57 protein-coding genes are annotated in these 57,671 nt (G+C 34.8%); 12 read left to right on the plus strand and 45 right to left on the minus strand.

The genetic code is table 11. From position 1 onward, the window contains the following. Positions 1 to 42: 42 nt before the first annotated feature. The 3 genes from AC1DSB_RS00005 (at position 43) to AC1DSB_RS00015 (ending at position 2,781) form a co-directional block, all read left to right on the plus strand. Positions 43 to 672 carry a CBS domain-containing protein gene (locus AC1DSB_RS00005; protein WP_016427437.1) on the plus strand — a complete coding sequence of 210 codons (630 nt, stop codon included), beginning with the start codon at positions 43 to 45 and terminating at the stop codon, positions 670 to 672. A 74-nt stretch (positions 673 to 746) separates the two neighbouring features. Then, the gene (locus AC1DSB_RS00010) at positions 747 to 1,511 is read left to right on the plus strand and encodes a metallophosphoesterase (protein WP_477532760.1); all 765 of its coding nucleotides are present in this window, start codon (positions 747 to 749) and stop codon (positions 1,509 to 1,511) included. Between the two features lie 301 nt (positions 1,512 to 1,812). Beyond that, positions 1,813 to 2,781: a YpdA family putative bacillithiol disulfide reductase gene (locus AC1DSB_RS00015; protein WP_036659715.1), complete on the plus strand. Its 969-nt coding sequence runs from the start codon at positions 1,813 to 1,815 to the stop codon at positions 2,779 to 2,781. 50 nt (positions 2,782 to 2,831) lie between these two features. Here AC1DSB_RS00015 and AC1DSB_RS00020 read toward each other — a convergent pair whose 3' ends face one another. Next, positions 2,832 to 3,197 carry a hypothetical protein gene (locus AC1DSB_RS00020; RefSeq protein ID WP_477532761.1) on the minus strand — a complete coding sequence of 122 codons (366 nt, stop codon included), beginning with the start codon at positions 3,195 to 3,197 and terminating at the stop codon, positions 2,832 to 2,834. A gap of 282 nt (positions 3,198 to 3,479) precedes the next feature. On the opposite strand from AC1DSB_RS00020, the gene AC1DSB_RS00025 reads away from it, so the two are divergent. Both AC1DSB_RS00025 and AC1DSB_RS00030 read left to right on the plus strand, forming a co-directional pair. Beyond that, complete coding sequence (locus AC1DSB_RS00025; RefSeq protein ID WP_477532762.1) at positions 3,480 to 4,442, plus strand: asparaginase; 963 nt, start codon at positions 3,480 to 3,482, stop codon at positions 4,440 to 4,442. A gap of 10 nt (positions 4,443 to 4,452) precedes the next feature. Continuing rightward, positions 4,453 to 4,770, plus strand: coding sequence for a recombinase zinc ribbon domain-containing protein (locus AC1DSB_RS00030; RefSeq protein WP_477532763.1), 318 nt, complete (start codon positions 4,453 to 4,455; stop codon positions 4,768 to 4,770). Positions 4,771 to 4,982: 212 nt separating this feature from the next. Here the strand turns inward: AC1DSB_RS00030 and AC1DSB_RS00035 are convergent, their stop codons facing one another. From AC1DSB_RS00035 to AC1DSB_RS00050, 4 genes are all read right to left on the minus strand, one after another. Continuing rightward, positions 4,983 to 5,159, minus strand: a complete 177-nt coding sequence (locus AC1DSB_RS00035) for a hypothetical protein (protein ID WP_477532764.1) — start codon at positions 5,157 to 5,159, stop codon at positions 4,983 to 4,985. A gap of 31 nt (positions 5,160 to 5,190) precedes the next feature. After that, positions 5,191 to 5,475, minus strand: coding sequence for a hypothetical protein (locus AC1DSB_RS00040; RefSeq protein ID WP_477532765.1), 285 nt, complete (start codon positions 5,473 to 5,475; stop codon positions 5,191 to 5,193). Next, entirely contained in the window at positions 5,462 to 6,298 is an 837-nt protein-coding gene (locus tag AC1DSB_RS00045; RefSeq protein WP_477585322.1) for a ParM/StbA family protein, read from the minus strand. Before AC1DSB_RS00045 ends, AC1DSB_RS00040 begins: the two co-directional genes overlap by 14 nt. 506 nt (positions 6,299 to 6,804) lie before the next feature. Then, positions 6,805 to 6,993 carry a hypothetical protein gene (locus AC1DSB_RS00050; RefSeq protein ID WP_477585324.1) on the minus strand — a complete coding sequence of 63 codons (189 nt, stop codon included), beginning with the start codon at positions 6,991 to 6,993 and terminating at the stop codon, positions 6,805 to 6,807. A gap of 96 nt (positions 6,994 to 7,089) precedes the next feature. Between AC1DSB_RS00050 and AC1DSB_RS00055 the strand changes: the two genes are divergently transcribed. The 4 genes from AC1DSB_RS00055 to AC1DSB_RS00070 all read left to right on the plus strand — a co-directional run bounded on the left by AC1DSB_RS00055 (position 7,090) and on the right by AC1DSB_RS00070 (position 11,087). After that, positions 7,090 to 7,239, plus strand: coding sequence for a hypothetical protein (locus tag AC1DSB_RS00055; protein ID WP_477532926.1), 150 nt, complete (start codon positions 7,090 to 7,092; stop codon positions 7,237 to 7,239). Then, positions 7,193 to 7,720 carry a hypothetical protein gene (locus AC1DSB_RS00060; protein ID WP_477532925.1) on the plus strand — a complete coding sequence of 176 codons (528 nt, stop codon included), beginning with the start codon at positions 7,193 to 7,195 and terminating at the stop codon, positions 7,718 to 7,720. Before AC1DSB_RS00055 ends, AC1DSB_RS00060 begins: the two co-directional genes overlap by 47 nt. Before the next feature lie 188 nt (positions 7,721 to 7,908). Further along, on the plus strand, positions 7,909 to 8,781 hold the full coding sequence (locus AC1DSB_RS00065; protein ID WP_477585326.1) for a hypothetical protein: 873 nt from the start codon (positions 7,909 to 7,911) through the stop codon (positions 8,779 to 8,781). Beyond that, complete coding sequence (locus tag AC1DSB_RS00070) at positions 8,778 to 11,087, plus strand: FtsK/SpoIIIE domain-containing protein (protein ID WP_477585328.1); 2,310 nt, start codon at positions 8,778 to 8,780, stop codon at positions 11,085 to 11,087. The genes AC1DSB_RS00065 and AC1DSB_RS00070 overlap by 4 nt, the downstream gene beginning before the upstream one ends. A 253-nt stretch (positions 11,088 to 11,340) precedes the next feature. Here the strand turns inward: AC1DSB_RS00070 and AC1DSB_RS00075 are convergent, their stop codons facing one another. The 40 genes from AC1DSB_RS00075 to AC1DSB_RS00270 all read right to left on the minus strand — a co-directional run bounded on the left by AC1DSB_RS00075 (position 11,341) and on the right by AC1DSB_RS00270 (position 51,100). Then, on the minus strand, positions 11,341 to 12,945 hold the full coding sequence (locus AC1DSB_RS00075; RefSeq protein ID WP_477585330.1) for a hypothetical protein: 1,605 nt from the start codon (positions 12,943 to 12,945) through the stop codon (positions 11,341 to 11,343). 113 nt (positions 12,946 to 13,058) lie between these two features. Beyond that, positions 13,059 to 13,187 carry a hypothetical protein gene (locus AC1DSB_RS00080; RefSeq protein ID WP_477585332.1) on the minus strand — a complete coding sequence of 43 codons (129 nt, stop codon included), beginning with the start codon at positions 13,185 to 13,187 and terminating at the stop codon, positions 13,059 to 13,061. 21 nt (positions 13,188 to 13,208) lie between these two features. Further along, positions 13,209 to 13,481 (minus strand): hypothetical protein, encoded by a 273-nt coding sequence (locus AC1DSB_RS00085; RefSeq protein ID WP_477533219.1) that lies wholly within the window; start codon positions 13,479 to 13,481, stop codon positions 13,209 to 13,211. A gap of 29 nt (positions 13,482 to 13,510) precedes the next feature. Continuing rightward, positions 13,511 to 14,323: a BppU family phage baseplate upper protein gene (locus tag AC1DSB_RS00090; RefSeq protein ID WP_477585334.1), complete on the minus strand. Its 813-nt coding sequence runs from the start codon at positions 14,321 to 14,323 to the stop codon at positions 13,511 to 13,513. A 93-nt stretch (positions 14,324 to 14,416) separates the two neighbouring features. Next, a complete protein-coding gene (locus AC1DSB_RS00095) occupies positions 14,417 to 14,833 on the minus strand; it encodes a hypothetical protein (RefSeq protein WP_477533352.1) in 417 nt (138 codons plus the stop codon). A gap of 78 nt (positions 14,834 to 14,911) precedes the next feature. After that, positions 14,912 to 15,748, minus strand: coding sequence for a peptidoglycan recognition protein family protein (locus AC1DSB_RS00100; protein WP_477585336.1), 837 nt, complete (start codon positions 15,746 to 15,748; stop codon positions 14,912 to 14,914). A gap of 47 nt (positions 15,749 to 15,795) precedes the next feature. Then, positions 15,796 to 16,074, minus strand: coding sequence for a phage holin (locus AC1DSB_RS00105; RefSeq protein ID WP_477533336.1), 279 nt, complete (start codon positions 16,072 to 16,074; stop codon positions 15,796 to 15,798). 25 nt (positions 16,075 to 16,099) lie between these two features. Then, positions 16,100 to 16,876, minus strand: a complete 777-nt coding sequence (locus AC1DSB_RS00110; RefSeq protein WP_477533335.1) for a distal tail protein Dit — start codon at positions 16,874 to 16,876, stop codon at positions 16,100 to 16,102. A gap of 40 nt (positions 16,877 to 16,916) precedes the next feature. Further along, positions 16,917 to 17,072 (minus strand): hypothetical protein, encoded by a 156-nt coding sequence (locus AC1DSB_RS00115; protein WP_477585337.1) that lies wholly within the window; start codon positions 17,070 to 17,072, stop codon positions 16,917 to 16,919. Further along, complete coding sequence (locus tag AC1DSB_RS00120) at positions 17,072 to 17,440, minus strand: hypothetical protein (protein WP_477532806.1); 369 nt, start codon at positions 17,438 to 17,440, stop codon at positions 17,072 to 17,074. Before AC1DSB_RS00120 ends, AC1DSB_RS00115 begins: the two co-directional genes overlap by 1 nt. Positions 17,441 to 17,453: 13 nt before the next feature. Further along, positions 17,454 to 21,506, minus strand: coding sequence for a DUF7359 domain-containing protein (locus AC1DSB_RS00125; RefSeq protein ID WP_477532805.1), 4,053 nt, complete (start codon positions 21,504 to 21,506; stop codon positions 17,454 to 17,456). 43 nt (positions 21,507 to 21,549) lie between these two features. Next, a complete protein-coding gene (locus AC1DSB_RS00130) occupies positions 21,550 to 27,411 on the minus strand; it encodes a phage tail tape measure protein (RefSeq protein ID WP_477585339.1) in 5,862 nt (1,953 codons plus the stop codon). Positions 27,412 to 27,596: 185 nt separating this feature from the next. After that, positions 27,597 to 28,688, minus strand: a complete 1,092-nt coding sequence (locus AC1DSB_RS00135; protein ID WP_477532820.1) for a hypothetical protein — start codon at positions 28,686 to 28,688, stop codon at positions 27,597 to 27,599. A gap of 76 nt (positions 28,689 to 28,764) precedes the next feature. Then, on the minus strand, positions 28,765 to 30,258 hold the full coding sequence (locus AC1DSB_RS00140) for a homing endonuclease associated repeat-containing protein (protein WP_477585341.1): 1,494 nt from the start codon (positions 30,256 to 30,258) through the stop codon (positions 28,765 to 28,767). A gap of 113 nt (positions 30,259 to 30,371) precedes the next feature. Further along, a complete protein-coding gene (locus AC1DSB_RS00145; RefSeq protein WP_477585343.1) occupies positions 30,372 to 30,929 on the minus strand; it encodes a hypothetical protein in 558 nt (185 codons plus the stop codon). Between the two features lie 229 nt (positions 30,930 to 31,158). After that, positions 31,159 to 32,124, minus strand: a complete 966-nt coding sequence (locus AC1DSB_RS00150) for a tyrosine-type recombinase/integrase (protein WP_477533208.1) — start codon at positions 32,122 to 32,124, stop codon at positions 31,159 to 31,161. 59 nt (positions 32,125 to 32,183) lie between these two features. Continuing rightward, positions 32,184 to 32,654: a hypothetical protein gene (locus tag AC1DSB_RS00155; RefSeq protein ID WP_477533207.1), complete on the minus strand. Its 471-nt coding sequence runs from the start codon at positions 32,652 to 32,654 to the stop codon at positions 32,184 to 32,186. Beyond that, positions 32,654 to 33,190 carry a hypothetical protein gene (locus AC1DSB_RS00160; RefSeq protein WP_477585345.1) on the minus strand — a complete coding sequence of 179 codons (537 nt, stop codon included), beginning with the start codon at positions 33,188 to 33,190 and terminating at the stop codon, positions 32,654 to 32,656. Before AC1DSB_RS00160 ends, AC1DSB_RS00155 begins: the two co-directional genes overlap by 1 nt. Positions 33,191 to 33,338: 148 nt before the next feature. Beyond that, positions 33,339 to 33,572 (minus strand): hypothetical protein, encoded by a 234-nt coding sequence (locus tag AC1DSB_RS00165; RefSeq protein WP_477533158.1) that lies wholly within the window; start codon positions 33,570 to 33,572, stop codon positions 33,339 to 33,341. Between the two features lie 67 nt (positions 33,573 to 33,639). Further along, positions 33,640 to 34,425 (minus strand): hypothetical protein, encoded by a 786-nt coding sequence (locus AC1DSB_RS00170; protein WP_477533157.1) that lies wholly within the window; start codon positions 34,423 to 34,425, stop codon positions 33,640 to 33,642. 31 nt (positions 34,426 to 34,456) lie between these two features. Beyond that, positions 34,457 to 35,188 (minus strand): hypothetical protein, encoded by a 732-nt coding sequence (locus tag AC1DSB_RS00175; RefSeq protein WP_477585347.1) that lies wholly within the window; start codon positions 35,186 to 35,188, stop codon positions 34,457 to 34,459. A gap of 10 nt (positions 35,189 to 35,198) precedes the next feature. Next, positions 35,199 to 35,690: a hypothetical protein gene (locus AC1DSB_RS00180; protein WP_477533482.1), complete on the minus strand. Its 492-nt coding sequence runs from the start codon at positions 35,688 to 35,690 to the stop codon at positions 35,199 to 35,201. Position 35,691: 1 nt separating this feature from the next. Next, entirely contained in the window at positions 35,692 to 36,324 is a 633-nt protein-coding gene (locus AC1DSB_RS00185) for a hypothetical protein (RefSeq protein ID WP_477585349.1), read from the minus strand. Positions 36,325 to 36,328: 4 nt separating this feature from the next. Beyond that, entirely contained in the window at positions 36,329 to 36,661 is a 333-nt protein-coding gene (locus AC1DSB_RS00190; protein WP_477533321.1) for a hypothetical protein, read from the minus strand. After that, the gene (locus tag AC1DSB_RS00195; protein ID WP_477533320.1) at positions 36,658 to 37,092 is read right to left on the minus strand and encodes a hypothetical protein; all 435 of its coding nucleotides are present in this window, start codon (positions 37,090 to 37,092) and stop codon (positions 36,658 to 36,660) included. The genes AC1DSB_RS00190 and AC1DSB_RS00195 overlap by 4 nt, the downstream gene beginning before the upstream one ends. A gap of 16 nt (positions 37,093 to 37,108) precedes the next feature. Continuing rightward, positions 37,109 to 37,735: a hypothetical protein gene (locus tag AC1DSB_RS00200; protein ID WP_477585351.1), complete on the minus strand. Its 627-nt coding sequence runs from the start codon at positions 37,733 to 37,735 to the stop codon at positions 37,109 to 37,111. A 79-nt stretch (positions 37,736 to 37,814) separates the two neighbouring features. After that, positions 37,815 to 38,831, minus strand: a complete 1,017-nt coding sequence (locus AC1DSB_RS00205; protein ID WP_477533330.1) for a hypothetical protein — start codon at positions 38,829 to 38,831, stop codon at positions 37,815 to 37,817. A 40-nt stretch (positions 38,832 to 38,871) separates the two neighbouring features. Next, positions 38,872 to 39,378, minus strand: coding sequence for a hypothetical protein (locus AC1DSB_RS00210; RefSeq protein ID WP_477585353.1), 507 nt, complete (start codon positions 39,376 to 39,378; stop codon positions 38,872 to 38,874). A gap of 35 nt (positions 39,379 to 39,413) precedes the next feature. Next, a complete protein-coding gene (locus tag AC1DSB_RS00215) occupies positions 39,414 to 40,904 on the minus strand; it encodes a hypothetical protein (protein ID WP_477585355.1) in 1,491 nt (496 codons plus the stop codon). A gap of 46 nt (positions 40,905 to 40,950) precedes the next feature. After that, complete coding sequence (locus AC1DSB_RS00220; protein WP_477585357.1) at positions 40,951 to 42,444, minus strand: hypothetical protein; 1,494 nt, start codon at positions 42,442 to 42,444, stop codon at positions 40,951 to 40,953. Positions 42,445 to 42,474: 30 nt separating this feature from the next. Then, a complete protein-coding gene (locus AC1DSB_RS00225; RefSeq protein ID WP_477585359.1) occupies positions 42,475 to 44,286 on the minus strand; it encodes a terminase in 1,812 nt (603 codons plus the stop codon). Continuing rightward, positions 44,286 to 45,347 (minus strand): hypothetical protein, encoded by a 1,062-nt coding sequence (locus AC1DSB_RS00230; protein ID WP_477532725.1) that lies wholly within the window; start codon positions 45,345 to 45,347, stop codon positions 44,286 to 44,288. Before AC1DSB_RS00230 ends, AC1DSB_RS00225 begins: the two co-directional genes overlap by 1 nt. A 169-nt stretch (positions 45,348 to 45,516) precedes the next feature. Further along, the gene (locus tag AC1DSB_RS00235) at positions 45,517 to 46,140 is read right to left on the minus strand and encodes a ClpP family protease (protein WP_477532724.1); all 624 of its coding nucleotides are present in this window, start codon (positions 46,138 to 46,140) and stop codon (positions 45,517 to 45,519) included. A gap of 156 nt (positions 46,141 to 46,296) precedes the next feature. After that, entirely contained in the window at positions 46,297 to 46,683 is a 387-nt protein-coding gene (locus tag AC1DSB_RS00240) for a hypothetical protein (RefSeq protein WP_477585361.1), read from the minus strand. A gap of 45 nt (positions 46,684 to 46,728) precedes the next feature. Beyond that, on the minus strand, positions 46,729 to 47,970 hold the full coding sequence (locus tag AC1DSB_RS00245; RefSeq protein WP_477585362.1) for a hypothetical protein: 1,242 nt from the start codon (positions 47,968 to 47,970) through the stop codon (positions 46,729 to 46,731). Positions 47,971 to 47,974: 4 nt separating this feature from the next. Further along, a complete protein-coding gene (locus tag AC1DSB_RS00250) occupies positions 47,975 to 48,160 on the minus strand; it encodes a YonK family protein (RefSeq protein WP_477532721.1) in 186 nt (61 codons plus the stop codon). 148 nt (positions 48,161 to 48,308) lie between these two features. Further along, positions 48,309 to 49,553: a PhoH family protein gene (locus AC1DSB_RS00255; RefSeq protein WP_477585363.1), complete on the minus strand. Its 1,245-nt coding sequence runs from the start codon at positions 49,551 to 49,553 to the stop codon at positions 48,309 to 48,311. 73 nt (positions 49,554 to 49,626) lie between these two features. Further along, positions 49,627 to 49,932, minus strand: a complete 306-nt coding sequence (locus tag AC1DSB_RS00260; protein WP_477532719.1) for an HU family DNA-binding protein — start codon at positions 49,930 to 49,932, stop codon at positions 49,627 to 49,629. 155 nt (positions 49,933 to 50,087) lie between these two features. Continuing rightward, positions 50,088 to 50,495: a hypothetical protein gene (locus AC1DSB_RS00265; protein ID WP_477585365.1), complete on the minus strand. Its 408-nt coding sequence runs from the start codon at positions 50,493 to 50,495 to the stop codon at positions 50,088 to 50,090. A 65-nt stretch (positions 50,496 to 50,560) separates the two neighbouring features. Beyond that, entirely contained in the window at positions 50,561 to 51,100 is a 540-nt protein-coding gene (locus AC1DSB_RS00270) for a hypothetical protein (RefSeq protein WP_477533038.1), read from the minus strand. Between the two features lie 307 nt (positions 51,101 to 51,407). On the opposite strand from AC1DSB_RS00270, the gene AC1DSB_RS00275 reads away from it, so the two are divergent. The 3 genes from AC1DSB_RS00275 to AC1DSB_RS00285 all read left to right on the plus strand — a co-directional run bounded on the left by AC1DSB_RS00275 (position 51,408) and on the right by AC1DSB_RS00285 (position 56,374). Next, entirely contained in the window at positions 51,408 to 53,717 is a 2,310-nt protein-coding gene (locus AC1DSB_RS00275; RefSeq protein WP_477585367.1) for an AAA family ATPase, read from the plus strand. A 35-nt stretch (positions 53,718 to 53,752) separates the two neighbouring features. Then, the gene (locus tag AC1DSB_RS00280; RefSeq protein ID WP_477533108.1) at positions 53,753 to 54,511 is read left to right on the plus strand and encodes a hypothetical protein; all 759 of its coding nucleotides are present in this window, start codon (positions 53,753 to 53,755) and stop codon (positions 54,509 to 54,511) included. Positions 54,512 to 55,318: 807 nt separating this feature from the next. Then, entirely contained in the window at positions 55,319 to 56,374 is a 1,056-nt protein-coding gene (locus AC1DSB_RS00285) for an HNH endonuclease (protein ID WP_477533107.1), read from the plus strand. The last annotated feature ends 1,297 nt before the right edge of the window (positions 56,375 to 57,671 follow it).

Below are 57,671 nucleotides of genomic sequence, written 5' to 3' on the forward strand. Positions count from 1 at the left end.
TTGTAGAATAGGTTAATAATCAAGAAAGATTGAGGTGACAGCATGTTTGCGAAAAGTGTAATGATTCCAAAGGAAAAATGTATTTCAATTCAAACATCAGAGTCGGTGCAAGCGGCACTGGACATATTGGAAAAAAATCAAATCGATGCATTGCCAGTATTGGAAAATGGCCATTATAAAGGTATTTTAAATCGATATATTGTTTACCGTGCATTTTATTACAGTGGTTTAAACAAAGAAGATTTTCTTGCAAGCACGTCTTTAATGGACGTTGTGACAAGATCGGAAATCTATTTATCCATTGATGACGTTTTTGAAGATTCTCTACTTCAACTAAATGACTTTCCAATTATAGCGGTAGTGGAAGAAAATCGCTTTTTAGGTCTTGTCACTCGATTTGATATCATGGATCAATTCAGAAGTGCTTTTGGAATGGATAGTCCTGGCGTTCGCATAACATTTACGTCTGTAGAGACAGAGGGACAGATAGCCCGCGTAGGAGACATTATTCAAAAGTTCCATGAATCTGTGATTTCATTAGTTACATTTGATGAATCAGACAAATTATTGAGACGTATCGTGTTGAAAATCGAGAAACGTGATAATGTACAAAAATTCTTGAAAGAACTTGACCGTTCTGGATTCCGCGTATTGCATATGGAAGAAGATTGATCGAAATACAACTTTCATAAAAGTAAGGGGAAGGGGAAACCCTCCTCTTTTTATTTTGATTCAGAGGTGAATACATGCGTTATTTGGCAACAATTATAGGCTTTACTTTATGTATACCATTGATTATGGTGAAAAAAGCTTTTGAGACGAATATACGTCACCAGCAAATTGACATATCCAGTTATAAGGATGAGCATCCATTCCGCCTGTTTTTCATTTCCGATATTCATCGAAGGAAAATAACGAATCATTTAGTTGAGGAAGTCGGAACAGATATACATGCAGTGATTATAGGTGGAGATCTGGCGGAAAGTGGTGTACCTTTAGGGCAAATTGAAGACAATATTAAACAACTGGCTAAAATTGGTCCTATTTATTACGTTTGGGGTAATAATGACCGTGAAGTGGGAGAACACCATATCCGAAAATATATTCAAAATGTGGGTGGAATAATTTTAGAAAATGAAGCAATCTGTGTAAAAACGAATGCTCATCATATCTGGATTGTTGGCTTAGAGGATGTATCTTCAGGAAGAGCGAACATTAGTAAAAGTTTTGCCAATGTACCTGAAGACGACCCGATTGTCTTTGTTTCACACACTCCATTTGTCTTTCATAAAGTAAAAGACCGTTACACTTCTGACGTGTTATTGGCTGGTCATACTCATGGGGGACAGATTCGATTAGGGAAATGGGGATATTACCAAAAAGGTGAGTTGATAAAAGGTCGAGATGAATTTACTTTAATCAGTAATGGCTTCGGTACAACTTTTATTCCTCTCAGATTGGGTGCACCTGCAGAATGTCACATCTTGACCATTAAAAATAAAGATTTTTAAAATGTTCTCGCAGCACACACACGACGTTTACAATAATTGTTAAAAAAAGAATCTTCCAGACCGTTTAATCAGCATGCTGAAAATTGAATTTCACAAATTCAACAGGATATTTTGCAGGCATTTCTATATTTTGATGAGCGCTCAGTGCAGAACTTGTTGAATGAATCAAAATATTCTCGGACCAAGCATGAGTGAATGGGATTATTGGGTTGAAGAAAAAACGAATGCCAATTAGTTGTATTGTACAGTTAGTTCTCCAATCATTAGATAGGAGATTTTTATATAGAGGAAGTGTAAAATGATGGAGAAAGTAGATGCAATCATTGTAGGTGGGGGTCCTTGTGGTCTCGCAGCTGCAATATCTTTACAAAATATCGGGCTTTCACCCGTCATAATTGAAAAAGGGAATGTCGTGGAAGCGATTTATAAGTACCCTACTCATCAAACTTTTTTTAGTACAAGTGAAAAACTGTCAATCGGGGATGTACCGTTCATTATTGAAGGACGTAAACCAAAACGAAATCAGGCACTTGTTTATTACCGCGAAGTGGTAAAAATGAAAAAATTACACGTCCGCAAATTCGAAACGGTTCAACGTGTTGAGAAAATCAAAAATATGTTTGAAGTATATACAACAAAATCTACCTATAAAACTGAACATGTAGTGATTGCAACCGGATATTATGACCATCCGAATTTTCTTGGTATACCAGGAGAAGAGTTACCGAAAGTAAGCCATTACTTCAAGGAAGGTCATCCTTATTTTGATACCGATGTAGTGGTTATTGGGGGTAAAAATTCGAGTATTGATGCAGCTTTAGAGTTAAATAAAGCAGGGGCCAGAGTAACTGTCGTATATAGGGGTAGTACTTATTCAAGTAGCGTGAAACCGTGGATACTGCCTGAATTTGATGGCTTGGTTCGCAGTGGTGAAATCACCATGCTATTTGATTCACACGTTGAAGAAATTGGACAAGAAGAAGTACGGATACGCAAACCAGATCAAGTCATCACCCTTAAAAATGATTTCGTTTTTGCTATGATTGGGTATCATCCGGATCATGACTTCCTGCGCCAAATGGGTGTGCATATTGACGAAGCTTCCGGCAGACCATTGTTAAATGAATTGACGATGGAGTCCAATATTGAAAACTTGTATATTGCTGGTGTTTTAGCGGCAGGAAATAATGCAAATGAAATTTTCATTGAAAATGGTCGCTTTCACGGCGAGTTAATTGCGGACGCGATCAAATCAAAAAAAAGCTGCTGAGTGAACAGCAGCTTTTTCTTATGTAGAATCAAAAGTGTTAAAAAGGAAAATTAATATTCAAAAATGGTGTGAAGGGATTGTGAGCATCGAGCATCAGATAGCGCTATCAACAGTTTAATTCGTGCTTTCTGACCACTGAGTCCATGTGCAAATAACACGCCCATTTCTTCTAGCATTTTCCCTCCACCTACATAACCATACACAGGCTGCGCAATGCCGTTGTAACATCTGGAAACCAAAACAACGGGAACCTTCTGCAGAATAAGTTGTTTAATAGCGGGTATAATGGCAGGCGGAACGTTTCCTTGTCCCAATCCTTCCAAAACAACTCCGCTATAGCCCGAATTTGCCACATGCATCAGCAAGTCTGCATCCATGCCAGCATAGATTTTAAGTAATGCTACTTTTGGTGACACGTCATCCACTTCAAATGATTCACGCGAGTTGGGGGTATGGTGAAAATGAATAGTCGTTTTTGAAATGAGTCCGATTGGTCCATATTGAGGACTTTGGAAAGTTGATACATTACTTGTATGTGATTGGTCATATATACATTTCAAAAGAGTTAGATTGGTCTATTCCCGTAAAGCCTTATATATCAAGGGTTTTGAAGCATTATAGATAATTATAATCCAACTAAAAGTTATCCACAATGACAATTTTGGTGTATTATATAGCTAAGGATGGTGAATTATTTTATGAAAAAGGTGTCATTAATCACAACAGGTGGAACGATAGCAAGTAAACAAGATTCCGAAGGTAAGTTAAATTCAGGAGCAATTACTGGAGACGAATTAGCAGCAATGTGTCAGCTACCAGAAGACATTGAAATAAAAGTAGTAGATGTACTTCAACTTCCAAGTATGCACATTGGTTTTAATGAAATGGAGATAATTCGAAAAGCAATCAATAAGGAACTTGAAGATAAGTCAGTAAGTGGGGTAGTCGTTACACATGGCACAGACAGCTTAGAAGAGACTGCTTACTTTTTAGATTTAACCATTAATAGTGACCGACCAATTGTTGTAACTGGCTCTCAGCGATCTCCTCATGAAGTTGGAACAGATGTATTTTCCAACTTACGTAATTCTGTTTATGTTGCTATATCAGAAAACTTAATTGGAGTTGGAACGGTAGTTGTTTTCAACGAAAGAATTTATTCAGCTAAATATGTAAAGAAAGTCCACAGTTCTAATTTACAAGGCTTTGATTCATTTGGACATGGTTACTTAGGCATCATTGATAATAATGTCGTCAGCGTGTACCAGAAGCCCATTAACAGGGAAGTATATCAAATGGTCAAGCCTATCCCTAGAGTGGACATTATAAAGTCTTACACGGACGCTGATGGCTTTTTAATTTCTGCTCTTGCAACGGGGAAAGTAAAAGGTATCGTAATTGAAGGTTCAGGGAGAGGTCAGGTTGCTCCTAAAATGATGGATGCAATTGCTGATGCTGTTCAATTGGATAAGGTTAATATTGTTGTCACAACAAGTGCTGAAGAGGGTCATGTGCATCCTACATACAATTATCTAGGAAGTGCTCACAATTTATCTCAACTTGGAGTCATATTAGGTCATGATCTTGATAGCAAAAAAGCTCGGATTAAACTTGCCGTTATGATGGCTTCTGACATTGAAGATATTGGCAGCAATTTTTGAGGTGAAATAAATGGTCATTAGAAATAAATCACTATTCAATAAGAAAATTAAATGTTTTCATTGTGGAAGCAATTTTAAGCTCAAGAAAGAAAGATCAGTTAATCGCTATATATGCTCGAATTACGATAATTTCGGCAAGTGTATCCGCATTCCAATTCAAGAAGATTTTCTAATTGATATCATACAAAAAAGATTAGGCAATACAATTGACAGGGAAGTAGTAGAGGAATATGTTGAGTCAATAATTATCGAGGATTTCAACTTATTGGAAATTTTCATCAAGGATCAGGAGTCAATTTTGCTCTCTCGTACCCACCTTCGATTTTAATCAATTTAGGGTGACAGGGTAAGTTTTAGCGATAATAGCAGGGAGGTAGCTGAGCCTTACTCCTATATCCGAATACGCAAAAAAGTAAGGGTGACAGATAATCACCCTTTTTGTGTTGTATTTAGTTTAATTTCCACACTCTTTACACTTCAATCCAGTGTCATGTTCTGTCTCTTTGTTACACATTCCACACCAAGCATGTAAGGTAACTGTCATCGAATTATCACCCCATTAAAAGCAATTAGACCTGAAATCAAGGTGGACAATCCTGTTATTCCCATTGTGTTTACAATCAATTTCTCCTTCAATGTTAATGGCTCATCTGAACGCATCCATTCTAATCTTTCACCTTTATTATTGGTAGGGATAACTACATAATTTCTAGTCATTATTTTCTCTCCTTTAAGTTTGTTTTCATTCTCATATCAGAAAGTTTCCGACATCTTTCTTTTCAATTTTCTCCTCAATGGTAGCTGCTCTGTTGACGCTTTGCTCAATTGGAACACCGCTAAATTTTTCTGCTAAAACTTCTCTAGTGAATCCACCGAACGACTCTGAAGACATTAACACTTTCTTCAGCAATTCAACGTGCCTAGGATTATCTTTTCTAAAAACAACACTTTGAGTAATGTAATCTCCTTTGCCTTTTTTCATCATTTTTTCGATTAGTTTGTTCGCTTCTTCTTCTGTTCTAATAAATGCCATATGAAATAGTCCCCAGTCTATACATCGCCTTTACATTAGCCATTTGCGGATTATCTATGACTTCTGCATTCGGAAAGTATTGTAGTATGTGTTTTACTAGTTCTTTGTCTAGTGCTCCTCCACCCAATAAATAAACCTTATCGTATTTATCCCAAACTTTTATTAGTCGTCCACAAATGTAGTCTGCAAGACCTTTAGCATCATATTGTTCATCTAATGCTTGCAGCCCCTTACCAAAAAACGTCCCACTTTCAGTATCTATAAATCTGTTTACACCATCTTCATTGATTGTACTGGCATAACCAATCGTCCTCGATCCTAAATCAAGCCACCTAGTCTTTCCTTTAGGCTGATGTAACCAAAAGGCAACAGCACTTTCTGGAGCTACTTTAACATCATCAATTGTAAAAGTTCTTGTTATCCCATTCACTGCGATTGTGTGAGATTTCTTTAAGCTTAATATTCTGGCATTCTTTTCATCTTCATTGTGCATCTTAATAGGTACTGAACAAACTAGATAATTGGAAGAATAGCCGTATTGATGTATTGCTACTAAAGTTGATAACTCATAAAACAAATTAGCCTTAGACTTTGTATGCATTTCCATAGGCATTGCACAATCGTATTTGGCTAAGGTTGCCATGACATATTTCTTGCCTAAATAGTCAACAACAAAATCGTGCTTGCCATTGGTTTCGGTTAATGTTCGATCTCCGTATAATCCCTTAACAGAATAAAACATATCCTCATTATTCTTTGTGACTATAGCAGTTGAGTAACCTCCGTCATCTACAGCAACGACACCTATTGATTCATTGTTCAATTCAAAACTCCTTTGAATTTTTTTGGATTATTTTTAAGATATGCACAAAGGCGGTTATTGATTACCCTATTTTGTTAATTAAATTTGTCTTCCTATTAAGTAATTTTTTTAACCGATTACTTTTGAATTATTTTTCAATCTAAAAGACTTTTTTGTAATCTTAAAGATGAATACTACATAAGATGAGTCAAACATGAAAAAATGTTTTGAACAATTCAAAATTATTTGGAACAGGTTGATGTCGAAGTGAATAAGATAAATCAACAAGGATGGTGGTCGAGTTTAAACAACAATTGCTCATTACTTTCATTCTAAATACTGAACAACAAGTAAGAAGGAGTGGCTCATGATTCAATCAAATTATCAAATTATCAAATTATCATCTTATCAACGACCAAAAACCCCTAATTATCACAACAAACAGGGGATTCTCTTCGATAATAAGAAGAAAATCCCCTTGCAAAAACACACCTTACATCTATATAAAACCCATTAGGATTGCTTAGTCATCTTCTTCCAGTTTTCTGAGGCTCATTAAAGACATGATACTCTTCCAACTTTGCTAAAATTTTCTCAACAGATTCTTTGCTCATTCGAAGCTCCTTAAAAACGTAAGGATCAACACACTCTAAATTAATTTTCCAGTTTGGGTCTGGTTGATGTAGCCATTCAGCAAAGCTCATTGAATAATTCATTTGTGAGTTCCCCCTGTTTTTAGTGAATGATTTTTCGTTAAGCTTATGATGTCCAAAGAAAAGGATTTAATACATCAAAAAAGAGGAGAATTATAAATGTCAGGTATTGTTATTTTAGCTACACAGTTAGGTATTGCACTTGGTAGTTTCGTAGGAATGTCAAAATTAATGACTTGGTATCACAAAGGAGGAGAAAAACATGGCAACGTTAACAGCACAATCAAAAAACCTAATCACCTTCAATGATGGATACCGAGTAAAAATATGTAACTCTGATTCTCCAACAATTCCAGCTTTTATGGAGGTACTTGCAAAGGAGGTGAAAAATCAACCCAAGCATATACAGAAACGTTTTTACAAAATTTTGAGAAACAGCTATCTTGTAGCTCTTCCCTTACTAATTACACCACAAGCTCATGCACAGAAAATAGGCTTTCCAAAGCTAGACGAAGCAGAGGGATTGGAGATATTACCTCCCGAAATATTGAACATTCTCATAGAACTAATCATAGCAGCAGGGATTTTAGGGGTTGCATTCGCAATTCTTTGTCTAATGATCGCTGGAGGATACCGAATGATAGGTCAGAAAATGAAAGCACAAAGTTGGTCAACAGACATAATAACTGGATTAGGGCAAATTCTGTTAGCTCCCGTAATCATACTGATACTAGTGACAGTAACAAGTCTAGTATTCCGAAACGTTCCGGGGTTAGACCTCTTCTTCTAGCATCAAGTATTCCATTCGCTACCCTATTCTCAAAACCTACTCGCGCTTCTGCATCCATCCTCGATAAACTAAATCCTATTCCAATTGAAACACGAGAGCAATTTGCAAGAATTGTAGAGTCCATTGATAAGACAATACAGTGGTGTAAGGACATTAAAATACATGCTACACAATGGTCAATTGACTTAATGGTGTGGAGCTATGATGCTATTACAAGTGTAGTATTACACACACCACTCTTCTTATTCGACAGTGATTGGTTCAAAGAAAACATTGCCATGTTCACAGGATTATCATTGGGAATGAGTATGATTTTAGCTATACATGAAGGATACAAACGTATGTTAGGACACTTCTTTAAAACGAAACCACAAATAGATGCAACTCACACTGACATGGGGCGTATTTCAAGAAGACTTCCTTTAGTTTTATTGGGGTCATCCTTAGCACCTGCTGGATTTTTCTATGGATTTCAAGGAATCAATTGGCTAACAAACGCAATAATTAATATTGGTAAAAACCAAATGGCAGCAGGAATAAGTGGAATTGAATTTAATACAATATCTTGGACTGAAATGTTCGTATTCCTTGGGTTTGATATTGCATTAATCGGAATGATGATTCCCATCTTCCTACAAAATTTCCGTAGATGGTTCGACTTAATGGCTTTGGGTGTAATGACACCTGTTGCATTATCATGTTGGATGTTTAAAGCACATGAGCACTACTTTAGGTCTTGGTGGAATCATATTAAGAAATGTTCAATGACTCAACTTGTATATGGAGTGTTTTTACTAATCATCGGCAGTTTAATGTTTGGCACAAAAGTCCCCGAAACATCATGGGAAGTGGTTATAAAAATAGGCGTGATTATAGGCGGTTTATGGAGAATGGCGAATCCTCCTAGCATTGTGAAAAACTACATTGAGAATGGTGCAGACATTACAGATATGTGGCATGGAGCAGGTAAATCATTTGATAAGAAATCAGTGGTAGGTAAAACCGTGAATTTAGTGAAAAACTTAAAAGGTAGAAAATTGATGGGAGGGTCAGCAACATGAGTATGATAAATTTCAAGCGAATTATGCAGCCTAGTGTTACTCAAAACGATAAAAATAGATCATACACCCTCCCCTCTTTTTCTCGAAATGAAGCCAAGAATTTACTTTCTGAAGAACTAGCAGGTGGAGGAGTATTTGGGATTGAAGCACATCGCTCACCAATCGATGAATCTTTCACCTTCTTTTCTCCACCTCAATACAAAACAAATTGGACTGTCAGTGAGCGTGATTCAATATTCTCCACGCTTCCTGACAAATCCAATGACACTACTTATGTTCAATTGTTTACTTCAAAATCTTCACTTTATCCAATTGAGATGAATGAAACTAAGTCGTTTTGGGAGATGGTTTGCTCTGTTTGTCCGAAACATATTACAGTCATGTATCAACTTGTTCTTGCAATTCGACAAGATAATTGGAAAGAAAGATTGCAAGAACAATATGATGACTATCTGAATGGTATTGAACAACCTTCTAATAAGAAAGTGTTCCGTAAACTACAACGGAATATTAATGAAAAATTAGATGGCATACTGCAATGGGAATATAAAAACCCACCAATTTCAGAATTAGACAGAAAGCTAAAAGAAAATGGATTCCGCCATAATATTCGTCTAATTTTTTACGGTGGAACTAAGAAGGAGAGAAATATAGTTGTTGAGCAGATTAGTCAGAAGTTGGAGGATTCTGCTTACACAAATGGTTGGAGTGTGAACAATTATTTCATATTAGGAGATGTGATACAGAACATAAAAAATCGAAAGTTAGACAATCAAGGTAAGCAACAAGTGTTATCTGTATCTGAAATACTTCCATTTTTGATGTCCGATCATGTAGTCCACATTGAGCAGCCTTCAGCACAACTAGTGAAATCAACAAGAAGAAGTAAAATGATAAGTAATCCATTTGAGTTGCTTCCAATGGGAGATGAATTAAAAGAAGTAAATGGTAAGCATATAGCCGAAAAATTCATCTACGCACTAAAAGAGCTAAAAGGAATTAAGAGTGAAATGGTCGCTAAACGAGTACAGAGTGGATCAACTTTAGTCAAGGTAACTTTCAATCTGCCAAAAGGATTAAAATTATCGGAGTTAAATAAAAAGTCAGTCACTGAAGATTTGCAGACGTTTATGGGAGTCAAAAATCTACGAATTAGCCAAGGAGCTGAAGTTGGAGAAATTGATGTGTGGTTGCCATTAGAAGAAAGACAAAATGCATTCTTACGGAATTATGTAGATACTCCTCTGTTCCGTGATTTCGCCAAAGATAACCCACTACCATATTTAGTTGGAATAGACGAGATAGGAAATCCGATTTTCCAATGTCTAAATAAGAACAGGCATTTGCTTGTGGCAGGGACTACAGGATCAGGCAAATCAGTCTGGGTTAATCAAATGATTCTAACATTGCTGCTAATGAGAAAACCTGAAGAATTATTATTCTATATGGTGGATGTGAAACAAGTTGAACTGAAAATCTATGAAAAATTTCCCCATATACAATCAGTCATTACAGATGCAGATGAATCAATCGCATTATTAAAGCAATTAATCAAGGAGATGAACAGACGATATACGCTATTCAAAGAAGCTGAAGTGAAAAATATTGGATTGTTTAATAAGAAGCATCAWGATAAATCATTGCCTTATATCGTGTGTGTTATTGATGAGTATGCGGAACTCGCATTGCGTAATGATGAAGTACATGATTTAGTCCAAAGTTTAACACAGCTTTCTAGAGCAGCAGGAATTCATTTAGTAATTTGTACACAACGTCCTTCAGTTGACGTAATCACAGGGACAATTAAATCCAATTTGCCTAGTAAAATCGGTTTCCGTTGTAGCAATGATACCAGCTATAGAACATTTTTAAATACCAAACCACCTTTTGAGCTACTAGGAGACGGTGACGGAACGATGAGTTTTGAGGGACAGAGAGAAGAACATATGCGATTCCAAGGATGTTTGATTGTCGATGATCCAAAGAATGAAGGATTTGAATCTGATTTGATTAATAAGATTTCAGAAAGTATGGATGATGATAAGATGGATGTAGAATTACCAGAAGTGTTAGAAGAGGAGGAAGAAACTGAGTTAGATAAATTGAGAAAGCTAATCACTGAAACTGGCGAAACACGAGTTAGCCACCTTCAGAAGCTGATGAAAATAAATATTAATCGACTTAATGAGCTTATGAAAGAACTTTGTGACGAGAATTTTTTAGAAAAAGGCGAAAGTAGACAACAAGGTTACAAATTGAGTCAATCAGCTCCAAAGGAAAGAGAAATCATAAAATGGACGCTTTGATTTAATTTGTGAAAAAGTTTGTGAAATTTGACATGCTCTAAACCCTAGCTTTTCCTACCTCCATTTTTTAATTTCACAATCTTTTTCCCAATAAAAGAACAATTTTATTTGGTAATACTATGTATGTGATCTGGATTGGCGGAATTAATTAAAAATGGGCATAAAAAAAGAGGGCAACTCCAATTAAGGAATTGCCCAAATTTTGTTGATTAAATTGTTGATGTCTTACCGCACAGTATAGTCCGATTGTTCACTAAACAAACTCGATTAAGTCTTTAATATTAGTCTTTCTTGTAGTAAATGCAGTCACGATTGGATTTATAAACTTAATCCTCGTATTTATTGGTAATGCTTCAATTAGTGCCTGTGAACCTTCACCAATGTTTAGCATTGCATCAAAAGGTTTTGTAGCATCGTTCCATGAAGCCTGTTTGATTTGATGTGTACCAGTCGTTCTTGGAAGATTTCCAGATACTGAACTTGCAGAAACAGGATCATCATATAAAGCCCAATAAGTAGCGTCTGCCTGACCAAAATAAATAGCAGTTGGGGCATAACCGTTCTTAGGAATCAATTCCAATCTCATTTTTATATCTTTAAATTTAGAATAGTTTGGATCTGATTTATCAAATTCACCCGTATATCGCACTTTCCCAGTATAAAGAATTTCATTAGTGTTCTGTAAGTCATTCTGAACGGTTTGGAATTGTACGATTGAACTCTTTGTTAGGAAAGTGGTTTTGGCTGTTGCTAATATTTTTTCCGCAATCAGTCTGTGACCTTCCACTGTTGGATGGGAAACATCACTGATAAATCCACTATCAATTAGTGTTTGAACGTTATCCACTTTATCAATAATTTTAATATAAGGTGAATTGCATTGTGTAGCAAAATTCTTTAGTTGTGTTTCTGTTATTAATCTCGATTTATCCCAAACTAAGTCCACTACGTAAAGGATCGGCTTATACTTGTTATAAGCTTCTACACACTTAGCTAACCTTTCATTCACGATAGTGTCAGCACTGTAATTATGACCCAAACAGAAAAACACAACTTTTGCATCAAACAATTTATCAATTAAACTGTCACTTAAATCCTCAATTCTAGCTCCACTTCTTGAGTAGTTATTGACCACAAAGTTATTTGTATCGTCCATGAAATACAACCCTGTGATAGTGTTAGTGCCAGTTTTATTAACAAATTCCAAATCAGCAAAAATTGCAATACTCGAAACATCGACATATACAATTTCTTGTGCTTCGGTTGCTTTGTTAAGATTAAGTGTTGTAATGACAGTACCGTTAATTTTTAAATCAACCGTACCTCCACTTGCATTTTTAATAACTCCAATTCCAAGCTTTTTAAAAAACTTGTTGGTTTTTTGAAAGAAACCTTTATGTCCTTGATTAGCGGTGCTTGATGTAATTTTGAAAAATCCTAAAGTGTCGGTAGTATTTACTTTCGTCCATAGAGCGTTCGCACTTGGAAAGTAAATTAAATCAGTAAAAGTTCCTACAGAACCACTAATAGGTGACATTAAATTCATGAATCCATGATTTTTTGTATTAAAATCTATTTGTAAAGCTTTTCTGAGAATAGCTGTCCATGAATCATCAAACATATTTGGAGCGTTTGCACCATGAGATATGCTGTCACCTATAATATTACAAGCTATAAATCCTTTTTGGTTAGGAGTGCTTTTTAGAAGTTTGGTTTTATAGTTTATAGAACTAGTAGCTTCTGCCGCAGTCTCCGCCAACTGTTCGGTAGCAGATGTCTTAAAATCATCAAATTCCTTCTGAGATGGTGCCATATTTTGCCATTGTCCATTACCGTCTTTGTATTTTAATTTTGCCATTAACCTATTCCTCCAATTTGAGAATTAAAAAAAAGACAACCAAATGGATGTCTGAATTTGTTTTATATTAATTTAATAGTTTATTTTTATTGACTATCTAAAATATTTCTCGTTTATTGAGCAGTTGTATCAACCCAAAGTGTTTTAGTTGGATCAGTAGGGGGAGTGGTCTGAACTGCTATAGTTTTATCGTCTAGTTTAATATCGCTTTTACCTTTATTCTTATTTTTGAAAAATGACATCATTGTTCACCTTGCCTTTCATTAAAATGCTCCAATCCATGTATAGTTAATACCGCTCTCCACAATCACAAAGCTAGTAATAGATGCATCTTCGTAATCCATTTCAAAGCCTAGACCTGCCTTCAGAAAAATTGTAGTTGTGCCATTTAAAATGATTGTGCAATTTTGTTCATTGTCAAAACTTAATTTTCTGACTCTGTAGCCACCAGTCCAGTTAGAGGGAGAAGCAGGAATAATTTCTCTACCAGCGACAGATGATTGAATATTTGAACTTCCTAAATAGCCATTTCCCATTGATTATTCATCTCCTTTATTAAACTTTATTATTGAATACTTGTGTCCAACCAAAATATTTCTGTTCCTGTTGGGGTAGTACCACTAACTTTAATCAGATTAGTAGCTAATGAACTTTGAATATCTGTCAGCATGTTAGAATTCATTTCCTCAACGTATTTCCAACTAGTTCCTTCCCAACGATATATTTTCCCATTGTCAGTAGTCTGGACTTTTGAGCCAAATACAGGATTAGGATACGCTGTAGAAATAGCTGTGAAATTAGCAACAGGAGATAAAAGTACGTTTTTATTGGATTCAGCAATCTCTAGTGCATAATCTCCTTGAGTAGTTGCGTAAACAGCTACAGCTTTTGTATTTAATATTGCTTGATTTGTCTCATCAATTTTAGCTGCCATATCAGCTTTCAATGTTACCAATTCAGCTTGATAAGTTTGGAGCAATCCGTACTCAGGATTAGCAGGATCAATTACGCCATCTCGGTTGTCTTTCAGAATATGAACCTTGAATGGTTGAATTGATACTTTATTATCTTCAGCATCAAAAATTGAGAATGATGTATCAATGAATCCAGCTTTACTCATTTCACTACCTTGATAATCGTAGCGAACAATTTTTTGTCCTTTTTCATTTAATATTATTTCACCAGCACCAACTACAATTGTTCCATCAACTCTTTTATGAGCTACTTCTACAATTGTGTATCCTGTTAAATCAAATAACTTCCCATTATCGAATAATTGAAAATCAATTCTTGCATCATCATATTGTATAAAAGTTGGAACGATTGCTGTATGTTTTTGTTTTAAATCGACCTTTAAATTGTAAGTATTACCTGACATTTGTTCACGTCCAGTCATTTAAATTATCTATGAAATAAATAGGACACCTCGAATTGAGATGTCCTAGGGGGATATATTATTTTAGTTAGTAGTTTATTTAAGTCCAAACCAAAGTAAGATAGCTGTTGGAACACCAATCCAAATCACATTCTTAATGACTGCCATGATATCCAACTTGCCATTATCCTCAATTTTACCTACACGTTTCTCCAATTCTTCTTGTCCACTATTGAGTTTGTGTAGACTTAAATTAATATTGTTAAGTGTAGCTGTCATATTGGTGATTGCTGTTGCAAGAGAACTCATAGTTGCTTCCTGTTTTTCTTCACGGATTTCTTGCTTTAATTCTCTTTTGTGCATTTCTGCAACAAGGATTTCAGTTATAGATGTAGTCTTATCGAGCTTATCTTGTTGATCCTCAAGTCTTTCAATTTTTTTATTGTTACCGTCAACCTTATCTTCGACTAGTCCAATGCGTACATATAGACTCTTATCAGTGCTTTCAGGCATCCAACCACTCCTAGTGTGAATCATCTCCTTGGGTTCTTGCTCTCGTATTCTCAACTTACCTCGATTGTTGATTATAATTTACTCTTTAATGTCGCCTTGAATTAATCCACGCTTCAATGCAGTGTACAACAATCCAATTGCATCCGATTCAGTTAATTCACCGTTCAATAATTGTAATCTCCATTTAGCATCAATTCCGTCTTTTTCCTTAGATTCTAATCTACGTAATACGATTAGAGTGTCATTTAAGATATCCTTAGCAGTTGGCTTGTAAATAGGTTGTGTCATTTTATTTTCCTCCTTAATACTTGCAGGTTTCACAGGGATTACATTCACGGGCTTTTCAGCAACAGCAACACATTCCATATACTCATTGACGATATCGACTAGCAATTGTGCATACGATTTTTTTAATATTTTCAATGCGTTCATTGGGTCAACTTTACGGTCAGGATCAAGTAGGTGATGACCAATGAAACTCGTATAAGGATTCAATTTGAAGTTGTAAGCTAACCAAGCATTGAACCAGACATACTTGCGATAGGCTTCTAATGTACGAGTATAGTCATTAGGGAAATAGCATAATTCTACTCCAATAGCGACATCATTTGCATCGTCACCGAAGATTGCGTTATCTTTTTTGACGTTATACAGGACATGCCATGCTTTTTCAGGATTGTTTACAACTGGCATACAGAATACAATTTCCTTATCATCAATAAAAACTTGTGCTGAAGCTGCTTTTTCATTAGCAGTACGCTTATAATAATCAACGTTATTTTTAGCTGTAGAATACTGAGCTCCTGTATCGTGAACCACTACGAATCGAACGCTAGGCATCTTAATTCCACTTCTACGTAAAGTTCCTTTTTGAATGAAATCTTCACGCCATGTATATTTCATTTTAAATGTCATTATTCATCATCCTTTCTTTCTTAGACAAAAGAAAAAAGCAAGGAAGACTATTTCCCTGCTAATTGTTTTAACTCTTGTTCAGTTTTGTTTTCAGTTGCAGCTTTCTTCAATTGAGCTTTCTTGCTAACGTTATTATCCTTGTACCATGCCCATAGACCAGCAACAAATCCAGCAACCATAATTAAAATGTTTTCAAGTTGATGCTCATCAAAAGGTAGTGGTTCAATTCCTGCCATAACTAAAATTGTATTAATCAATGGTAAAGCAAACAAAGCAAGTCGCACCCAAGCCATTGTACCTTCTGATAATTTATTTTTATTTTCCATAATAAAACCTCCATTTTATAATTTATTAATCAGCTAAATAAACCTTCTCGAATTCAAATCGAATATCAAAATCTCCTATGAAACTTAGGAAATTGTCTCCTTCAATTAATTCAAGCCAAACGTCATTGTGGTCGTCAAAGTGGTATACACCTAAACTTTCAAGTGATGATACGATTTCTAAATTCTCAAAGTCGATAAATACTTCCTCATCTAATTGCAAATTGTTAAGTATTACAAGTTGATTATTTGATTCATTTGCAATATTGATTGAGCCACTACTAACCTTTTTAGTAATCCAAGCTCTAGGCTTAATCGTCATATCACCTTCATTGTAAATCGTTGTTTCATTTGTTGGATTAGTTACTCTAACTTCAATTCCCTCAATTTCTTGAGTGTGACCATATGTGAAAGGTGAATTACATCGAATGTCAATTTCAACATAACCTTGTTTTGCACCATTATGTTTTAATCTTGGATCACCTTCAATGATTGCGTAGAATACTCGATTAGGATTCGTATCAAATATTAATGGTTTATAAAAATCTTGGAATAACCATCTAGCAATCTGCCTTAAGTTGTCTCGTTCTTGCCATTCACTAATAAAAATAGTCAAAGAAAAAGAAAGTGGTTCATATTCTACTCTCTGATAATAAGGTAAATGCTTTTTGGGTATTTTCACTTCAACGATACTTCTCTGTGGCATAAACGACTCATCGTATAATCCTCCATCAGGGGAGGCAATCATAACACCCATATCCTCAGATGAGATACCATCAAATGTAAAATTTATAGCTTCTCTCAATAAACTTCACCTCCATTCTTATACTTTATTATTTAATGAATTAAACAAGATTGAAATCAGATAATGATTCTGCACCTAATATTTGATTCTTCTCTGATTCAGTAATCCATCCTCTTGTGACTGCATATTCAAGTTGCACTACACCAACATTTTTAGTTTTGTCTAAGAAGGCTCTCAATAAAAATTCAAACATCATCATTGCACCCCACTAAACATCATAGTTAATAAAACATCTTCCAATGACTTTACTTCAGCTTCCAATTGCTCGACTGTTTTCTTAGGTGATTTGCCTTCGTTGACATATTTAACTAATTCATCTTTATTATTAAAATTGAAGGTGTCTGCATCGTTTGCTATTGTAGGTGCATCTGAAACTGTATATTCTAAGTTTTTATTTGCTAAGAAGTCTTTTGCTTTAGCTAATTCCGACTCATCATATATCTCTTTCTTGTCACTCACAAATCCTTCATAATATAGTAATTGTGCCAACTCATCGCCTTCAATAAGTGAATTCACCACAATATTCTTAATAGGAAACTGCGCCTTCCCGTCTACCACTTTCATATAACCACTCCTTTTATGCGATGATATTACCTTCGTTTACAGTACCAACACCAGCATCACTAATTGCTCCTGTTTTTCCTGATGTTCTTAGGTCATTATCTTTTACGATTGTTCCAGCTGCTGTATTGTTAATTTCAATCCCATATTTACTTTGATGTAAAACTGAGCGACAAGTGTTAGTTGATATTGTGTTACGATCACCTATTACTACAATATTGCTACGTTCGCCTCCCACTACAAGAGAGGTATCAGAAACATAATTGTTCGCAATGATGTGGTCATCGGTCACTACTTCTATTCCTTCTAACATTGTAATGGTGACTCTGTTTGAGGAAACATTATTTCTTTCTCCACGTACTCTAATCCCTACTCCAAGTGAGCAATTGTAGATGGTGTTATTTATCGCTTGGCTGTCACTTGATGATAGGTTGAGAGCTGCCGAGTATACTCCACTAATCTTATTCCCGTTGATTGTATGTCGGCTACCAAATGCAACAATACCAAACCAACAATTACTTATGTTGTTATTGATAATACTTGCATTGTTACAGTTGTTGTCGTTAATTTCAATTGAACCTGTTCCTCCAGCACCGAATTGGATATTGTTTAAGATGTTCTCTGAGAAAATGATGTCATTAGAATTAGAACCTGCTCTAAAAGCACCTTTTGAATCATGATATGAGCAATTGGTAACTAATAATCTACTACTCTCATAAACGTCTAATGAAAATGTGGCACAATTCAAAATATGAACGTTTGCGATTACACACTCTTGAGCTTTAAATAGTCGAATTGCAGTCATTGAATTATCCTCAGTGATTACATCTTTGCTCATTTGCATCATTAAATCTTTTATCATGATGTTAATATTGCCAGTAGTTGTATTTTCGTTTTCAATTAATCCACGATATTTTCCGATAGGAGTGCCAATTATAACTTGTTTCAAGATTGTAGATTTCCCTGTTCCAACTAAAGCTACATTGGAAGGGATTTTTATCGGTTTAGCACACTTGTAGATTCCTTCTTGAAGTTTAACAATTCCACCTGATTGCTTAATACTTTGAATGGCTGCATTGATTTTAATGTCAGCACCAACTAGCATATCGGCTACTGTAATAATAATATCTGCGGAATTGAGTCGAGGAGAAACCACACCATTTATTCCAACTTCAGTTCCGATGATAATTGACTCAGAGTTACGATTGAAACGGTCATACGGAGTTCCACCAATTGTTCCAGAAATATCACCTTCATAGCTGATGTTGGATTCAGGTCTATATGGGCTTTCTGTGAACAGGCTAGATGTTCCAATTGTAGAACGAATAATTCCTTCTGAGTTGATTGATGTATCTACATTTCTATAAGCGACAACACCAAATGTATAATACTTATTAGCAGTTACACCTGTTAAGATGAATGAACGACTTTTCTTATCCACTTGTTGTACGTAATCAGTAGTTAGACTAGGCACATGAGGTGTAGCAGAATCAGATGAGTAAACCAATACACCGAATCCATTTATTGGACTTTCTGGATTCTCAACGAATATCCACTCAAATGAAATGTCTACTGATCCATCTTTATTCTTAACATGGTCAATAGCTGTTCCATCGTTTGATACGGTTGGCTTAGAGATAGGATTGGGATTTCGTATTGATTTCCTTGTTTCTTCATCAGCATCTTTACCAGCCTGTGACTGTAAATCAATAATCTTATTAATTAATATTGATTTGGTGTTCTGCACATTTTCAATTGTAAAATCTAAATCTTCTTTGTCTTGAAAGTTTAAAGAAGAAGGATAAAAAGGCTGATTAATGAATGCAGAATTTAATGTCGACTCCAGTGATTGTAAGGCATTTTCATAAGATGTTTTCTCAGTAGTGATGCCCAGTGCTGTAGCAACGTCAACTAAATCTTTTGATTCCTTTTTAACACTAAGTAACATGGTTTCAAGCATATTTGCTTCAGCTAGTGTGATTAAGCTATCGTCAGAAAATGCAGCGATTTGGTCAAATAATTCTTGAGTAGTTTGATTCACTTCAATAATTTGATTATCAACATATGTCTTAGCATTATCTGCAACAACTTTATCTTTTTCAGTCATGATTTTTTCAGTAAGTATTGTTTTGTTTTGTTGTACTTGTTGGAATTTTAATTGGATTGCATCTCTGTCAGTGAGCAATATTGTGATTGGATAAGAAGGCTGATTAATCCATGTACCTAAAAGTGTTTCCAACTCATTGAATGATTGTAGGAAAGTGTCCTTTTCAGTTGTGATTCCAAGTGCCACAGCTACTTCAATTAAATCAGACGCTTCACCTTCTAATTCGTTTAGGCTAAGTTTAAGGAAATTAGCTTCAGCTTTTGTGATAAATCCATCAGCATATGAACGTTGCAAATCACGATTGAAATTGTCCAATGATTCTTGTGCTTCTGAAATTTGCTCATCAATATACTTTTCTAAATTTTCTCCAATGTCATTCCAGTTGCCTTTGTTGATATCTAATACGTCAGCAGCATTTTCAGACTTGTAGAGCCTTCTCATCATCCGTCTTTTGATATCATTAACTTCTAGCAAGTTCGAAACAACAACACTAATACTGTCACCGTCAAAGTCAAATGTAGCTTCAATTAGATTTGCTTTTAAGTCGATACCCATTTCTTCTTTTTTGAATCTAATGGAGTCTCCTAGAGAGAGCTTATTCCAATTATTTTGCTCAGTGATGACTGAAAGGAAGTTGATGATATCTACACTTAAAGACATAGGAGGGAATTTTCTTCTTTCAAATTCTTCAAGTCCTGCTGCATATAACATCTGGTCGTCATAGTGATTACTATCTGACCACTCATCTTCTTCAATAAACTCGATTAACTCTGATAATAGTTCAGGAGTGAAGTTGTTTTCTTTTGAAATGGCAATTCTTAAATCAGAAATGACTACATTCTTTGCATTTAGCTGTGCTTGTATTCCACTTATTTCATCTTTCTTGGCATTAACTTCACCAGTTTTATTTGCAAATTCAATATCAAGTGTGTCTGTGCTACCACCGTATTGTTTCTGCACTTCAATTGCGTCTGCAATAACTTGTAAATCAATCTCTAACACATCTAATGCGTTTTGTGCTGGGATTAGCTGTGCTTCAATTACAGCCTTTTCATCAAGCAATGTGTCAAAGTTGCCTTTATTGCTAAATAGCAAATCCTGATAATCTAAGATTGCATGACACAATTCATCGCTCATGTAATCTGAATGACTAATTACAGTCCTTTGCTCATCTCTTGCAAATGGATATAAGAAGTAACTAAAATCCTCAATGTATGATTCACCTGTTAAGCTAACACGATTGATGGATAAATTGTCTTTCCCATATACATTTAAGTGAGTGCAAAATTCTGTGCTATCACTCTCTCTGAGAAATGACTGTAAATACTTCTGATCGCTCACAGTTAAGCCTTTATTAGCACCAATTTCAACTTCTTTGTAAAAGTTGATTTGCCTATTAACTGTGTCAAACTGTGCAATGACCTTGAAACTTTCACCAATTTCAGTCAACGCTTCTAAAACAGATTTAGTTGAAATATCAAACGACCTTCTTGAAGCGAGTATTCCACCAAGACTTTCAGGTATCCTGTTTATTGTCCAATTTGTATTATCTAACACATCAGCACATGCTTCTGTAATTGTAATTGCTTCTTTTTTATAACTCCGTATTTTTCTACGTCTCAATTCATTCTCAAGGGATAGACATTGAACGGATATATGATTGACATCATCTTGATCTGATTCACTAGGAGGTTGGATAACAAAATAAGATTCAAATTCACCGTACACAAGTTTAATCAGATATTTGAATTTGATGTTATGAATATAAGGATTGGCGACAATGCTATTTCCTCTTGCAACTTTATACGGAATGTTGAATAATAATTCATTCATACCTTTTAACTTGATGGAAAGGCTAGCACCGTAGGCATCGCTAATTTTTGCTATTGTATTTTTATTCGGCTTACACAAATAAAAGGACGGTTTTAATGGTTGTTTTGTTAAATCAATATTCCAATACAATTTATTATTGCCCCCTTTGTCTCTAAAAAAAAGAGACTGAGGCTTATTTGCCCCAATCTCTCATAATTCCATCCATTATTTTAAATGTTTCATTGGCTATTTGTTGTCCAGCCTGTTTGCTTCCACCTTGTACAGTTACATTGATTACAGGACTTAGTGAATAATTCGTTCCGCCTTTAGCAATCAAAGGAGGAGGGGTTATTGACTTCAATAAGTTTTGCATGTTCGGCAAGAATGCTCCGATTAGATTCTTCTTAGGAATGAATAGTTCGCCAATTTCAGCTTTAACCATCGTTTCATTCATTTTTGTATTGAACAATTTATTTGCCTTCTGTACAATACTGTCGCTACTTCCTCCAACAATACCACCTTCATGGAATGTCATTGGATAGTTTTTCAACTCATTGTAACTTCCATCAGGGAATCCCCATTTGCTTCTGAAAGCTGCATTTTCTTTTTTCAGTTTTTCTAAAGTTGTTGGTGAAGGATGTGAAGTTTCAGCTACATATTTATTATTTAAGTAAGCTCCCCAATCCGATTTCTTTTGCTTATTCGGTTGTGTTCCTCCAGTTGAACCCCCAATGCTTCCTAAGTCGCCTAAGCTTCCAGTTGCAGCAGCAATAAGATTCAACAGTTCAGTCCAACTTAACGATAGCTCTGAAATTGTGGTTTGATTCATCCTCTTAAATTCAGCTAAGAATCCTTCGATTCCGTTCTTGGCGTTCTCAATATTACCATCAATAATGCTTTGTCTAAGAGTAGCGAAGTAAGCCTCATTATTGATTAATTCGTTATAGTAATATTCCATGTCTGCCTTTTCACGTTCAAGCCTTTTTTTATTGTATTCGTAAGAGTCTTCTTCAGCTTTCTTCTTGGCTTCAGTTTCTTTTCTGAAAGCTTCTAATTGGTCATTCAAGCCTTTTTTGCGAAGTTCGTTTTTACGACCATTTTTCTTCTCATCAATTTCTTCAGTAATGTCAGCTAACTCTTGTTCAAGTTCCATTCGAGTTGCTTGGTCAGCTAATGAATCAGAAAGACTTAGAGAACTAATTCTTCCTTGTAATGCTAATTGACTATCTTGAAGTTTAGACAACTCTTTGTTGTATTGATCCTCATTGTCTTGGTCATCTAACAATTGCAATTTTTTATTGATTACTTCTTCAAATCGGTCTAAATCATCATCGTATTGTTGCATCCGTACTTCATTAATTTCTTCAAGTCGTTCGATTTCTTCATCTTTTTGTTTAGTTGCAATGTCACGTTGCATTTCATAAGCACGTTTAATGGTGTCAATTGCCTCGTCTGCTATGCTTGAGCGATATTGATTGATTGCGTCTTCAGCACCTAGTATCGCTAAAGTGGTTTCATTCAACTCTTTCTGATAATCTTTTTCTTGCTGAATGCTTAAGTCTTCAGTAGATAAAAGCTTTTGTAGCTCTGCTCTCTTGGCTTCTAATTGGTCTTTGTTTTCATTTAATAGTTCAGTTTGATACTTTGTTTCATTGTTGTATGCKTCAGAACCTTTTACTAACGTAGCTTGGATTGCTTGTGAGCGTTCAATTTGATAAGTGTTTTCTTCAATCGCTTCAGTATAACGACCCATAATTGAAGCAATTTTATCATAAGCAATTTGCTGGATTTCAGTGTTTAAGGAAGCCATTTCTATTTTCAATTCTTCTGCTCTAGCTTGCATTTCAGCCATACCTGCTGCTGACAATTTTCCTCGTGCGATTGTGCCATTGATGTATCTTAATTCTTGTTTATTCGCATCCTGTTTATATTCTAAGAATTTTGCTTGTCTTTCAAGTGTAGCAACATAGCGTTGAGAGGTATTATCCAATGTCTCAAGTTTGGCGTTTTCATAATCCAACACACGTTGGTATTTCTCTCGTGAGTTTTCAAATTCAGCTAGTCGTGAATTGACTGCATCTAACTCTAACTGGGAGATTAATTGCTGTACATTTGCAATGTCACCTTGAATACCTATTAAATCTGATTTTGCTTGGTCAATCGCTTGTTGAGTATTTGCTACACTAGTTGATCCTGATGTGCTTGTTGACTTAACACCACGTTGAGCATCAGCAATATATCCACTAGGCTCGATAATCTGACCATTTTTAGTAGCCTCATAATGCAAGTGACTTCCAGTAGAACCACCTGTAGAGCCTATTGTCCCAATCTGCATACCAGCAGTAATAGTCGATCCTAGTTTAGCCATCGCTTTATCAAGATGAGCATATAGATGTTTAACTCCACTGTCGTCTTGAACAACAACTAAATTACCGTATGAGGAGTCGTATCCATTTTTAGCAGCATTGCCTGAAGCAATTACTTTACCAGACACATTTGCATCTAATCTTGTTCCTAATGGTTGTGCGATATCTACACCACGATGTTTACGAGTCCCTCCACCACGAGAGTCGCCTAATTCTCCAGTCCGTTTACCTGTCCAGCCTGAAAGCCTCTGAGTAGAAGTAGCAGAAGAAGAGCTAGTTGATACCATACCTGTAGCTGCAATTTTTCCTGATTTAATCTGTCTCTCTAATTCGTTTGCTTGTTGTTGTAGAATTTTCGTTTTGTCTTTTTGTAGTTTGATTTCCTTTTGTAAAGAATCTCGATGTTGTTTAGAGTAGTCAGGAAATTTAGCTTGTAATGCCTGTTGTTTCTCAATCTCTAAGTTAATTTTCTCTAGTGCTTGTTTATATTTATCTGAAACGTAAATGGACTCTTTTGTTGTTTTGTTTGCGGATTTAGAAGCTTTCTCAGCTTTTTGTGTAGCTTCATAAGAATCGAGTGTTGAACCAGTATAACCATTCATCTCTGACACTAGAGAGTTAATCTCACGAGTTAAATCAATCGTTGCATTAGATTGTTCACGAGCAAAACCTGCAAATTTCTGAGCCTTAATGAAAGCATCTTCACTCATGTTACCTTGAGCCGAACGATTTAATCTTTCTGCTTCAGCAACAGCATTTTGTGAGAATTTATTGTAAGCTTGAACCAATTTAGACAATGCGATTAATTCTTGTTTAGCATTATCAAGTCGAGCTTTAGTACCCATAGCTGAGTTATACGTCATTGTTTGTTCTGCGTTTAATTTGCCATCTTTAGCAAGTTTAATGACTTCCATCAATTGCTCATTAGCTTTAGTTTCAGCCTTAAGCATGTATATTTCATTTTCAGATGCAACAATTCCATTTTCTCTTACTTGGAAATACTCTGGATACAATGCGAGGAGTTTTTCTTTTGCGTCTGCAAGGAATCCTTCTTCTTGTGCTGTTAAATTAACTTTATTCGCTAAAGTGTCATATAGGAAGATAAGGTCATTAGTTTCAGAAAGTTGAGCCGATGATACACCGACTAGTTGTTCTTCTACTGATTTCAACTCTTGCAAATTGGCTAAATATTTTTGCAGTTCTTCATTGAGTTCTGCTGTACCGTCTTCTAAATCACCATTGATTAAATTTTGATTTCTTGCTTGTTCAATAGAAATTCCTTGAGCATCAGCAACTTGTCTAACTTGTGATTCTTGAAGTATTAGCTTTCCAATATAAGCATCAATGGATTTCTCAATGTTTTTATACTGTGCAGATTCGCTGCTTAAAGCATTGCCTTTGGAGTCCTTAGCATTAAGTAACAATGTTTCTTTTAGCTTTTGTCCGACTTGTTCTAAATTTTCCTTCTGTGTTTCAAAATCGTCACTAGAAGAATTAACAAAAGTCGATATAGCGTCAGTTGCATCATTTAAGTTTTTCTCGAAACCTTTCGAATCAATTCCATCGAAAATAGTTGCGATGCTTTCAGATTCTTTCATTGACTTAGCCATCAAAGTAGCGTCGTATAAAATTCCTTTAGCTAAATCTCTGGAAGACTGTGAAATTTTTTCGTTTGCTTCAATACGTTTTTCTGCACTTTCAGTAGCTTTAGTAGCAACATAAAGCTCTGCTGATTCTGCTTTATTTTGATAAGTTAAATATTGATCAGTTATTTTAGTTAGGTCATCTATTGTGTCCTGAACCTCAAGAACTTTCGGGGAGTTTTTATCACTTCCACCATCTATAAGTTTACGTTTAACATTCTCAAAGTGCTCAAGAGCTTTTTGCATATCCTCAAGGTTTTTAATCTCTTCTTTGTATGCGAATCCTGTTAAGATATTTCCAGCTTTATTGCCGAATTCAGTAGCTTTAGCATCAGCGATTGCTTTATTACCTTTAGCCGATTTCTTTGACTCTTCAAGTTTCTCTGCGTCGGCTTTAGTTTTTTGAGCATCTGTTAATGCTTTTTCGGCTTCAATTTGACGTTCGATTAATCTAATGCGACTCTCGATTAAATCTGCGTTTCCAAGAAGTTTATTCCCATAAGAATCTTCACCTTTAACAAGGCTAGGCATAATCTGAGCTAATTCATTTTGAACACTGTAGTATTTCTCTTGAGTAGCAGTATCAGGCTTCCCTTTTTTCATTGCTTCTTCAAGCTTGCCGTATTCTTCAACTAATGAATTGACTGTATCTTTATTACTTAAATATGAGTCTGCAAGTTCACGATTCTCTTGATTAATGGATTCTTGCATTTCACGTTGTCTGCCCATGCTGCCGACAAATGCTTCAGTTGCGTATCCTAATGCGACTAATGCAATACCCACACCAGTAGAAGCTAATAAGCCTTTTAAGGCTGTACTGAATACTCTTGTTGCTCCTGCTGCTAATGTTGATGCTGTAGCTGATGCTTGTGCCGCACCCTTAAATCCTAATAAGCTAACAGTTGTTGTTCCTATTGAGCCTGTCAAAGCTTTAAATCGAGAAGATAACAAGAACATTGCAACACCCGTTGCTCCAAATAACGCAGGAAGAACACCGAATTTATCTACGAATTTTGTGATATCTCCTAGGACTTCTCCAAACACTTGTATTCCTTGAATCATACCTTCAGTAAGGAATGCGTCTCCAAATGCTAAAGCTAATTTCTCAACTTCTACACGAGCAAGGTTGATACGGGCTTGCAGGGATTCCATGTAACGTTCGTTTTCTTCATTAGCTGATCCTGCTGAGTTTACTGATGACTCGTACATACTTCTGTACATTGAATCTGCTGATCCTAAATCATCAAGCAAGGATTGCATCCTACTGATATGGTACTTGCCCGCTAAACCTTCAACTACTGCTATACGTTCTGTATCGGATATACCTTTAACCTTTTCCGCAACCTCAGTGTAAACTTGGATAATGTCACGTAGATTTCCTTTGTTATCCGTTAAGCTAACTCCTAATGAACCTAATGCGTCTTGTGCTGGCTTTCCAACTAAACGAGGAAGGACTGCTTTTACAAAGTTACCAATTTCATTACCTGATTGTTTGGTAGACGCTGTTACTGTTCCTACAATTGCATTTAACTGATCAAAATCTAATCCCATTGCTCGTGCTGTCGCACCAGCTCTAGCTTGACCCTGAGCAAGTTTCTCAGTTGTGGTCGCATATTTATTTGAAATTTCATTCCACGAATCAATAATACCCATAGCATCTTTAGCGTCCATTTTCCATTGGATTAATGAAGCTGTCATGTATTCAGATGCTTTTTGTGCAGTGATGTCACCTACGTTGGAAGCTACAAGTCCAGCATCTGCAAGTGTTCCTAACTCTTCACCTTTGAATCCTTGTCGTGCAAACTCAGTGTAAGAATCTAATACTTGACTAATTGACTGACCAAACTTTTCAGCAGATAGTGTTGCTCTGTCAAATAAAGCTTCAAAATCCGTACCCTCCGACATAACTTTTGCAAGGTCTGTCATTTTCGTATCAATGTCTACTATAATACTCATGAATTCATTTGCTGTTCTAAAAGCCCCGTAGAATAAAGTTGATGCTGCCCATTGGTATTCGATATGAATCGCTAATTCATACCCGTTCATTTGATGAACCGCTCATAGTCGCCTATGAGATTAGACTATATCTTCAGTCAATATGACTGCCTTCCGTTTCGAAATCGCTTGATTCCTACTCTACTCACTTCCATCTTAAAGATGTGTTTTCGATAGTCGTTACACACGGCTCACGCCTTGCTCGGTATTGTCTCATAATTGAGGTATCCACCGAATTAGGAAGGTTTTACTTGAACTAGCAAATTAATCCAAATTGGAAATTTCTCCATCGCAACACGGAAACTATCCATGATTCCCATTGAACTACGGGAAGCCTCTGCTGCCACAGTTTTCATTCGAGTAAATTGAGTATTAATATCAAATAGATTCTGCTTGAAATCTTTAGATGCAGGATTCAGTTTCTGATAATTTACTAATAGCTCATTCGCTTGATTCATATCAACAGTTTTTGCGTTAGTTTTCATTGTCTTCTCAACAGCTAATACTTGTTTTTGGATAGCTTGTTGATTAGCAATTAGGCGTTTCTCAATCTGTTCTCTGTTGATTAATTCCTTATTAGCACTCTTGGTTGCAGCTACCATTTCATTAAGTTGTTGATTAGCTCTACTAAAGCCACTTGTTCCAACTGCATTTTTTATAGAATTTGCTAACTCAGTGAATTGATTGGTTGTAATCTTACCTTCTGATAATAGCTTGTTCATTTTAGCAATTAATTCATTACTGCTTTTAGCTGCGTTAGATAGCTGTTTGTCTGTTTCTTGTATAACTTTTGGCATCCATACGAAGTCTGTTTTATCAGGCGTTAGTTGCCTAATAACTTTTTCAAACTCAATTGTTTCATTTTTACCTTCTTTTTCAATTGAGGCTTTTAGCTTATTTAACTCTTTTTTTCCATTAACAATATCATAATCAACTTTAATGGTTGCATTAAGACCGTTTAACTCTTTTTTGAGTGCGTCAACATCTGTAATACTGCCTTTTATGGCACTTTTAAAAGCCATTCCGAGCTTATCAGAAGCTATTTTCATCGCCTTAGTTATTTCATCTGCACTAACTGTAGCCATTTCCTTAGCTTCTTTTTCTACGCTTTTAAACTCTTTTGTCAGTTTAGAGAAGTCTAGGGTCGCTAAACGCTCCAGTGCTGAAATAGCCTTTGGATCAATTTTTATATCAATCTTAACTTGATCTAATTTCTTTTGGAGTTGGGCAATTTGTGCATTTAAATTGTCTTGGGAAGGTTTATCGTTCAGTCCTAAAATCACCTTAAGCTCAATTGCATTTCCAAGTCCGTTTGGTGAATTCGCCATTTAATTGCTCCTTTCTTAGAAAATAAAAAAGAAGCGTCTAATTAAAGACACTTCTTGATTTATTGCATATTTATTTTTATGAAACTTGTTTTAAGATCAATTCAATTCCGTGTTCTTTAAACTTATTTAGCAATCCGTTAAAATTGTTTTTTAAATCGTATGGGTATAGTTCAATAAGTGGAACGTCATTTTGTTTGCAAAGCATAATTTTTCTTTTTGTTTTATTATGGTATTCATATAAGTAATCACCATCTGTTGTCTCTTCAGTATATAAGCCGAAATACTCTACATATATTGTTTTTTCGCCTTCTATTTTCCAGTCGAATCTAAGTCTTTCAGATATATCCATCACTTCTTTATACGATGGTTCGCCAATAAATGTAATATTGTTTTCAATTAACAAGTTACTTATTTTCATTTCAGGCAATGAAAGACATCTATTATTTTTTATGTCAAAGTAAAATTTATTTGCTTCGCTTTCTAAAATTTCAACAGGAAGATACATTTTACAAATTTCAGTAAACTTTTTGTTTAAACGAATACTTAAATTTTCTCTTGATAAAAAGTTTCTTGTTTCTTTTTTATTTAAATGTTCTTGAAACTCCTCGACAGAAGGGATTCTATTTAATTCATTTGCTAATTCATTTAGATATTTAATACTGTTATCAGCAAATTCATCATAGTCATATTCAACTTCTGAGGAATCAATTAACCCTGCTTCAAATAGAGCCAGTCTATAAGATCCGAAATTTCTGGCAAACCAATCTCTAGGAACACCGTCTTTAGCAACGTCTAAAGAAGATGGAACTCTTTCTAGCTTTCCATACAAATCTTGCAGATATGAAATACCGTCATTTTTTGTAATCAATATGTTCTCAATTTTATTAAGTGGTAGGTCACATTCTTTCAATAGCTCTGTCCAGCTTTCCCAATAGTTAGAAATTGCAGTTTTGGAATAACTCAACTCATTATAATAAGGACTTCTTTCGTTTGTATTATAGAAAGCAATCACTTCATTTATTATAGCCTCTTTACTGTGGTCAAAATTGGTATTTAACTTTAAATTTATCATGGATAGTGCATTATTCCATGAGCCAAATCTTTCTAGGTAAACGTGATGACAAGGCAAATCTTTATTGCTATTTAAATCTTCACAAGTAGGTGTTTTACCTAATTGAATGGAAAGTTCTTTTAATTTTTCTAATAAGAATTCGTCATTAAATTTTCTTTTTGCTAAAGACTTATTCCTTTTTAGACCTAAAGAGCCAGCTTTCTTTTTTATTGTGTCCCAACTTTTTTTAATTATTAAAGAATCATTTATCTCTTCCCGAGAACAAATTTCATACTTTTCTCTTAGCATCTGTTCGTCCTGAAGTAACCAACCATGATCTCCAAAAATACCAGTATCCTTTAAGAACGTACTCCAATTTCCCCATGTTTGGATATAAGAAACAACACTTGGATAGCCATTTGCTTTTTTTAGTGCAGGGCTACTTGGGTAAACCCCATACTCATCAAAGTATCTGTGGAATTCGCTTATTAAAAAATCTTTATCAATTCCAATTTCCATAGAAATCATTACCCTCCCGTTATTGTTTATATTTTATTATCTCTCTAAAAACGTCCCTTAGCTATTGAGTCGTTTTTATGTGGTGCTTATTTAATTTGTATTATTAATAGCTCTTACTCAGCAAACAATTGTAACGCTTCCAGTTCGTCTAATAAGGTGTTCATTGAGTCTTCCCAATTTTGATATTCCTCTTTAGCCATATCACGATACATGAAGTCATTTGTTTTAAGGAACTGTCTTGTATACTCAATACGACTTTCTCCATGATAAACAAGTTCTGTCACCAGTTTATCTAGCTTAAACTCTACATCATTGTCAGGTATTTCATTTAACCCTTTAAGGTAAACAGCGAATTCATCAAGTGTTGCATTGTATGGTTCTTTCTGTGATTCATCCATAACGTTGTTTGGGAATAAATCAATGTTGTGTTGGCTTAGTTTTGTTGAGTATTCGATACTATCTGTAATAATACTTGCTAACATCAAGTAATACTCATCAGATACAGGCTTCTCTTCTTCTGTTAGGGATACGGATTCAACCTTGGTATCATTCCCCTCAGCTCCAGCTTCAGGACTCAATGTTGCATTCAATTCTTCCTCTGTACATGCAGACAATAATAATACTGATAATACACCAACTAATAAAAAACTCTTCGGCAACTTCTTCTTCATTTTAAATCCTCCAATTAGGTTTATATTTTATAATTACAATTTGAAATTTCAATTTATTGTATTATATCATAATCATACCCAATTGTGTGACTAATTAGACGATTTAAAATGAAGAAATATTATAATTTATTTATGGTATTATAATTTAATTTTTAGTAACTAACTTAGCTGAGATAAAACACTCAATCAGCAGTCTCGAAAGGGGAGGTCAAGACTGCCTTTCAGTGTTTTAGAATATATCATCCAATTCATCATCTGTATCTTTAATTACGTAAGTCTGGCTGGTTTCGCTTGACTCATGGTTTAAAAGAGATTTTACCTTGTCGATACTCATTCCATGATTCACAACCATATGTGTCGCTCTGGATCGTCTCAAACTGTGAGGAGCGAATCCTTCAGTGTTCATAATAGGATTAAACTTGTCAGTAAACCAAGAATTAAATGCAGCAGGGGATAGGGGTTCTACTCTTCCATCTTTGTATTTACGAACAAAAATTTCATCTACATCATCTTCTCCACGTTGTTCTAACCAATCTAATATAGCATTTCTTACTATATCATCATAAGCAAGTTTAATTCGCTTGCCATTTTTCCCTTTGCCCTTACCTCTAATTTCAGGAGTCATGTAATAATCCTTCTCCTTAATTTTTGGTAGCTCTAGGAAGCTCTTTTTAAACTGTGCAACTTCTGAACGTCTTGCTCCTGTGTAATAACTTGTTATTAGATAAGCAACCATTTGCAATTCATTTTGATCTCTTAATGTTTGGAGGAGTAGTTCAAATTCTTCTAATGGAATAGCTTTCTTCTCTCTTACAAACTCTTTAGGTGGATTGGCAACTGCCTTAGAATAAATGTTGCGAAACAGAGGATATTCATCTCCATAATACACTTCTAAATAGCCACACAAACTCGATACGGCTGAACGCTTAAACTTAACACCATTAGATGATAATCCAGCACTCATTAAATTATTTTGATACTTTAAAGCATCCCTTGCTTTCAGCTCATACAAAGGCTTGTTCATGCAATGCTCATGTACCCATGTAAAGAACACTGACAACGCTGAAGCATATTGTTTAAGCGTCTGGTCTGAAAGTTGTTGTTGATCCAAAAATTCTTTCATAATCATTTGATTGAATGGATTGATTTTTTCTTTAAACTCTAATTTAGGCATACTGATTAGTCTTTTCGTCATGTATTCACATCCATAATTTATTTTATAATTTACTATTTAAAAGAAGAATAATTTATTTCCTATTTAACCGTAAATCCTCTTGCCATTAATGCAGTCTTTAATGCTTCTAACAATTCAGTTGGATTAGCATTTAATCTGTCCACTGTTTCTTGTGCAAACGGACGAGGCTCTGACCATTCACCAACAGGATTGTTCCATAATTCTTTGATTCCATATTCAATCATGTCACCAATGAATTTACCTTCCATTGAATCTGCACCTTCAGTTAAGTTTTCAAAGGTAAGAAATACTTTACCGTCTCTAATTCCGTAGTCTGTGATGAAATAATTTCTCTGATCTGACAATCCATCCTCATCTCCACGTCTCTGATATTGAGTAGGCTCATAAGCACCGTATACAACATCTACAACTGCCTGTGACATTGTTTCAGCTAATATCCGTTCAATTGAAGCATCACGAGATAGAATCTGCATGACATTCTTCTGTAGATACAATTCCAACTCATCAAGATTATTGAACTTCTTAGCCATTAGACTTCAGCCGATTCAAGTTTCTTCTTGATGACAGGAGACTCAACTGAAGATAAAATTTGCTCACGAGTATGCTCATCTAATTGTGCTATTTGGTCGATTACTTGTACGAATGATTTAACTTTGTCTACAACCGCTAACACTTCATTTGCATCGTAAAGCTGATCAAAGAACAACTCGAATAATCCAGTTTCAACAATGCTATGGAACACTGGAATTTGCTCATCTAATTTATCTGGAATGTCTTTTCCTAAATGGCTATAGAATTTGATAATTAAGAAGTAAATGTACTGTAGAAACGAAGTGTCATTCTTGAAAAACCCTAAATCATTTTCTTCATCAAACAGTAAACTTTCGTATGCTTCCTTGAGCAACTTCTCAGTTGTAGCAGGATTAAACTTTTCATTGTAACGAATGACGATGTTATTTTCTTCATCGTAGACATAAGTTGATTGCTTGTTAATGTCTTTTTGTTTGGCTTGAATATCAGTTAATTTAATATTACGCTGACGTGGTTTTTTAGCTTTAGTTGACATTTTGATTCCTCCTTGTTTTCTGTTGTTCTATGTTTAAAAGAGAGTGCGGATAATCCTCTGCACTCTCAGTCAATTCTGCTGTGGTCAATAATATTAGTGATGGCACGATAAGTTAATATCGCACCATCTAACTATCATTGAATTATGATTACTTTAATTTCTCGAATTTTAAAGAGTGGACATCATCAATATCGCCTGTATACTTGACTTCAATTTGTTTGCCAGTAGAAAACAAGGTTCTATCTACACCATCTTCAAAATAGATACGCATACGCCATCCGTCAACGATAACAATTACTGAGACTTCTTCTACTTTTACTACCGTTAAAACAGAAGATTTCAGCGTAGCCTGTTCCACAATTTTTGCTGTAGTTTTAGTCACATTTTAACCTCCTAGTATAGAATAAGATATTTCTAACTTATTCTATACATATTCTAATAGTTTATTATTAAACGATAGCACCTTCATCATAAATTACAAGCTCCCACATGTCCGTATTTACTGGACTTTTTAGGATTTCTAATGGCAAAGTTAATACAGCAGGATCGCCATCTGCTGCGAAGTCTAAGTTAAATGAATCTTCGAATTTAGCATTCGGTATATTTAATTGTCCTTGGAAAGCTTTTTTCGTAAATTCGTCAACTACTAAAACATCAAGTGTGACACGGAATGATCCACCAAATTTATCAGAAGTTACTTTAATCGTCTTAGCATCTAATGCAGTCTCGACTTTATAATAAACCCGAACTTTAGTATTATTAACAACGCCCACATTAAACGTCAATTCTTTGGCTGCGATACTGAAATCATTAACATTTGTAGCAGGTGTGCCTAAAGTGTATTCTTTACCATTTGTTCCATCAGGGTTTACTTCATATACAGAAATTAAAGCACCTTTTGGTGTTTTTTGGAGCGATGCTTTATTTGAAGTAACTGTAATAACGTCTCTACGGTCAACAGTTTTTTTACCTTCTAAAATGTTATTACCTGTTAACATTGCTACTGCTTTATTATCGAAAATAGCATCTTCTAAATTGATTTTTGATTCACGGTTAGATGAGAATCCTACAAGCTTAGCGTTTCCTCGACCCCCACGAGCGTATACCGTCTCACCTGTTGTTTCTACACCACTTGTTTTTAAAGTAGTTAATGTTACGATTGCGTGTCCATCTGTTAGATCATAAAATGTAGCTTCTCCAGCTTCACGGATTGCCCAACGATTAGGTGTTGCCATAATTAAAATCATCCTTTTCTGTTATAATTTATTATTTAAAAATATTAGCCCAGTTGATGTCTTCAAGTTTTATCTTTTTCCCATCAACTGTGCCACCATATATTCCATTCATTGTATAGTGATAATTGTCAATTAACTGGAATCTGCCATATCCATCATAAAGCTGATAAACGTTCAGTTTGCTAATAAAGTCAAAGCTTTTTGTTTTCCATCCTACGGCAGAAATGATGCTGTGTAAGTTTATCTTTGGTTTTTTGAGCTTGGCTAATAAAGCCTTCTTGCGTTTTTGTTCTTCCATAAATTCTCTAGCTCTATCATTGCCCGCAACAATTTCGTCCTCTTCATTATCTTGAAGATTATTGGCTGTCTTTACTAAAGTTTTAATGTAATTAAATTTTTCATCAGTAAGAATCGTTTCCTCGCTTAGCTCATCAAAATAAATACATCCAATTTCCTCATCAATTATAGGCTGTTTATTGAAATGTAAATTTAGCGCACAAAAAAAAGCTTCCCTAAAAGAAGCGTCATGATAGACTATAGAATTCAATACTTGAAATTCTGTTAAATGTTCGATTTCTTCAGGACTTATTTCTAACCTACTTTTATCGAATAGTACAGAAGAGAGTGCAAAATTGTATTTGTTCTCAGTGAGTTCTACTATCTCCTTCAATGAAGGAACAAAGAAATCACCAATCCCTTCTACATGAACAGGCAAATTTAGTAGGAATTTTAAATGGATATCACCTTGTTGCAATACTTCCATATTCTCACCTCTAATAGCTTTCATTGCAGAATTCGTATATTAATCTGAAACCCATATAGCCTTTTGGCGCACCGATTGGAGATTTTTTTCTAAACAGAGTCTTACCAATACCACCAATTCTTTTATTGAAAATTAAATCGTTTATCTTGTCACAAATTAGCTCAAGTCTCTTATCTCTAATCTGAAAATCATTGTGAACAAACACATCAAAAACGTATTCTTGATTGCCAAATAAATAGTTTGTATTAGAAGACCTTCCAACACCTGCATAATAAAATACTCTACATATCGGTTCTTTCTCTAAATCGTCTACTTTAATAGTTGGTATTAGGTGATTGTCAACAATATCCCAAAGTTCGTCCTCTGGCATATCAAGGACATTTGGCTTTAAATTATCAAGAGGGTCATCAAATCTATTTTTAGGCGTATAATACAAAAATCTTAACAATTCTTCATTCATAAGTATTTTTTCAACTTCTATTGAATAGTCTTTTAGATTCATACTATGTCACCACCTCTGAAATTACAGTCGCAATACCTATCCCATCTATTACCTTAGTCAAATTTATATCAACAATCTTAAATTTAGACTCATACATATTAAATTCTCGATTTAATGATAGGTTACTTGATGAATCATATTTTATAGTAATTTTCAGACGACCTTCAGGGAGTAAGAAAGTACCATTGTTGTTAATAAAAGATTGATACTCTGCCAAGCAAGGGGTGTAAACAACTTCTTCTATTTCCTCGTAGAAAGGTCTATTATTATTCGGGTCATGTCCAATTAAAACTTTAGTAGTTAACGTTTTAGATAGGAACTCACTATTACACAATTCACCTGTTAATTCAGGATAAATCTCATCTCGTTTTCTGTCGGTTGCTAAGTAGGTAAATGTGTCGAAGTGAACATAATCGCCAACATTGATTACTGTATCTGGAAGAAATAAAAACTCCCTTTTATTGAATGAATCCTTATCGGATACAATACACGGAATAGCATCAATTCCATCATTCAATTTGACATACTTAAGAGAAGGGGAGTTCATGATTTGTTCAGTTGCTAGCTGTTTTGAGTTGTCAATAACATTTCCCGTTGCATTAACTCGATCTCTATAAGCCTGAAAATCACTCATACTCTCATTCTCCTTTCAATGTCTCATTTGGTAATACGTCAATTTGATTGTCGATTAGTTTCAACACTTTAAACGTTTCCTTTTTAACTCGCTTCTTATGTCCAACATTTAAAGTTTCAACTTTCATCTGTTCCAATGTGGCTAATGACTTCACATACCATATCCCATGTGGTAAATCTGCAATTAACTTTTTCAATCCATATAGCTCGAAACATACACTGTCGATGTATTCTGTCAGACACTCATTTTCTTCCTCATATAGAGGTAGGATTTTATACACTCTGTTCTTTAATTCAATTAGATACTCTCGGTAATCTCTCTGTGTAAGTAGAGTCATGATTTAAATAAATCCTTTAGGTTGGGAATGCTGTATAAATAGCGTGACACGAGTGTATTTGCTTCTGTATTAGTTTGGGATTTGATTTCAATTAATGCTTTGATTTTGTTAGCAGGGGAATGTGTTCTGTAGTCTTTAGAATTTAGATGTTCTTTAAGCAAACTGTCATGAATTAAGTGTGTACCCATGTAGACCACAACCATAAATTTAGCGAGTATTTGCTTTTCAATCATTGTTAAATCAACATTAAATTGATTCAATTCTAAATCGTAATCTGTTAAGTCTTGGCGACAATTTGAGAAGAATCCAGTTGCAGACATTAACCAAAGCTGAAGGTTAGCTTTAAGAGATATTTCAGGAATCTTTTCTAGGCTCTTGTCTGTGACTTGTGAAAGGAATAGGTTATATACGTCATTGAATGGTGTAGCCATTTAGATGCACACCTTTCTACTTATCAAGTAAATGTGCTAATTCAACACCAAGACAATCTTCTAATGTTTTGATTGTATTGTATCCGTCTAGCTTTTTGTCTTCAATTAGTTTAGCTGCTTGGCGACCTAAAGACTTTTTAATGCCATCTGGTAGTGGTGTTAGGGATTGTTTTAGCTCATGATTAGAATTAAACTTATCTAAATAATCTTCCATTGATTTGATTTCATCATATTTTTGATAGTGTGAAGTTAAATTTAGTGCCTCAACCACTTCTTCATCATCAATATAAATCCACATTTCATCTAAAAAGCGTTTTTGACGACCTTTCATAGATACTAATTCGCTGAATGTTATATATTGAACGTCGCCTTTAGAGCCCCATTCATATTCAGCTTTAGTGTTGTCTGCAACGAAAATCACAGAGTCTACCAATGCTACAACAGGAATTAAATCATTTAAATCAACAGTTGCTATAGATTTACGAATATTCTTCTTTGTTTCCACTTTATCTTTCACAGCTTCCACATTCTCATTAATATTTTCTGATGCCTCTACTGCTTGAACAGTTGGTTCAGAATCTTTAATAGGTTTATTTGTGGCTGTGCGTGGTTTCCGTGTATTTCTTGTCTTTTGTTCTGCCATTGTTTATTTCCTCCTTTTATTCAAAAAAGAGAAAAGATGATAAACATCTTCTCTCTAAAAGTTTATAGTTTATTTAATTTTAAGATAAAGTGTAAATACCAAATAATGAACTGAATACTGTTTTCACACCAAATTTTGTAAGGTATAGGTATTCAAATGACATATCATTATTTTCTTGCTCGTTTTCAGTTTGCTTCATGTAGTCATCACCTTCATAAACAACTTTAATGAATTGATCACCAGTTGTAGGCAATACTAAGATTTGTTTGTCGTCATAAGCAAATTCGAAAGTATTAGCTTTGTGCACAACTGGCAACTCAACAAGAGTCATTCCGTTATAAATCCCAATACGACCCTTTGTATTTTTGTCGACTTTCATTTCCTCAGAAATCCAGTTTACACTTGCTCCATTAATAATCGTTGATAATCCTTTTGTAGTACCAACTACGATAGCGTTACCAGCTTCAGCTCGAACGTGCTGGTATAATTCAATTAACTTATCTTCAGCATAAGTACCTGTTGCAACGAATTCAGCAGGTAATTGAGAAGATGTAGAAGCGAATGTAGCTGCAACTTCTTCGTATACTTTAAGTTTCAATGCTTGTGAGACTTTAGCCACTAAACGAGCAAATGAAACACGACCAGTCATGAAAGCTTCAAAATCAGCGTAAACACCTACAGAGTATGCTTTAGTATCGACAGAGAATTTTGTACCGCCTTCTAATTTTTGTCTGCGGATATTCCAGTGGTTACCTGAATGTTGAGATACAGTCAAGATAGCGTCATCTTCTAAATAGAATTCGTTTAAATCTCCACGAGCAATGTTTTTGATTTCAGCAAACTGCATGAAGAATTCATCTTCTTCCACGCCTTTTAAGAAACCTTCAGCAATTACTTCTGTTAAAATTTCAAATACTAGTTCACGATTGTGAGTGTTACGCATTGTTTTACGATTTACTTTTTCTACTTCTAGAACGTTGAAAAACTTTTCACGCAATTGAGTGTCAAAATCCTTACCTTCTGAAAAGTTTAATACTTGTTGTGGGTTACGTACGTAGTCCACGCATACTTTTACTAATTCTTGTTTAGATGTCATTATAATTTTCCTCCAATAATTTTAAGTTATAATTTATTAATTAAACAGATAAAACTTCTAATACTACATAAGTAGTAGCAGTTTGAGTAACGTTTACAGCTAAAGCTCCACCAACTGTTTCAAGTTTTACGACTTTTGCTTTAAAACCAGTTGCAGGTGGTGTTGCAGTAGTTTTTAATTTGTAACCACCAGCAGCAGCTACGATATCACCTTCAGCAGGTTCAGTTACAAATCCTTCTAGTGATACTGAAATTAATTTGTTTACTTCTGGTTTATAAGCACGAACAACCTCATCAGCTTTCATGAAGTATTCACTTTCTAGACCAGTGCCGATTCGATTATTGTCATATACGATTGCAGAGTTTCCGATAATTACTACTGAATCACCAGATGCAGGTGCAGCAACTCCACGAACATCAAGGTTAGCTTTCTCTACATCTCCTAATTTAGCTACGAAACCATTTTCAAATTCTTGTCCTACAGGAACACGTACTGAATAAGTTTCTTGTAATTTATTGTCTAAACGTAATACTGAGCGTTTTGCCATTTTAATTTTCCTCCAATAATTTTAATTATTATTTTTTAGTTAAAGAAACCCGCATATGGATTGTCTTTAACATCTTGGTTAACATTGATTTTAACTTTATTAACTGTTGATGCTGGTTTGCTTACTGAGAAGTTTTTCTTCCCAATTAATGCGAATAATTTTTCTTCTACTTTGTCTAACTCTGAATCTTTCATTTCTGTGAATACTTGAGCGAATTCATCATCTGACAACTTATCAGCAAATTTATCTTGTAAGTCTTCTTCTTCACGAGTACGTTTGTATTCAGTTAAGTCTTTTAGTTGTGATTGAAGTGTCGATTGTTCAACTGAGAAACGCTCTGAATTAATTGCAAACAACTCTTGAGCACCTTCAAATGCTACGTATTCAACTTTCACTTTATATGCTTGGTCAAGTTGTAATTCAACATTGTCGCCATTTAGTGTGAAAGGAGCTGCGTATAATTGATAATTCTCTTGAGTATTCTCAAAGATTACTAATGCGTCAGTATTATCAATTAAGTAATACTTACGACATTTATCGCCCCAAGAATCATGATAATGCTCTTTGCCAAGTTCTGATCGAAGTTGTTCACGTAATTGATTAGCGGTTAAAGCAAACTCTTTAGCTGGTTGAGTTTCTTTAACCTCAACTTCTGGAGTTGCTTCTGTAAACTCAGGAGCATCTTTAACTTCAGTTTCCTCATCAGTTTTTTCAACCTCAAAGTGTTCTTCTGTTTTTTCAACTTCTTGAACTTCAGTTTCTTCAGCTTTAGTCTCAGCTTGTTGAGTTTCTACAAACTCTTTTTCAACTTCCATCACTTCTGTTACTTCAGTTTTGTCTTCCATTCCTGTACCTCCTTGCTGAGAAAATAGAGTATAGAACTCTTGTAATTTATTCTCAATTGATTTTTGTAAAGCATTGTTTTCGGTGAATTGTACTTCTACTGTGGAATTCTGCATTGCTGGATTCACTCCAGTTCCAAGTAAACATGCACCGAAGAATGAAAACGTTTCAAAATGGAATACTCCATCTTTGTCTATAGTTCCTGTGTAATTATCGGATAACTCCATGCTTTGAGAAGTAATGCCTTTGCGAACCATAATATCGGTTGGGTCGCCCCATTTTGTCCACATTAAAGCATCCACAACTAAATACTCTTTCTCTTCACCACTATCGGTAACACGCATTTCCCAATGTGCGTTATTAACTTCTGGAATTACTCCTACAGCAGAACCTAAATATTTGAAATTATAGTCACCATCTTCTGAGCGATGAAGCACCATTCGATGGTCACTGAAATCTTGTTCGCCTTCTGAATTTTCTTCAATGAAGCTTAAAATTGGCGTATTTGCTAATGTAGGAATTGCTTTCTCGACTGCTTCCTTAGAGAAGGATGATCCGTTGAAGTTTAATCCTGTGTGCATGAGCCAAATTTTAACCTTTAAAAAACGTGAGTCTTCTTTCTCGAATTCTTCTAGCTTTTGAAAGATGACAGGAATTTGAGTGCTGATTTTCTTTTCTGTCACTGTCTCACCACCTTTCAAGACGATGTAATGGGTAGTTTATAATTAATTAATCATCTGCGTTATCTTGATTGACTTGAGTTGAATCTGCTTTTTCGTTTTCACTAACATTGTTTCGACCAACGCCATCTGATTGAGTGTGAGATGATGCAAGGGGGGTTAATAAGCTGTGTAAATCTAAAATCTGATTTTCAATAATTGCCTTATTGTAAAGTTGATTTGGAGACATTCCTAAAGTTGCACCAATTCTTGCTACATCAGGCAATCCAAATTGTCCTGCTTTAAGAAGGCTCTCTCTTTCTTCTTTCTTGTTGAATTCTGTTATATCTAAGAAAGCGAGATGAAACTTAATTGCCCCCGTTTGTTTCTTTAACTTGCGATTCAACCATCTTTCAATTTGAGTCATCATATCAAATACGATTTGTTCATCAGCCTTTATTGATTGTGAAATACCCATTGAAGTGCCCTTCTCAGAGCCGAAAAGATGTTGACTAATAGCACTATTGGTGAATATCTCACTTATCGCATCACTTACTGAGCTATTATTAGCTTGTTTCTTATCTAAGGAAATTGCTTCAATGTCCATTGGTGTTGTCGTTAAACCAATTCCGTCACCTAGATTTGCAGCGGTGTTTTCATGGAACTGATTAGCAATTTTAGGATCAATTAAGAAGGCATCCATATCTACCCCTTTATCATTCAATGGGATTTTCTGTACCAATAATAAGAAATTATCCATTTTAGCCTTAGCTTTTCTTAATTTCATATATTCGTCTGCGTCAAATATTGATTCGAAAACTGTATTAAACGGTGGAATAACACTAGAAATTTCTTCGTTTACTTTAAAACATACCGCCTTGTTTGAATCCAATTCTTGCCAATTGTAATCTTTTTTGTTTGATTCATAACGCTGATACTTAATTCTAAACTCTTCGGGATAAAGTTCTAGGTCGTGTTTAAATCTATCAAAGTATGAGAAATCGAAAGCAAAGTTGCGAACACCGTCCTCAATTGATGAACCGAATTGACAGTAATCAGCATCTAGCTGTTGTATAAAATACGAATCCTTCGACTCATGCTCATAACCAAAAAAGACATCCTCTTTTAAAGCAACCTTTAATGCCTTAGACATCTCATGCTGTAAATTTAGTTTGTCAATGTATTGGGAGGTTTTTAAATACGCCTTCTTAATCTTATCTGGTGCATAGCTATCAACAGAGCCAATTAACTCCAAATCATATGCATATATCGGCATTGTTGCCATATGTCTTACTACTGCTCTATATTGACCATTTACGTTATATAGATAATTAGATAATTGACGTAATTGCTTCTCATATTGCTGAGGATTTTGCATCCATGTGGAAACCTGCTTGGTGTCAAATCGTGATAAGGATGAAGGCGTTGATTGCAATGACCTGTTAAGATGTCTTAGTGTCATGTTTCTAATTGCAGCGAACTGTTCTTGCTGTTTAATCAACTTTGCCTCTGCCTCTGATTGTTGTGAAAGTGAAGTGGCTGCGTCTTTCTTTTCATTCGTCATTGTTTTCCTCCTTTCTTGTCTTATAATTTATTAATATGGGGATGGTTTCTTAAACATAAATAGAGATGCCACATCTACATCTTGTCGTTTTCTGCTTGTAATATTTCTTCTTCTCATCTGTTGCAAATACCAAGCCAACATTGCAATACTGTATGCTCTGTCATCATGCATTTTACTAGCTTTGTCTGGAGGTAAATCATATCTGATACTTCCATTTGCACTCTTGAAACTATAAATATTTACTAGCTCTTCTTTCGCTAAATCCATATTGATTAATGATAATTCTTCTGTTTGCGTTAATTTGTAGCGATTAGATTCTCCATTGTCATAAGTAAATATGATTTCACCTTTGTAGTCATAGTTTTCTGTAAAGGAAATTAAATCTAATGTAGTCATTTCTACAAGTGCAGCGAACATCTCATTTTTATATTTTTTAGGAGAAAGTAACCGAACTTTATCAGCCGCATTTGGATATTTACTAATATAAGTTTGATATTCATCGTTGGTCTTATCAATTAAACCTTTGTGGACAATTCCTTTTTCATCTATCCAATCCTCAAGAAGACCGTCTCCCCAAGAACTCATACCTGCTCCACCAGCACCAGAATCAATTAATACCATTTCAATATTTTCATAATCAGCAGCTTGGATTCCATTGTAGTCCAACAACATTCTTTTGAAGTCTTTTATTTGGTCAGGAGTTTTCATAGGCGTTTTCTTTTTCTTTTCTAAATCAGTCCATGAAACATTATTTACTATCCTCAATTTATATCCAACATTTGGGTCTTCATAAATTTCAGCGATTGTACAAACAGAGTTGTCATTACTACGAGCAGGATCAACTGCCATAATAAATTTCTTAGTTCCATCATTAGCTAGAACTGGAGGTCTTAATTCAGAATTTCTTATAATGGTTGCACGTTTAATTATTTGATTATCAGAACCTTCTGTTGTAAAGATGTTCTTGTATTCACGCATTGCTTTTTCTTGATTGTCTCTCATGGCTGCATCAATTGTTTCTTGTGACAATAAAGAAACGGGGTATAATTTACCGTTAAATGTTGCATTGATTACTACATCAGAGTTTATATCGGCTACGAAATATTGCTTATCACCCAAAAACATCTTCTTAGCAAAGTCGGAATATTTTCTGAAGAAGTATGTGTCTGTTGACGATGCTGACGATGCATAGAGCAATTGGTTGGGCATTTGTTTAGGAAATAATGTAACATCGACATCTCCACCTAAACGGAAATCGCTGTTTTGAGTTGTGAAAGGTTCGGAAGTTGTGAATAATTCATCCGGGGCGAAGCCGCTCTCATCATAAAAATTTAAGTTCGATCTCTTCGATCTATTGTTATCGAATGATCCATTCAAAGAGTTAACAATTGAGCCATTGTAAAGTTTATACTGAAAAGAGGAGGGGTTATGTGTAAAACCATCTGTATTTGATGCGCTTTTTACAGTTTCATTAAAGAAGACATCTGTTAATCCTGTAAACGAAGCAATCTCTCTTTTTGCTATTTTTTCTATCTTCATAAACATTTCTTGCGATTGAGAGCCTACACCAGCTAAAATATAAGCTTGAAAGTTTGGTATTAATAAGCTTTTAGCCATAATAAAAGGACTGCCAAGTGTGGTTTTACCACTGCTCCTACCCATACACCATAAAACATACGGAGTATTCCAACTTTCCATTAGCACATATTTTTGATAATCCAAAAGCTCTAGCCCCATGAAACGCTCAATAAATTTTACAGGGTTCTTACGTCCCCATTGAATAATCTCGGCTAACTTTAAATATCCGTCCAGCTTTCTTTGAGAGATATTATTGTTACTCATTAAATATCACTCTCCGTCTTGCTGTATATCAATAATTCTTTCTTTATTAGCCTGTTCTCTTCTTCTAGTTTCACTACTTTGCTGTCTAGTTTTTGAATTATTTCTCTTTGCTCTAAAATCATATTAGTATAATCATTTTCATCGAATTGCAACTGTTTCATAATGCTTTCATTGCTAATATCGGCAACCTGACTCATGCCTCGTGCAGTTTCAATGTCAAAGAGATTCAGTTCTCCTTCTTCAATGCCTTTCTCCTGAAGAGCTTTTATTATTCCAGTTAAAGTTCCAGCACCTTTGCTCTTTTGATTATTATGCTTTACCGATATGCCGTTTTCCTCAGCAAGTTTAATTAATGATGCCAAAATGTTCTTTTTAGAATCAATTAGTGATTTAATACCGCCTGAGTTTGAAGCTAATTTATCTAAGTCGTTTGTAATGTTAGTTATCGCTTGATTGATTTTATCAACTTGATTAAACCCTTTTACAATTTCAATGGAAGCCTGTAGCTTGAATCCATCTTCCAATGTGCTTTCATCTAAGAAATCAATAAGTCTGTTATACAGTTGATTTCTGTCTCTTGGATTCTCGTATTCAAATGGATCGTACCCTAAGAGTTTAATTACATCGTCTCTATCTCTGGTATTTATTACGATAGGAGTCTCGTTTTCAATTACTTCTAGGTTGCTTTTGGTACTACTTTTGATTTCATTTTTACTGTTTGTGCTCATTGTCGATTTGAATACGCTATCTCTCCAACCAGTTTCTTTAAATTGAGGGAGCGAATTAGCCATCGACATATATCTGCCTATCGTATCCATTTTGCTTTCAACAGCACTTTCCCAACATTCAATATCAAACATGATGTCAAATTGACGAAGAATAGAATAGACAGTTTCCATATCATCGTAATCGACCATATCTTTAAGGCACGATTTACAAAGTGGTATTTTTTTTGTGTTTGCATACATTTTGTTTGAAGTGTTATAGTAGTTGGTATTTTTTTCTTTATTTTTATTACAACTAATACAGGTTATATATTCTTTCTTGATGGTTTTTGTCATTTAATCAACTCCTTTTACTCATAGTTCCGAAACTAAAAAGAGGACTCTCGAAATAGAGAATCCTCATCAAATAAAACATACATTTTACATATTTAAATTATAATTTATTATTTAATTATCTCTATTGAAGACTCCGAAAAGGAATCCTCTAACAAACAACTAAATCTAATTAAATCTCATGGTCGAACATGCCATATTTCTTAGCTGTTTCGAAGTCAATAAACCAATCCAAATTTTTCTTGCGTTGCTTCTTCAATTTCTTCATTGGAATTTTCGTTTTAGATACAATAAATTCATCTAATCTGTCTTGTAATTTACTATAATGGTTAACAATATTCTTCATCTCGGCAAGTGTTTGAACGTCCATTCCAGCACGTAATTCGTGATAAAGTAGGTGAGCATGACGATTCATGAACTTCACATGACCGCTGAGATACAAAATTAATCCCATGCTCATGCCAATTCCGCCCTCAAGATAAGTGTGAATAGGTGTTTTGGAAGTTTCCATTGCTGCCTGAATTGCACTGCCATGATAAGCTTCTCCGCCCGGAGAATTCACGTAAATTTTGATGGGGATTTTTTCGTCATCCTGTAAGCCCTCATCTTCACGATTAAACAAATGAATAAGTGGAACTACTTTTTCTACGGTGTCTTGGTCGATTGAATCATTCAGATAAATTGTTCTCGCTTCAACACTTTCCATTTCAAGCATACGCTCAATTTCCATTAGTGTTTCTTCATCAAGCTCTAACTTCTGTAGCTCAACGACTTCTTTTTCAATAGTCTCACTCATTCATATTTCCTCCCTTATCTCAATGTTGCTTATTTGTTTTCTCTATCCTTAATATTCAAATCCATCTTATAAATTTTCTTCTCAACTCGACTTCTCAAATCCTCGCTTTTAATCATCCACATCACATAAATCATCAATGGTATGTCTCTAATTACATTAACTAAGCTCTTTAGTTTCTCGAATAAGTTTTGCAATCTTATCGTACTCCTCATCCGAAATATCCTCGATTTCTTCTTCAGCTTCCGATTCACTATTAATATCAGCTTCACGTTCAGCATGGTAAGCAAGAATCTCTTCATCTGTAAATTCAACCAGCTCATTCATTAATTTAGCAGCTTTCCGAGTTCCTGTTTGAATTCCGTCCTCGAAGCCGAGCGTATATTGATCTTCAATGATTTCATCTTTAATCTCTAAAGCTACATGAAGCACATGACGTAATGCTGACTCCCAATGAACATCTTCATCGCACATTTGCTTAAACTCTAATACGAGATCACAAGCTAAACATTTTTCTTCTTCACTCAGTTCATTGTCTTTACTCATTTTGTAACCTCCTTATACTCGATTATTCTTATAATTTATTATTTATCAAACATAATAAATTGCATTCAATCTGTCTTGCGAATACTCAAACAACTGGAATCGCTTCATACTACCAATAAATCCATTATCGTCATGCCAACCATCAGTCTTAGCTCCTGTAGACAGTGAGCGAATCACAATGCCAAAATCATCTTTAGTTACTTCGTGGTGTATGTGTCCACTATGAATTTCTACAATCTTAGCATTTGCAATGTCTTTGCCGAACTCAGATAAGAAGTTTTTACCTAGTCGATTCGATCCTTTATCTCCATGCGAGAAGCCTAAGAATAAATCATTCCATACAAAACCTTTACGTTGCTTCATAGCTGTATCAAACTTTGCTTGTGGGAATTTAGCTTCTAACATCTTCACAAAGCCATATCCAATTCCTTGATCGTGATTGCCATTTGAGAACACTACATTAGTATTCTTACTATTATCTAATGCGTGGAAAATTAAGTTAGAATAGAATGAATCAGCGTCTGCCCATGCTTGCTCCGTATTAACTTGCTCAATCATTGTTCCACTAGTTGTCTTACCTGTGAATCCATCATTGTGTAATAAATCCTGTCCGACAACAAACAATATCGTATCCCATTTGCGAGATTTAATCTTAGTTAGGACTTTGTCATATGTGCTATTGTAGTAATTTAAATCAGCAATCCCGAAGTGCATATCGAATAGTGGAATTTCTAATAAATTAGTATCAGCACTTGTAGGCTGTACAACTGTAATCGGTTTAACTTCTTGTTTAATTTTCTCAAGCAGTTTTTCCATATTGAAGCCATTGCCTTTAGGCTTAACAGTAATCTTACTAGAATATAAAGTTTGAACACCTTGCTCAATACTGTTTACATTCCAAATGTTGTTACGTGCATTAACTAATTCCCAATCATCTGTATCAAATCCATGAGCTTTAAGTAGGTAATTAACATCTTTAGATTGTTCGGTGGACATTGAGATTAACTTATCAGATTTGTKACTTCCATCATTAAGAATTTCAGTTGTTTCTTTGTACTTAATTAATGTATCAGGATTTGACATCTCTTCAGACTCTTTATTCTCATGTAGCAATTTCCATCCACTAGCATATTTACGTAGTGACTCAGCCGAATGCTCAAATCCAAGATTTTCTTTAATGTCTAACCAATCCATGTTGTGCAGCTTGTTTAATTTATCAACACTAACTCTGACTAATTGACTGAATGGAGTTTCACCTTGTTGTCGCTCAAAATTGTATTCAGTCATCTAATCACTCTCCAATTGGTTCAATTTCATTTTCTTCTTTAATGCTAACCGTAATATTCTTACCTGCATATTCATGAAGAATTTCTAGGAAGTTGTATGTTTTCTCTGAGTCCTTTGTTACTTCTGTGATTTCCATTGAATCTAAATTAAAACTACCTTTAAGTTGTGTGCTTAGAACTCGTTTTGCCATATATAATCATTCTCCTTTTATCCTTAATCTCATCATCATTTTGGGTGAGGGAATATGATGAACCCTGTATATGTATAGAATCAAGCAAAGGTTGCGATCCTTTAAGCTATCATCTTATAAAACTGTAGTTTTAATTATAATTTACTATTTACATTTCATCTACTTTGGCAGCAATTTTACTACGATATACGTGCTTCAACTCGACTTGTCCGAAGTAGTCTAATCCTCTGAATACTTCACTTAAACGTCTCATCCCGTTATTCTTACCTTCAAATGAATGATGGTCTAGCTGCTGGTCAAAGTCTCCTTCTACAATAAACTTACTGTCTTCAGAGATTCGGCTTGCTGCTAATTTCATAAGTGGAATATCCATATTCTGACCCTCTACAGCAATTACAATAGCATTCATTCCAGTAGTATCATAGCCACGTAAATCAGAAAGGGGTAGGACAATTAAATCACCAGTAGTCATCATTGCTTCAACTTCATTGTAGTCACCAAATTTAGAAGCTAGGATATGACCGATACTTACTTGCATAAGCTTCTCTTTTAATGATCCTTTGTACAGCCCCAAGACTGCTGCTCCCTTGGTCGGTAAGGAATTTGCGAATACAATCAATTTACTGTACTTGCCTTTTTCAATTTGTTGCATTGCATAAGTTAGTGCTAATAGTGTTTTAGCTGTACCTGCCTTACCATGTAGAAGCGTAAACTGATTACTGTTTAATGAATCAATTGCACACGATTGATATAAATCTCTAGCTGTGAACTTGCCCATTTTAAATGAGTTAATGCTCTTTGATTTAACAGTAATGTGGAACTGACCATCCCATTTTAAGGCGTCAATTTCTTCACCAGTCACATCATCCAAAATAACTAGATATTCATTGACATTAAGGTCAAACTTGTTGTTTCCTAAGTCATTTGTATAGAAATCAGTGTATTCTTTAGGTAACATATGAACTTCTTTGTATCCTGTATAGTGCTCCTCGTTTTCAACATCCATAGTAGCAATGTCAATAAACTCAACCCCATACTCAATAGCTTTTTCTGCAAGTAGTCCATCAAAAGTAATAATCGGGCTGCCTGTTACGATACAGTATTTGAGAATCTGATTGTCGATGTATGAGTTTGAAAAGTCATTATTTAAGTCCCACATGTAATCTTTATTGTCAAAATAAATTTTATCTAGCTTTCTTAATCGTCTACGTTTTTCTCTAGCTTCCCATGATGTTTGTCCATACTTATCAGGGTTGTTTTCCATCTTTTCTAATTCACGAATAATCATAGATGGAATAGCTAGTGGGAAACGATCAGCAATTGCTTCTACGTTAACCTTTAGAATAATGTTGGTGTCTAGCACATATCGTTTCTCATTCGTCTGTGTAGTCATAAGCATCCCCATGATAAAGTTACGGATAGGGGAGAGTAGGTGTCCTACCCGTAACAGTTATTTTCCTCTCTGATTAACCTTCTACTTGAACTTCAGCTAAATCACGTTTAAACACCGAGTTAACTTTGAATTTCACCGCATAATGCTCAGGCTTAATAACTTTTTCACCAGTTTTAGGATTGCTATGCTCTCGTTCTGGGACTACATCAACCTTCAATGTTCCAATATCACCAAGCTTAACTCCTGCTTTTTGCTCAAATACTACTGTCTCAACTACACCGAATATAATATCCAATACTTCTGAAGCCTTTACTTGTGTTGTATCTAATCCTTCTGCTACCAATTTTACGAAATCCTTTTTAGTTAATACTGTTGTCATGTTAAATCAATCTCCTTTTTCTCTGTTTTCTCGTGCGTATTTTAAGGAAAATACAGCAAAACCTTTAGTTTTCATTGCTTTTTCTTGCATTTTAATGTAATATTATCTTATAATTTATTATTTTGGGAGGTTTTGACGCTCCCAAACTATTCTGTTTAGTTGTAATTTGAATCACTGGTGTCAATTAATCCAAAATCAGATTTTTCATCAACGCTCAAATCCACAAAGTTTGTATATCTTGCTGGTACTGAAACTCTTTCACCACTAACAGTTTTCCATCTAACCCCTTTGTTCATTTCTAATTCATCATTCTTTGAAAGGACTTCTAAGTCATGCTGACCATTTTGTTCAGGCATTTTACTTAAGTAGTAACCAATTCGATCAAGTGTTGTTATTGTAGTTGGCTTGTTCCAAGTTTCCCGTAAGTATCCTTCAACTGTCATGCTTCTACCGTCAAAAATAAGTTCTGACTCTAACACTTTGTTAACTTCAATTAGTCGCACTGATGGTTCTATGTTATCTGGAAGAAGAAAAGACTTCCCATTCGTGAATTTTAATTTCATATAATAACTCCCTCTAATATAGTTCGTGTCCTTGGACACCTATTTGTCTATGTTTTCCGCCCAAACTACTTTTTACATTTTTTGCACTGACTGTGATAACCATCTTGTGAGCCATTATTTAAACTGTAGAACTCATCTGTAGCAGGCAAGTTACCTTTACACTTACTACACCTTTTACTCTTTAATCCTAGTCCGTGAAGGTAGTGAGTCTTACGCCAATTCCACAGATTTTGCTTGATAATCTGATTACATATTGTATTAAATTTCTTTTTTATATGAGTGTAAGACCCCAACCCTAATTCATTTGCCATTTCCCTCACTGTAAACCCATGCTCATACAATCCAATCAGTTTCAACTGTTCTGGTGAGAAGTCGCAATCTACAATTGTTTGATCCAATGAGATGTAAGTTAGAATTATCTCTTCGTTCATTGATTGTATTTCACCAGCTTCATTAAAGAAGTTGTTATTGTCTGAGTATAAATAGTTATCGTATTTGTATCTGTATTGAATAAGTAGTTTCACTACGTTAATGTCTGAAAGAGTAAAGTCTTTAAAGAATAAGCTGTTGCTACTATCGTCTACTCTAATTTTCATTCCTGCCAAATCCATTCCCCCGATACTCTATCTCTGTTATGCAGTCCTCCTTTCGAGGTTGCAATATGGTGTAATTGAACTTATGTATGATTTATCTCATTTTCCAAATAAGTCCTTACACTACTTTATATATACGTTTTTTTAAGATTTATCAACTAAAATATGAAAATATTTTAATTTATTTTATAATTTATTATTTTATTGATAAATCCCAAAGTTTGGTATATAGTATAGAGTGTAGATGTTTATCCCAGTGTGGGTATCATCTTGATCATGCTAATTTAAATAATAAATTATAATTAAAAGGAGAATACAAATGACGAAAACTTTTGAAATGGAACTCATCATCACAAAGCAAGTGTACTATGACGAGGGTAGACGATTTGGTATCTACGGTTGCGATACAGTAGAATACAATCGAGAAGTCGAGAAAAATAAGTATGGTAACTTTTCGATTCAAGGGAATACACGTAGATTAGCAGAAGGGGAGAAGTATACGATTAAGTTTGAAGGTACGTATTCCCATGCTAAATACGGCAACTTCTATAAGATTCTTAAAGTACAAGAAGAAAAACTGGATACACAAGATGCACAGGATAAGTTTCTCCGTGAAATATTAAGTGATGCACATTTCAAGTCATTGAAAAACGCTTATCCAAAAGAGAAACTTGTTGATTTCATTCTTGCTGGCAACATAGATATTAAGAAGACTAAAGGAATCAAAGCGAAAGCATTAATAAGAATAAAGGAGAAAATTCAAGAGAATATGCAATTGGCTGTACTGATTGCTAAATTAAGTGACTTGAGTATTTCCTCCACAAAGCTATACAAGATACTTGACCATTTTGGAAATCCTGATCTGGCATTGAGAGCTATTGATGAAAACATTTATTCGTTGTGTGATATTAAATCACTAGGATTCAAGACTGTGGATGCGATTGCAATGCACAGAGGAGACGACCCAAATAATGAGCAACGCATTCATGCTTGTCTTAAATACACGTTAAATGAAGACGCGAATGATGGTCATACTTGGTCAATCCGTGAGCACCTGTTAGCAACGTGTAGCGATTTACTAAATATGCCTATGAGTAAGATTGATTTAATCCTAGCAGACATGAAAAAGAGTATTATATATCAGAGTGGAAACGCTGTATCGTTAGCATCAATTCGCTCCAAAGAAATATCAGTCCTTGAAGAATTAATCCGTATTCGTGACAGTTATACTCCACCAAACTTACAGAACATTGAATTCAACATTAGAAAGACTGAAGCTGAACAAGGTTACGCATTCACTAATGAACAGTTCAAAGCAATTGTAGAAGGCTCTCAGCATGGTGTTATGATACTCAATGGAGTTGCTGGTAGTGGTAAGTCTGCAAGTGTTAAAGGTTTGATTGATTCATTAGATGGTGTCAGCTATATGACATGTGCATTATCAGGTAAAGCAGTAAATGTATTGGCTCAACGTGGAATTGAAGCATCAACTATTCACCGTATGTTAAAAATGAAAGACGGTCAGTTTGTACATGGGGAGGAGAACCCCCTTCCGTATCAAGTAGTTGTAGTTGATGAAGTATCTATGATTAATATCCCTCTTATGCTTAGTGTGCTAAAGGCTGTTGCGAATGGAACTAAACTAATCATTGTAGGGGATAGTGGTCAGCTTCCTGCAATTGGATATGGTGATGTATTACGTGATTTATTATCCACTGACTTTTTTGCTAAGTTTGAATTGACACAAGTTCATCGTCAAGCTGCTAAATCAGGTATCCTAAGTTTAGCTAACAGTATCCGTATTGGTGAACAAGTATTCCCCTACAACTCAAGTGGAAAAGAAACCTTTGGTGAATTACAAGATCAGACAGTGATTAGCTATGCGAACAAGGATAGCATTGTATCTGACTTGTTGAATATTGCACTAGCTTATAAGGAGCGTATCAAGTCTCCAGAGGATATGTATGACTTCCAAGTGATCGTTGCAAATAAATCAAGAGGAGATTTGAGTGTGAAGAATCTTAATTATCATCTTCAAGGAATCTTCAACGATATGTCTAAACCATTCTTAAATCGTAACGGATATGAGTTTAGAGAAGGTGATAAGATAATCACACAAGGAAATGCCTACAATGTGTTGAAATTTGATTCCATTGAACATCACGATGAAATGATGGAAGATTACAGAATGAACGGAAACAGTAGCTTAAATAGTGAGGAAGATGAATCTGAAGATATGTTTGCTTCTTATCGTTTTGATTTCTTCAATGGTACATTAGGATATATTGATACGATTCAAACTGAGAACAAGCGTGTATTCATACGCCTTGATGGACATGAGGGTGTCATTCCATTATTGGAATCAGAGTTGGATAAGATTGATATGGCATATGCAGCTACTGTTCATAAGCTACAAGGTTCATCCATTAAGAATGTTATTTTCGCCTTGGATTTCGCTGCTTATAAGTTGCTATCTAAACAGCTGGTATATACAGCTTTGACACGTACATCGTCTAAAGGGGTAGCATTAGTGGAGAACAATGCTCTGTTTCAAGCCATCAAGAATGATAGTAGTCAATCAAGACGGACGTTCCTACAGGAATTAATCAAATTAAAAATGATTAAATAGTAAATTATAATATAATGAAAGTTGGAATATGCCATATGACCGAAAGAAGATACGAAAGACCAGTAGCAATACCCAATGAAATATTTGGAGATATGCGTAGTTGGCTTGAGGTAGGGGAGTTAAAATCTCCCCATCACCAAGAGTTTATTTATTGTTTCTATTGGATGATTGCTTACTTGTGGAATTATGCTAAGTATGGAGAACATGGATTTACACTAGCTGATATTAAGAAACTGTTAGGATACAATCCAAATGAAAAAAGATTGAATTATATTATTAAGAAGAATGGACTGTTAGATCAGAAAGGTTATTCTTCCAGTGTAAATGATTATCCTATACTATGGCACATGAATGAAGATAAGCAAATGAGTTATACGATGTTGTCTGATTATGACAAGGAAGATAGAGAACGATTGAATACATTTAAGTCACTGAATGTAATTGTGAAAGCTCCGTTGAAGTCAATTGGGAATGAGAATGAGGATGGACTATTCTGGAATGCAGCTAATTCACATTTGATGAGAGGTGAGATAATTGTTGCCTGTACAGTTGATGGTAAGATGAATTGTTCAGCAGTATATATGTATGGATTGTTATTGATGATGAATGAGAAGAATAAACACTTTCATGGAGAAGAGAAATTTCAATGTGCCAATAAGACGTTGATTGGATTGACTGGTTGGGATAGACGGAAGATTAATGAAACTGTAGGATTCTTAGTTGATATCGAATTAATTAAGAAGGAACAAGCTGTGAAGAAAAAAGGTGAAATCAATTGGTATTCCATTGTTTAGATGAGATGTGAGGAATTATATATAGGACTTTAGGGTAGGTACAAAATAGTAACCTTTTAAACAGGTTACGTTTTAGTACATCTATAATAAATGATTTATAATATATAATATATATAATTAATATATAGATTTATTATAAGATGACGAAAACGTAACCTGTTAGGAATTTTTATTATTTGATGAATGAGAATTGGGGTGTCTGTATAGGCATCCTTTTTATTTTAACTGAAATATATCCCCCTCCCATGTAGCTGAATTGTAGATGATTAGATGGGAGGATAGTGGATTAAATTAGCCGATAAAAGTGACACGTCATATTTAATACAAATTCAGCTCTGTGAGCTGTCTTAATTTTTAAATTTTCGATTTACATAAATATACGGATAACATATTTTGAAACTGTATAGAGAACGCTACGATACTTTAAATTGATTCTGAGAGGTCAGGTAAGGTGTAGATGGAAAATTAGTATGGATTTATGATTTGATTATGACTTCAAGACGGTGTGAAATAATCAAATAAAAGTCACATGCTCTAATTAATACGATATTTAATCCTGAGGACGTTGTAGTTTCTAAATTTGAAGAATGAGCATTTATATGGAAATGATAAAACGATCAACTTTAGCTATGCTCTCGAATTGAATAGGCATATGTGAGAGGGTAACTGAATGTGTGGAGATGGAATTACAAATAATAAATAAATTATAATAGTTAGTTGATAAAAATTGATTATCTGTATATAGATAGTAGTGAGGAGGAATATTCTTCCTTTTACGAATATAGAGAAATTAAGGGGAAATGACAAATGGAATTATTCACAATTGAAGATGGAGTATTAATTATTAACAGGAAATGTATTAGCTGCAAGGAATCCTTTGTGTCAAATCAACATCATATTCATTATTGCTCAGATGAGTGCAAGGAGAAATTAAAATATACATGTGAATGTAGAATGTGTGAAGTGGAATTCCGATATAATCATGACAGAGTATATTGTTCAGACAATTGTAAAAGGACTAGATGTATTAGATGTGAAGAAGTATTTGTATTCAGAAGTAGTCCAAATGAGAAGTATTGTAGTGCTGAATGTAAGAAGATTCATCTTACAAAGAAGTGTAGGTATTGTGACGATGATTTTGTTTCTATTACAGGATCAGACTTCTGCTCAAATGATTGTAAGAGAGGATACGCTAAAATAGGCAAGAAGGCAGCATTGTGTAAAAACTGCAAGAAGATTATTACATTTGCAAAGGATTATTGGTCTCCCATTTATTGTGATGATGAATGTCGGATTGAACATGTTGCTGGAATCCATAAGCAAAAACTCAAGAAGAAGAAGCCAAAGGAATCAGACGTAGAGGATATTGTATCATTCCGTGTAGAATCATTATTGTCACGTAAGAGGGATTTCATTGTCAATATGAGAACAGGATTGAATTACAGTTTGATTGATAGTTTCAATGATACTCACAGGGAGAGAATATTAGAGCGAGATGAATATAGCTGCTTCATATGTGAACAGGATCATGGATTAGAAGTCCATCATATACTGCCTAGGGGATTAGGCGGAGACAATAGTGATGACAACTTAGTTGCATTGTGCATCAAGTGTCATAGAGCTGTTGAGACTGGTGATGTGAATCATGCTGTCAGGAAATGCGTGGAGAGAGCCAAGAGGAATTTTGGAATCATCAAGGAGAAGCATGAGATTAAAATGAATCAAAATGAGTTTGCTAATTTATTGGGATATGAGCTAAGTAAGATATTTGACCATTTGAAGAATGATGAACCACAGGAAGAAGCAATGGCATTTGTGGATGACTTAATGGATACAGTAGAGGCATGGAAGTTAACTAGATGATTAAATTAATTAATTATAATATAAAAAGTAAGCAAGAGTGTTATTTTATTATGCACTCTTTTTGTTTTGTAAATGATTAGATGATTGATCCAATTTGAAGATGAGGTTAGGTTCAGTTTGCACCTAAGCATAATCAGGGTGACTGAAGTATGGAATATTAGAATATATGAGCTGATTAGGGTGACAATTTGATGCTGATTTGGTGGGATTGAAATATGGACTCGAAGCTAAATTAGACGCGATGTGAATGAAAATTGATGTCGAGTAGGATTGATGTGAGAAGGATAAAAGTGTGAAAATTGATGCTGGAAGAATGGAAATATGATAGGAAAATTGGGGATTGATACGATGTGATGATTGAGTTGGAATGTGTGATGTGACTAGGGAGATGATAGGTGAGTATGCTGCGTGTCGGATGGATATAGGAAAATTGGGAGTTGAGTGGGGATAAATTGGATGAAATGGGATGAATGAGATGAAAATGTGAAAATTGAGGGTGATGAAATAGTGGGAAAACATAGGGTTGACTCGGACTGATTCGAGTGGGATTTCGAGAGGGGAAATTGAGGAAAAGGGGTGAATAGAAGAGATGAGTAGGACTATTGGATTATATGGATGAGATGAGACAAGATGAGATGAAAAAATAATATTATTTGAGGATAATTATATTGAGAGAGTGAAAATTAAACAGAGTGTATGGATAGACTAGGTAGGGATTTATTTCACCATGCTGCAACCTATATATCTGAAATCATCCCCCCGTCATCCACTATTCAACCTATTCATTTACCCTTGATTTCCCTACGTTTCCAACAGTATTATAATATTCATTATGATACCATACACTCATTAAACTTGATTTACATCAACTATTCATCTAATTTTATCAATCAATCATCAAATAAAGTTTCTCTTTTATCGTGTGATCCATCTATCTAATCTAATCAACCATCAATCTATAATTGTGCAGCTTTTTCACACAATTTAATTTTCATACTATACCACTATATCTATATGTATCTGTTCTATTCGATATATAACAGGTAACTCATGTGTCAGCACTTATGTGAAGTTAGCTTCATGTCACATCATATAGTTTTCAATACTACATGTATAATGTATGTCATACAGTATTATATAATTGTTTAATCTAATTAAACTTTTCATAATTATTTATATATGCAACTTACAATTATTATAATATTGTCCACAACTTATCCACAATTATATCATTCACATTTCAATCACATTCATTTTCATTCACCTCATGATAAGCACCTATATTCCATCTATATTC

The sequence above is a fragment of the Paenisporosarcina sp. P4_E4_2 genome, from assembly GCF_056401595.1.

What these genes read in the sequence shown, in the direction of transcription:
- AC1DSB_RS00005 (WP_016427437.1), top strand. Translation starts at nt 43, where the DNA reads ATGTTTGCGAAAAGTGTAATGATTCCAAAGGAAAAATGTATTTCAATT.
- AC1DSB_RS00010 (WP_477532760.1), top strand. Translation starts at nt 747, where the DNA reads ATGCGTTATTTGGCAACAATTATAGGCTTTACTTTATGTATACCATTG.
- AC1DSB_RS00015 (WP_036659715.1), top strand. Translation starts at nt 1,813, where the DNA reads ATGGAGAAAGTAGATGCAATCATTGTAGGTGGGGGTCCTTGTGGTCTC.
- AC1DSB_RS00025 (WP_477532762.1), top strand. Translation starts at nt 3,480, where the DNA reads ATGAAAAAGGTGTCATTAATCACAACAGGTGGAACGATAGCAAGTAAA.
- AC1DSB_RS00030 (WP_477532763.1), top strand. Translation starts at nt 4,453, where the DNA reads ATGGTCATTAGAAATAAATCACTATTCAATAAGAAAATTAAATGTTTT.
- AC1DSB_RS00035 (WP_477532764.1), bottom strand. Translation starts at nt 5,159, where the DNA reads ATGACTAGAAATTATGTAGTTATCCCTACCAATAATAAAGGTGAAAGA.
- AC1DSB_RS00040 (WP_477532765.1), bottom strand. Translation starts at nt 5,475, where the DNA reads ATGGCATTTATTAGAACAGAAGAAGAAGCGAACAAACTAATCGAAAAA.
- AC1DSB_RS00050 (WP_477585324.1), bottom strand. Translation starts at nt 6,993, where the DNA reads ATGAATTATTCAATGAGCTTTGCTGAATGGCTACATCAACCAGACCCA.
- AC1DSB_RS00055 (WP_477532926.1), top strand. Translation starts at nt 7,090, where the DNA reads ATGTCAGGTATTGTTATTTTAGCTACACAGTTAGGTATTGCACTTGGT.
- AC1DSB_RS00060 (WP_477532925.1), top strand. Translation starts at nt 7,193, where the DNA reads ATGGCAACGTTAACAGCACAATCAAAAAACCTAATCACCTTCAATGAT.
- AC1DSB_RS00065 (WP_477585326.1), top strand. Translation starts at nt 7,909, where the DNA reads ATGGTGTGGAGCTATGATGCTATTACAAGTGTAGTATTACACACACCA.
- AC1DSB_RS00075 (WP_477585330.1), bottom strand. Translation starts at nt 12,945, where the DNA reads ATGGCAAAATTAAAATACAAAGACGGTAATGGACAATGGCAAAATATG.
- AC1DSB_RS00080 (WP_477585332.1), bottom strand. Translation starts at nt 13,187, where the DNA reads ATGTCATTTTTCAAAAATAAGAATAAAGGTAAAAGCGATATTAAACTA.
- AC1DSB_RS00085 (WP_477533219.1), bottom strand. Translation starts at nt 13,481, where the DNA reads ATGGGAAATGGCTATTTAGGAAGTTCAAATATTCAATCATCTGTCGCT.
- AC1DSB_RS00090 (WP_477585334.1), bottom strand. Translation starts at nt 14,323, where the DNA reads ATGTCAGGTAATACTTACAATTTAAAGGTCGATTTAAAACAAAAACAT.
- AC1DSB_RS00095 (WP_477533352.1), bottom strand. Translation starts at nt 14,833, where the DNA reads ATGCCTGAAAGCACTGATAAGAGTCTATATGTACGCATTGGACTAGTC.
- AC1DSB_RS00100 (WP_477585336.1), bottom strand. Translation starts at nt 15,748, where the DNA reads ATGACATTTAAAATGAAATATACATGGCGTGAAGATTTCATTCAAAAA.
- AC1DSB_RS00105 (WP_477533336.1), bottom strand. Translation starts at nt 16,074, where the DNA reads ATGGAAAATAAAAATAAATTATCAGAAGGTACAATGGCTTGGGTGCGA.
- AC1DSB_RS00115 (WP_477585337.1), bottom strand. Translation starts at nt 17,072, where the DNA reads ATGATGTTTGAATTTTTATTGAGAGCCTTCTTAGACAAAACTAAAAAT.
- AC1DSB_RS00120 (WP_477532806.1), bottom strand. Translation starts at nt 17,440, where the DNA reads ATGAAAGTGGTAGACGGGAAGGCGCAGTTTCCTATTAAGAATATTGTG.
- AC1DSB_RS00135 (WP_477532820.1), bottom strand. Translation starts at nt 28,688, where the DNA reads ATGGCGAATTCACCAAACGGACTTGGAAATGCAATTGAGCTTAAGGTG.
- AC1DSB_RS00140 (WP_477585341.1), bottom strand. Translation starts at nt 30,258, where the DNA reads ATGGAAATTGGAATTGATAAAGATTTTTTAATAAGCGAATTCCACAGA.
- AC1DSB_RS00145 (WP_477585343.1), bottom strand. Translation starts at nt 30,929, where the DNA reads ATGAAGAAGAAGTTGCCGAAGAGTTTTTTATTAGTTGGTGTATTATCA.
- AC1DSB_RS00150 (WP_477533208.1), bottom strand. Translation starts at nt 32,124, where the DNA reads ATGACGAAAAGACTAATCAGTATGCCTAAATTAGAGTTTAAAGAAAAA.
- AC1DSB_RS00155 (WP_477533207.1), bottom strand. Translation starts at nt 32,654, where the DNA reads ATGGCTAAGAAGTTCAATAATCTTGATGAGTTGGAATTGTATCTACAG.
- AC1DSB_RS00160 (WP_477585345.1), bottom strand. Translation starts at nt 33,190, where the DNA reads ATGTCAACTAAAGCTAAAAAACCACGTCAGCGTAATATTAAATTAACT.
- AC1DSB_RS00170 (WP_477533157.1), bottom strand. Translation starts at nt 34,425, where the DNA reads ATGGCAACACCTAATCGTTGGGCAATCCGTGAAGCTGGAGAAGCTACA.
- AC1DSB_RS00175 (WP_477585347.1), bottom strand. Translation starts at nt 35,188, where the DNA reads ATGGAAGTATTGCAACAAGGTGATATCCATTTAAAATTCCTACTAAAT.
- AC1DSB_RS00180 (WP_477533482.1), bottom strand. Translation starts at nt 35,690, where the DNA reads ATGAATCTAAAAGACTATTCAATAGAAGTTGAAAAAATACTTATGAAT.
- AC1DSB_RS00185 (WP_477585349.1), bottom strand. Translation starts at nt 36,324, where the DNA reads ATGAGTGATTTTCAGGCTTATAGAGATCGAGTTAATGCAACGGGAAAT.
- AC1DSB_RS00190 (WP_477533321.1), bottom strand. Translation starts at nt 36,661, where the DNA reads ATGACTCTACTTACACAGAGAGATTACCGAGAGTATCTAATTGAATTA.
- AC1DSB_RS00195 (WP_477533320.1), bottom strand. Translation starts at nt 37,092, where the DNA reads ATGGCTACACCATTCAATGACGTATATAACCTATTCCTTTCACAAGTC.
- AC1DSB_RS00200 (WP_477585351.1), bottom strand. Translation starts at nt 37,735, where the DNA reads ATGGCAGAACAAAAGACAAGAAATACACGGAAACCACGCACAGCCACA.
- AC1DSB_RS00205 (WP_477533330.1), bottom strand. Translation starts at nt 38,831, where the DNA reads ATGACATCTAAACAAGAATTAGTAAAAGTATGCGTGGACTACGTACGT.
- AC1DSB_RS00210 (WP_477585353.1), bottom strand. Translation starts at nt 39,378, where the DNA reads ATGGCAAAACGCTCAGTATTACGTTTAGACAATAAATTACAAGAAACT.
- AC1DSB_RS00220 (WP_477585357.1), bottom strand. Translation starts at nt 42,444, where the DNA reads ATGACGAATGAAAAGAAAGACGCAGCCACTTCACTTTCACAACAATCA.
- AC1DSB_RS00225 (WP_477585359.1), bottom strand. Translation starts at nt 44,286, where the DNA reads ATGAGTAACAATAATATCTCTCAAAGAAAGCTGGACGGATATTTAAAG.
- AC1DSB_RS00230 (WP_477532725.1), bottom strand. Translation starts at nt 45,347, where the DNA reads ATGACAAAAACCATCAAGAAAGAATATATAACCTGTATTAGTTGTAAT.
- AC1DSB_RS00235 (WP_477532724.1), bottom strand. Translation starts at nt 46,140, where the DNA reads ATGAGTGAGACTATTGAAAAAGAAGTCGTTGAGCTACAGAAGTTAGAG.
- AC1DSB_RS00240 (WP_477585361.1), bottom strand. Translation starts at nt 46,683, where the DNA reads ATGAGTAAAGACAATGAACTGAGTGAAGAAGAAAAATGTTTAGCTTGT.
- AC1DSB_RS00250 (WP_477532721.1), bottom strand. Translation starts at nt 48,160, where the DNA reads ATGGCAAAACGAGTTCTAAGCACACAACTTAAAGGTAGTTTTAATTTA.
- AC1DSB_RS00255 (WP_477585363.1), bottom strand. Translation starts at nt 49,553, where the DNA reads ATGACTACACAGACGAATGAGAAACGATATGTGCTAGACACCAACATT.
- AC1DSB_RS00260 (WP_477532719.1), bottom strand. Translation starts at nt 49,932, where the DNA reads ATGACAACAGTATTAACTAAAAAGGATTTCGTAAAATTGGTAGCAGAA.
- AC1DSB_RS00265 (WP_477585365.1), bottom strand. Translation starts at nt 50,495, where the DNA reads ATGAAATTAAAATTCACGAATGGGAAGTCTTTTCTTCTTCCAGATAAC.
- AC1DSB_RS00275 (WP_477585367.1), top strand. Translation starts at nt 51,408, where the DNA reads ATGACGAAAACTTTTGAAATGGAACTCATCATCACAAAGCAAGTGTAC.
- AC1DSB_RS00280 (WP_477533108.1), top strand. Translation starts at nt 53,753, where the DNA reads ATGACCGAAAGAAGATACGAAAGACCAGTAGCAATACCCAATGAAATA.
- AC1DSB_RS00285 (WP_477533107.1), top strand. Translation starts at nt 55,319, where the DNA reads ATGGAATTATTCACAATTGAAGATGGAGTATTAATTATTAACAGGAAA.